Here is a 57,034-nt window from a genome sequence, read left to right as displayed (position 1 = left end):
ACTGCAACTGAACGTCACACCGGGCGACCCGGGCGGCTGTCCCGCAGTGGTGACCGAGCGGGACTTTGGCGGCAATACCTGCACCCTGACCGTGGCGTTGCTCGCCGGCAGGTTCGAACCGGGCCGGTCATTGCCGGTGCACTGCCCCGGCCTGCAGGCACCGCCCATCGGCACTGAGGTGCAGCTGACAATCCGGGGCCGGGCCCATGTGCTGGCCCACTGAACTCAGTCGCGCGCCCTCAGTGTCAGCTAAGTTTCGTGCCGTACCTTCTGTCATGCGCCAATGACGATGCGCAAAACAGGGGTAACGCACATGAATGCCACAGCAGCCCGTTGGCTGAACAAAGTGCCCGAGGTGACGCTGTCATTCTGGGTGATCAAGATCATGTCCACGACCGTGGGCGAAACCGGCGCCGACTACCTGGCCGTCGATGCCGGCTTCGGCGCGGGCTGGACCAGCCTCGGCATGGCCGCCCTGCTGGCGATTGCGCTGTTCTGCCAGATGCGGACCAAGGCCTGCACCCCCTGGATCTACTGGCTGACCGTGGTGCTGGTCAGCATCGTGGGTACACAGATCACCGATATTCTGACCGACAAGCTGGACGTCAGCCTGTACACCAGCACGGCGATTTTTTCCGTGTTGCTCGGGATCAACTTTCTGGTCTGGTACCGAACCGAACGCAGCCTGTCGATCCGCGAAATCGTTACCCCGCGGCGCGAGTTGTTCTATTGGGCCACGGTGCTCTGCACCTTTGCCCTGGGCACTGCGGCCGGTGACCTGGCGACCGAAGCCCTGGGCCTGGGTTTCACCCTCGGCGCGGTGATCTTCGCAGCCTTGATTGCCCTCACCCTGGTGGCCTGGCGCACGGGCGCCAACCCCGTACTGAGCTTCTGGATCGCCTACATCCTTACCCGCCCGTTCGGTGCATCCCTGGGCGACCTGCTGACCCAGGCCAAGACCTACGGCGGCCTGGGCATGGGCGCTACCTGGACCAGCGCCCTGTTTCTCAGCGTGATTGTCCTGCTGGTAGCCGCCGCACAAATCAGTGTCAGCAACCGCAAAGCCGTCACCGCCTGAACCCTTTAACTTCGATCAAGGACATCTCCATGAGCCACACTCACACCCTTATTCGCCGCATTGCCATCGTCTCCTCAATCCTGCTGCTGAGCATCACCGCCGGGTGCTCGAAACCGGCCGACTCACCGGTCGATGTCAACGCCGGTGCCCGTGCGCAAAGCCCGGCCGGGTCGAGGCTGGGTGACCTGAGCGAGTTCCGCAGCATCGCTTCTGACGTAAGTGAACGGGTCGCCCGCAATGACCTGCCGGGGGCCAAAACCCGGATCAAGGACCTGGAGACCACCTGGGATTCGGCTGAAGCGGGCATCAAACCCCGGGCCGCCAGCGACTGGCATGTGCTGGACAAGGCCATCGACCACGCCCTCGACGCCCTGCGCGCCGGCAGCCCCAGCGCAGCCGACTGCAAGGCGGCCATGGACAACCTGCTCAAGGCCTTCGACGCGATGAAAGCCAGCGCGTAAACCTGCGGCGGACAATCCGCCCTGCAGATGCTTCACTACAGGCGCGGCAGTGAATACTGGCGCGCCCAGTTTTTTTGCCGGAGAGGGACATGCGCATACTGCTGGTGGAAGACGACCCCATGATTGGCGACGCGATCCAGGGCGCACTCACGGATGCGAGCTATGCCGCGGACTGGGTGAAATCCGGGCCCGGCGCCCTGAGCGCGCTGGATACCCAGCACTACGACATGGTGCTGCTGGACCTCGGCCTGCCCGGCAAGGACGGCCTGCAGGTACTGGCCAGTATTCGCGGGGGCAACAACCCCGTCCCCCTGCTGATCCTCACTGCCCGTGACAGCCTCGATGACCGCTTGCGCGGGCTGGACGGCGGGGCTGACGACTACCTGCTCAAACCCTTCGACATGGCCGAACTGCTGGCCCGCATGCGGGCGGTGCTGCGGCGCAAGGGCGGCAACGCCCTGCCCGTGCTCGGCAACGGTGTGGTGTCGCTGGACCTGGTCTCCAAGCAGGCCAGTACCGAGACGCTAAGCGGCGTCACGCTGTCCAGTCGCGAATTCGCCCTGCTGCAAGCACTCTTGCTGCGTCCCGGGGCCATCCTTTCCCGCAGCGAGCTTGAAGACCGCCTGTATGGCTGGGGCAACGAGGTTGAAAGCAACGCCATCGAGTTCCTGATTCACGCCGTGCGGCGCAAGTTGGGCAGCCACATCATCAAGAATGTCAGGGGGATGGGATGGATGGTTTCAAAAAACGTTTGAGCGAGTCGGTTCAACTCAGGCTGTCGGTAGCCCTGTCGCTGACCATTGTGCTGGTCGCAGCACTGGCCAGCGTGTTCGCGTTTTTCTCGGCCCTGGACGAAGCCCACGAGCTGCAGGACGACACCTTGCACCAGGTGGCCGTGCTGTTTGATCGCCAGCAGATGACCCTGCATTACCCCCAGGGCCAGGGCCCGGAGGGTGATGACGAAGAGTCCCGGGTGATCATCCAGTACCTGGCCGACGGTAAAAATGCCCCGGCCAACACCGATGCCGCACTCCCGTTGCCCCTGCCCACGACCCTGGCCGACGGCCTGTCCACGGTACAGGTCGCAGGCGAAGCCTTTCGCGTGCTGGTCAGGAGCACCGCCCGGGGCGAGCGGATTGCCGTCGCCCAGGAAGTCGACGCCCGCAACAAGGACGCCCGCGAAAGTGCCTGGCGCAGTTTGCTGCCCTTCCTGATCCTGTTTCCTGTGTTGCTGCTGGTGGTCGGCGATCTGGTGCGCAAGCTGTTCCGGCCCATCGCCACCCTCGCGGCGCAAATCGACCAGCGTGCCGAACAGGAACTGCACCCGATTGACGAACAGCATCTGCCCACGGAGGTCCGGCCCTTTGTGGTGGCCATCAACCGGTTGCTCGCCCGCGTAGCGCAGTCCATGGACAGCCAGCGCCGCTTCGTTGCCGATGCGGCCCATGAACTGCGCTCCCCCATGACTGCACTGTCCCTGCAAGCCGAGCGGCTGGCGGCCACAGACCTGCCGGCACCGGCCCGCGAGCGCCTGCAACCCCTGGCCCGGGGCATTGAGCGCAGCAGGCAACTGATCGACCAGCTGTTGAGCCTGGCCGCTGTGCAGTTTGCCGGTGAACGCCCGCAAACCTCCGTGTCGGTGCATGCCGTGTACCGCCGTGTACTGGAAGACCTGTTGCCGTTGGCCGAGCGCAAGCAACTGGATATCGGGGTTGAAGGCGTTGAGGACGTACAGGTCATGATCAACGAGATGGACCTGTTTACCCTGATCAAAAACCTGGTGGACAACGCCATCCGCTATACCCCCGCAGGCGGCAAAATCGATCTGAGCGTCGAGCAGCTAGAGGGCAGCGCGTGCCTGCAGGTCAGGGACTCGGGGCCCGGCATCGCCCGGGACGAACAGGCGCGGATCTTTGACCCGTTTTACCGCAGCCTGGGCTCCGGCGAGACGGGCTCCGGGCTGGGGCTTTCCATCGTCAAGGCCATCGCCGAACGTATCGGGGCCAGGATCGAGCTGGGGTTCACGGACAGCCTCAACCACAGCGGGTTATGCGTGTCGCTGTGGTTGAAAACCGCCGGGCACTGAAACCTGACATATGCTCTTAAGCACCTTCACTCAACATTCAGGCTGACCCATGGGCTCGTCTTTCTTTTCAACCTGGACATTCTGGGCACTGCTGTCGGCGGTGTTCGCCGCCATGACGGCAATCTTCGGCAAAATCGGCATCACCGGCATCAACTCCGACTTCGCCACCTTGCTGCGCACCGTGGTCGTGCTGGTCAGCCTGGCGCTGATCTTGTATGCCACCGGCCAGTATCAGTCCCTGGGTTCGATCTCGGCGCGCAGCTATGTGTTTTTGGTGTTGTCCGGGCTGGCTACCGGCGCCTCATGGATCTGCTATTACCGCGCCCTGCAACTGGGTCAGGCGTCGCTGGTCGCCCCCGTGGACAAGCTCAGCGTGGTGATTGTGGCCGTGCTCGGGGTGACGCTGCTGGGAGAGAAACTCGACCTGCGCCAATGGGCAGGCATCAGCCTGATTACCGTCGGCGTCGTGCTGCTGGCGTGGCGCAAGTAATACGAACGCAATGCGGCGCCCACAGCCGGGGCCAGGTACGCCTCGTTACATCTTCTTGTTCCTGGGATCGTCAGCCGGATTGAGGTAGGTGATTCCCCAAGGGCCGACGCCATGAAGCTGAAACACGGTTTCCTGATCTCGACTGGCACCGTACATAGACATGCCGACCGGAATGATCAGCACATCACCCGGATGGTAGGCCTTGGCCAGAGCCGGGTCGAACTTGTCGCCGGTGGCAAAGTAGAAGGTGCCCGAGATAATGGTCACGCGCTCGGTCACGGGATGGGTATGCACGGCGATTTTGGTATTGGGCGCCAGTTTCAGCCGCAGGATAAAAGGCTCGGGGGCTTTCAGATCACCCTCAATCACGGCAACCATAGCACCAGGCCCAATCGACGGCGCAGGCATCCAGTTGAGTTCGGACGGGGTGCTGGTAATCAGGCCAGCTCCCTCGGCCTGGACGGTAGGTGCCAGCAAGGCAGTGCCGAGCAACACCAGAGAAACAGCAACAGCTTTGTAAGCTCTCATCATGATTTCCTCGTGTCTGGGGACTGAGGGTGTATCACTGCAGAGGCAAACAAGGTGTCAAAACACACTCTCTATATTGACGGTAGCCGAATGCCTGTTCGCGGATATAACCGTTGAGAACAGCGCTGATAGCCGAATACGGCACAACGACACTTTCAGACAGATCCGCGGCCGGGGGAGTGACATTTCCCGCAACCCGATCCTAGTATTGCCGCGCTTGTCCCCCTCCCAAAAAAAATAACGTATGGAAACTCAGCTGATGCCCTTCACCCGTACCCTTCTGGCCCTGTCCCTGGGCATGGCTCTACTGCAAAACCCGGCCTTCGCCGCCCCACCTCTGTCGATGGTCGACGGCGTTGCCCAGGTCAACACACAGGACAGCAATGCCTGGGTCGAGATCAACAAAGCCGCGTTCGAACACAACATCCGTGTGCTGCAAGCCACCGTCGGCGACACGTCGAAAATCTGCGCCGTGCTCAAGGCGGATGCCTACGGTCACGGTATCGGCTTGCTGATGCCCTCCATCATCGCCACGGGCGTGCCTTGTGTCGGCGTTGCCAGCAACGAGGAAGCCCGGGTAGTGCGTGAAAGCGGCTTCAAGGGCCAGCTGATCCGCGTGCGCACCGCCGCCCTGAGCGAGCTGGAAGCCGCACTGCCGTACAACATGGAAGAGTTGGTGGGTAACCTGGATTTCGCCGTCAAAGCCAGCCTGATTGCCGAAAAACACGGCCGCCCCCTGGTGGTTCATCTGGGTCTGAACTCCAGCGGCATGAGCCGCAACGGTGTGGAAATGACCACCGCACAAGGCCGTCGTGACGCCGTCGCGATCACCAAAGTGCCGAACCTGGAAGTGCGGGCGATCATGACCCACTTCGCCGTGGAAGATGCTGACGACGTGCGCGCCGGTCTCAAGGCTTTCAACCAGCAGGCGCAGTGGCTGATGGACGTGGCCCAGCTTGACCGCAGCAAAATCACCCTGCACGCGGCCAACTCGTTCGCCACCCTGGAAGTGCCCGAATCGCACCTGGACATGGTCCGCCCCGGTGGCGCGCTGTTCGGTGACACCGTGCCCTCCCACACCGACTACAAGCGCGTGATGCAGTTCAAGTCCCACGTGGCTTCCGTCAACAGCTACCCCAAGGGCAACACGGTCGGTTACGACCGTACCTGGACCCTGAGCCGCGACTCGAAACTGGCCAACATCACCGTGGGCTACTCCGACGGTTACCGTCGTGCCTTCACCAACAAGGGCATCGTGCTGATCAATGGCCATCGCGTGCCGGTGGTGGGCAAAGTGTCGATGAACACCCTGATGGTCGATGTGACCGACGCGCCCGATGTGAAAAGCGGCGATGAAGTGGTGCTGTTCGGGCAGCAAGGCAAGGCCGAAATCACCCAGGCCGAAGTTGAAGACATCAACGGTGCGCTGCTGGCCGACCTGTACACGGTGTGGGGCAACTCAAACCCTAAGGTCCTGGTCGAAAAGTAACTGAACCCGACACGCCACATCTGCGGGAGTGAGCCAGCTCGCTCCCGCACGCCGCCGGATGTCAGGTCGGCACATATTCCTCCCGCACACCCGGCACTTTCAGGATGTCCCTGATCATTTCATCGGCCATAACCTTGGTGGTTCCCCTGAACTCGATCGTGACGCTTTCGGTGTCTTTTGTTGGCCCCTGCTCAACCACCAGCTGTTTGATCCTGTCCGAGCGCGGCCCCAATAGCTCGGTGAGCGTTTGCCACGACAGCGCACCGGAGGGCGCCACCAGCTTGACCACGTGGATCTGGACATAGTCGCGGTAGATCCTTTCCAGTGGCTTGATCACCACCAGGATCATCAGGATCAGGAATGTCGCTGCCAGCCCCAACAGATACAGGCCGCCACCCACCGACAGGCCGATGGCCGCCACCGCCCACAGGCTGGCCGCAGTGTTGAGCCCCCTGATCACTTCGCCGCGGACCAGAATTGATCCGGCCCCCAGAAAGCCGATACCCGTGACCACCTGAGCCGCAATCCGCGAGGGGTCCAGCTGGGTTCCGGGCATGGTCAGGGCCTGCTGGAAACCGAAAGCCGACACGATCATGAACAGGCAGGCACCGGTCGAGACCAGCATGTGGGTACGCAGCCCGGCGGTCCAGAAATGATGCTCGCGCTGAAAGCCGATAAGGCTGCCGTAAAAGGCCGCCAACAACAGCCTGACCACCATTTCGCCCTCTGAAATCATACTCGCTCCCCTTGCGCCACCACGGCGCCAAACACCGAGCATAGACGGCTCGCGGCAAACCGTGACGCGATCCCCGGTTATCCCTTCGTCAGCACGCTGGCGCCCACGTGGTCACGTTCAAAAACAACCACTCAAATGCGAATATGAAAGGCCCGCAAACGCTATTGATTATCATTGTTACAAATGTAACCATTTGTAATCAATTCTCGTTTACGCTTTTCCAGTCCGGAGTATTCGCAGATCATGCGCACCCTGTTCGCCCTGCCCGCGTCATCCCTCACGCTGGTCGCCCTGACGTTGCTCAACACGGCTTGCGCCGATGACAACACCCTGAACCTGCCATCCACGAGCATTACCTCCACGGCCGACAGTGAAGAGTCGCCGCCGGGTTATCAGGCCAGGCCCAATGCATCCACCACACGGCTGAACCTCACGGCCCGGCAGACACCCCAGGGCGTGACCAGCATCAAGCGTGAGCAACTGGATGACTTCAAGCTCAACAGTATTCGCGATGTACTGGACAGTACGCCGGGGGTGAATGTGCAAAAGGTCGAGACCGACCGCACCTACTTCACCGCACGGGGGTTCGATATCACCAACTTCCAGTACGACGGTATGGGTATGCCCCTCAATGGCGGGGTGCTGGTGGGCGATATCGACACGGCGCCTTACGAGCAGGTCGACATCCTGCACGGCGCCAACGGCTTGATGACCGGCAGCGGCAACCCGTCAGCCGCGGTCAACTTCATCCGCAAGCGCCCCACTTATGACCCCCAGGCCAAGGTCAGCCTCAGCACCGGTTCCAGGGACAAGCGCCGGGTCGACCTGGATGTTTCCGGGCCGTTGACCGACTCGGGCAATGTGCGCGGGCGCGTGATCTACGCCAACGAAACCGGCAACTCCTACCTGGACCGCTACTCCCGGGAAAAGAACATTTTCAGTGGCATGCTGGCCTTCGACCTGACCGACAACGACACCCTGACCCTGGGTTACGAAGACCAGAAAAGCGATGCCAACGGTGCCAGTTGGGGTGCCTTGCCCCTGACTGACAGCAGCGGCAATGCCCTGCACTACAGCAGCACCAGCGCCAATATTGCCCAACCCTGGGTCTACTGGGACGTGCGCACCACCCGCGCCTTCGCCGAGTGGCAGCACAACTTCGCCAATGACTGGCAGTCGACACTGACCGTGACCGCCATGGAGCACCGCGAAGACACCGACATGTTCTACATCTACGGCGACAGCACGTCGGCCACCGGTTACACCGGCGTTGCGTCCAAGTACAAGGGCAAGACCCGTGAGCTGGATGGCGATATTTCCTTCAGCGGCCCGTTCAGCCTGGGCGGGCGCGAGCACCAACTGACCTTCGGCGCCAACGTGGCCCGTTCGCGCACCCAGGAAACATCACGGTTCGGCAGTTCGTCTTACTACACCCCGGTGTCATTGGAAGATGCCCTCAACGGTGCCATCCCCAAACCCACCTACAACATCGCCAACGCCGACTCGACATCGAGCTACACCGACCGCCAGAAAAGCCTCTACGCCGGCGCCCGTTTCAGCCTCACCGACGACCTGCACCTGATCACCGGCGCGCGCATGCTCAGCGCCGACAGCGACGGCGAAAACTACGGTTCGGGCCGCGACGTAAGCATCCAGGGCAAGGTCACGCCCTATGCCGGGATCGTCTACGACCTCACGCCGCAATACTCGCTGTACGCCAGCTACACCAAGATCTTCAACCCGCAGTACTACCTCGACACCCAGGGCAAAGTACTCGACCCGCTGGAAGGCAAAAGTTATGAGGCCGGGATCAAGGGCCATCTGCTGAACGACAAACTGGACGTGTCGGCTGCGGTGTTCCACACCCGGCAGGACAACGTCGCCACCTACTCAGGTTTCAACCCATCCCTGGGCGGCTACCTGTATGACGGCATGTCCTATAAGAGCAGCGGCGTGGAGCTCGAAGCCTCGGGCGAACTGGCGCCGGGCTTGCAAGTCAGCGGCGGCTACACCTACGTCTACATCACCGATGCCGACAACAACCGCGGGCGCAAATTTATCCCGCGCAACGCCCTGACCTCCTCCATGGTCTACACCTTGCCGATGGCGCCGAAGGTCAAGGTAGGTGGCACCCTGAAATGGCAGAGCAAAGTAGAGAATGACGATGCACCGGCCGCGAACCAGGCCGCCTATGCGCTGGTGGGCCTGATGACCAGCTACGACATCGACCCGCACTGGAGCACCCAGCTCAACCTCGACAACCTGACCAACCAGAAGTACCTGCAAAGCCTGCGCTACGGCCAAAGCAACTACGGTTCCCCGCGCAACGTGACGGCATCGGTCAGCTGGAAGTTCTAAAGAGTGCAAACAAGCCTGCTATGATCGGCGCTTTTCATCGACAGGATCGACCCGCGCCCAATGGATTACCGTCAGCCCTCCGAGCGCAAAAGCATGCACGCGCGCATCGTTCAGGAACTCGGCATGCAGATCGTCTCCGGGCGCGTCAAACCTGATGAAAAGCTGCCGGCCGAAGCCTTGCTATGCGAAGAGTACGCCGTCAGCCGCCCCGTGCTGCGCGAAGCCACACGGGTGCTGGTCGCCAAAGGTCTGGTGTATTCCAGGCCCCGGGTTGGCACGGTGGTCAAGCCCCGTCGTGAATGGCACATGCTTGATCCGGATGTGCTGCACTGGCTGATGCAAAGCTCGCCGCAAAACGAATTTTTTGCCTTGCTGACCAGCGTGCGCAGCATCATCGAGCCGGCTGTGGCCGCCCTCGCCGCCCAGCACGCCACGGACGAGGAAGTGGCCTCGATCCGCGAAGCCTATGAGCGCATGGCAAACGCGCCGACCCCCGAAGCGCTGTTGCAACCGGATTTGGACTTCCACAGCCGCATTGCCGACGCGACCCACAACGATTTGCTGGCCAATCTGTGCAACATGCTGTCGCTGGCCTTGCGTGAAGCACTCAAGCACTCCAATCGCCGCCCCAACCTGCATGAGCTGGCGTTACCCCGGCACAAGGCGATTTTGACCGCGATCGAAAACCACGACGCCCTTGGCGCCCGGCATGCCACGCTGGTGCAACTGGACGATGCGCGAACCGCGCTGGATGTAGTGTTGGGGCAAGAACCCGGCACCGTCTAAACTGCTGACAACCGTCAATCAGCGCAATGCAGGGAAACCCCCATGAGCCACGCTACTGTCGCACTGTGCCTTGCCGCCGGCCTGAGCCTGACATCCGCTGCCCAGGTCTCCCACGCCGCGCCCCCGCCCGATGCCCCTCAAGTCCGCACCCATAAAGCCTTGCTGATCGGTGTGGACGGTCTGCAATACGAAAAACTCCAGCAAGCCATCGAACACCACAAGGCACCCAACCTCGCACGGCTGAATCTCGCCAAAAGCTACGTGGGCGGAGTTGACGGCACAAGCACCGAGCAAACCACGGGCAGCGGGCCGGGCTGGACGACGATTTTGACCGGGAGCTGGGTCGACCGGCATCACGTCCCTTCCAACAGCGATGACTGGCGCAATCAGGCGCCCAGTGTGTTCAAGCAGCTCAAACTCGCAGACCCCCACCGTAAAACGGCCAGCATCGTCAGTTGGAATACCATTAATCACAACTTCGCCGACGACATTGCCAACGGCTATATCGACCTCGCCATCGACTGCTCGGATGTCGACACCTGCGTCGCCGACAAGACCGTCGATGAGCTTGAGCATGGGCAGTCGGATCTGGTGTTCGCCCACTTCGACGAAACCGACGCGGTGGGCCACAGAGACGGTTTTTCACCCAGTTACCAGCAGGCGATCCAGAGCGTCGACGAACATGTGGGCCAGTTACTGTCAGCATTGAGCCGTCGTCAAAAAGCCCATCCGCAGGAAGACTGGTTAGTGATAGTCGCGCCCGATCACGGCCGCCGCCTGCCCGACGGCCACGACCATGGCAAACAGACCCTGAGCGAGAAAACCACCTTTATCGCGCTGAACAAGCCCGGTAACGCGCAACTGACAGCCCCCATTCCCCACCCGGGCAACCCCGGCCATGACGGCTTGTACGGTTATGCCAGCCAGGCCGACATTACCCCCACGCTGCTTGCCCACCTTGGCGCCCTGCCCGCTGCTGCCGGGTATTCGATGGATGGACTGCCCTTGATCGGGCCGGTGGGGGTCAGGCAGCTGACTGCCCGCAAAGTACCTGGCCAGGCCAGCGTGAAGTTGACCTGGCGTACGGGCCACCCCGAAGGCACACCCGTGCAGATTTATCGCAACGGCACGCGCATCGCCACACTCCAGGACTATCAGCACACCTATGTCGACACCGCGGCCCAGGCGCTCAAAGGCCCCATCAATTACACCGTGGTCATGCATAAAGTGCCGGTGTCGCGCCTGATCACCCCGGGCGACTGAACGTCGATGCCATAAAAAAGGCGCTGACCGATCACTCGGGCAGCGCCTTTTTCAGACCCGGCTTTTACGCCAGGCTTTTGCTGACCACTTCAAACACGTCGCTGGACAAGTCCCCCGAGCTGCGGATGCGCTCAAGCTCGGCCTTCATCAGCGCCTGACGGGCGCTGTCGTATTTGCGCCAGCGGGTCAACGGCGCCAACTGCCGTGAGGCAATCTGCGGGTTGAAGCCGTTGAGCTGGATCACCAGATCGGCCAGGAAGCGATAGCCCGAACCATCTGCCGCATGGAAGTTAATCAGGTTCTGCCCGGCAAATGCACCGACCAGAGCCCGCACCTTGTTCGGGTTCTTGAGGGTGAACGCCGGGTGCTCCATCAGCTCGCGCACACGCTGCAAACCACCGGGCATGGGGCTGCCTGCCTGCACGCTGAACCACTGATCCATAACCAGCGGGTTGTCCTTGAACTGTTCGGCAAAGCTGGCCAGTGCGGCGGCCCGTTCAGCCTCGTACGGCGAGTTGACCAGCACGGCCAGCGCGGTCAGGCGCTCGGTCATGTTGTCGCTGTGCTCGAACTGCTCCAGCGCCGCTGCCAGGACTTGCGGTTTACCGCTGAGCATCAGGTAAGACAACGCGATGTTTTGCAGCGCACGACGGGCAAAGTGCTCGGCTTCGGCCACATACGGCGTGACCCTGGATACTTCACGGTTGGCCTGGTAACGCGCCCACAAACCGTCGAACAGGCTGTCGGCCAGTTGCTTGCGAGCGAACTCACGGGCCACGTGGATGGCTTCAACGTCCGCCACTTCGCTGATTTCAGTGAGGTAGGCCTCACCCGGCAACGACAGCATTTCTGCAACCATGGCCTGATCCAGTTGCTCATTGCCCAGCACACTGCGCAAGGCTGCAACCAGGCGCTGGTCCATGACCAGTGTTTCGCCACGCTGATGCTGGGCAATCAATTCCTGGAGCACCTGCACCGACAGTTGCTGACCGGCATCCCAGCGATTGAAACCATCGCTGTCGTGTTGCATCAGGAACATCAACTGGTCACGGCTGTACCCGAAGTGCAACTTCACCGGCGCAGAGAAACCACGCAGCAGCGACGGCAGCGGTTGCTCATTGACGCCAACAAAGGTGAACGTCTGCTCGGCTTGCGTCACCGACAGTACGCGGCTGGTGCCCGCGGCAGCCGGTTCGCCCGCCAGTTGCAGGGGCATTTCTGCGCCCTGGGCGCTCAGCAGTCCCAGCTCGACCGGAATCACGAACGGCAGTTTTTCGACCTTGTCCGGGGTTGCCGGGCAGCTTTGGGCGAAGGTCAGGCTGTAGGTTTTTTGCCCGGCGTCATAGTGCTCGCTGACCGCCAGACGCGGTGTGCCCGCCTGGCTGTACCAGCGCTTGAACTGGCTCAGGTCGGCACCGTTGGCGTCTTCCATGGCCTTGATAAAGTCGTCGCAGGTGACCGCCTGGCCGTCATGGCGCTCGAAATACAGGTCGCTGCCTTTGCGGAAGCCTTCAGCCCCGAGCAGGGTGTGGATCATGCGCACCACTTCCGAACCCTTTTCGTAAACGGTCAGGGTGTAGAAGTTGGAGATTTCGATAAAGCTTTCAGGACGCACAGCGTGGGCCATGGGCCCTGCGTCTTCCGCGAACTGGTGGGTGCGCAGGTAGGCCACGTCCTGGATGCGTTTGACGGTGCGCGAGTTCATGTCGGCCGAGAACTCGGAATCACGGAACACCGTGAAACCTTCCTTGAGCGACAGCTGGAACCAGTCACGACAGGTCACACGGTTGCCCGACCAGTTGTGGAAGTATTCATGGGCCACGATCGCCTCGACCCGCTGGTGGGCGGCATCGGTGGCGGTCTCGGCGCGGGCCAGCACGGCGCTGGAGTTGAAGATATTGAGACCCTTGTTCTCCATTGCCCCCATGTTGAAGTCGTTCACGGCCACGATCATGAAGATATCCAGGTCGTATTCGCGACCGTAGGTGTCTTCGTCCCAGCGCATGGATTTTTTCAGGCTGGTCATGGCGTGCTGGCACTTGTCGATGTTTTCCGGCTCGACATAAATACGCAGCGCCACGCTGCGATCGCTCATGGTGGTAAAGGTGTCTTCCACACACCACAGATCACCGGCCACCAGCGCAAACAGGTAGGCCGGCTTCATGAACGGGTCTTCCCAGGTCGCCCAGTGCCGCCCGTCTTCGTCGGGGCCGCTGGCGATCGGGTTGCCGTTGGACAGCAGGATCGGGTAGCTGTGCTGCTCGGCCACCACGGTGGTGGTGAACTTGCTCATCACGTCCGGGCGGTCGAGGTAATAGGTGATCTTGCGAAAGCCTTCGGCCTCGCACTGGGTGCAGAACATCCCGCCGGACTTGTACAGGCCTTCCAGCGCGGTATTGGATTCGGGGTGGATCCTGACGCTGGTGTCGACCACAAACTGTTCGCTGGTCGGGTGCAGGATCAGGTGGCTCTCGGTGAGCTGGTAATCCTCGGGAGCCAGTTCGGTGTCATCCAGGGAGACCGACAACAGCTCCAGCTGCTGACCGTCCAGCGCCAGTGCCGGCAAGCCCGCGCCACGTGCCGGGTTGCGGCGCATCACCAGTTGCGCATGGACCAGCGTGTGGTCCTCGAACAACTCGAAGGTCAGGTGCGTTTCGTCGATCAGGTACTCGGGCGCCTGGTAGTCCTTCAGGTAAATCATTTGCGGTTGTTCGGTGCGCATGCTGGAGTCCTTTTACTGATGCACGGCCAGCTGATAGGCCGTGTATTTGCGGATATTGATAACGCCGGTGTCGAAGATCAGGTACTGGCCCTTGATCCCCATCAGCGTGCCTTCTACGATCGGATCCTTGTCCAGATTGAAGCTGACGATCTTGGCCGGGTACTGCTCGACCGGGTAACGAATCTCTATGGGTGCCACGTCATGCAAAGGCTGGACTGCTTGCAGGCCAAAACGCTCCTGCAGGGTGCGCAGGCCTTCGGCGCAGCTCTCGAACAGTTGCTCACGCACTGCCGCGAGGTCCACAGGCTCTGCATCGCCCTTGAGCAGTGCACGCCAGTTGGTACGGTCGCCCACTTGCGAGCGGAACAGGTCTTCGACAAACCCCGATTGCTGGCGGGTGGCCACGCGCACAATGGGCAGCGCCTGGCTCGCGCCCTGATCCAGCCAGCGGGTCGGCAGCTGGGTAGCCCGGGTTATGCCGACCTTGATCCCGGAGGAATTGGCCAGATACACCACATGGTCGGTCATGCAGAACTGCTCGCCCCACGACGGATCACGGCAAGTGCCTGCGTCGTAATGGCAGCGCTCCGGGCTCATGATGCACACGTCGCATTGCGCCAGCTTGGTCATGCACGGATAGCAGTAGCCCTGGCTGAAGCTTTTTTTGGTTTTGCGCCCGCAGTGGGTGCAGTTGATCTCACCCAGGAATTCCAGACGCAGTTTGGTGCCGATCAACGGGTTGACCGGCACCTCGGTATCGCCCAGACGAAACGCATACTGAACGGTCGGCGTTTGAAGGCTTGCCGACATTTTGCTGATTGCACCGCGACCAATCTCAATCAATGGATAGCATCCGACTTGAACAGGATGTTAGGCACTGGCGCCGACTTGGAGCTGCACTCTTGCGGGCCCATGTAACCGGTGCGCTGGTCTTCAGGCAGGTTGTTCACCTCCCAGGCAATCATGGCCTGCAACGACAGCTCGCGCTGTTCGGCGGTGAGTTTGTTGCCATCTGCCCATTTACCGATTTCGACCGCCAGTTTCAGGCTCTGGTAGATCTCGGGGGTGATGTTTTGGATCATTTCGTTGAAAGAGGACATGGTTCTGTTTCCACTCTTTAAAAATCAGATGACATTTTTATCTGTGGGAGCGGGTTTGCTCGCGATTCAGGCAACCCGTTGATTCAGGCACACCGGGTTGCCTGAATCGCGAGCAAGCCCGCTCCCACACGACAATTCGAATTCTATACAGCCTGTTTGCGCCGCGCCCACAGCCCGCCCAGCAGACCGGTCAGGCAACCGATCAACAAGCCGCCCACATGGGCCGCGTTGGCGATCTGGCCAAAACCGATCATCGACACCAGCCCCGACATGCACAGCGCCAGCCACACCAGCATCATCACCAGCACCCCGCGAGGCAGGTTGTACATGGGGTTGGGCGCCATTTTCTGGTAAATCCATACATGCCCCAACAGGCCGTACAGCACGCCCGACAACCCGCCAAACAGGCTCGGGCCACCAAACAGGTACTGGGCAAAGTTGGACACCAGGCTGAACAACAAGCTCAGCCCGATCAGGTTGATGCTGCCCTGACGCATTTCAATGCGCCGCCCCAGCTCCCAGTACCACATGCCGTTCATGGCGATGTGCAGGAAGCCGAAGTGAATCAGCATCGGGGTAAACAGCCGCCACCACTGCCCCGACGCCAGGGTCTCGGACAGCGGGCTGAACTGGATGTACTGGCCGCGAATGCTGAAATCGACAAACGTCAGCCCGCTCAGGGTGGACAGGTTGTCGCCCAATTGCGTCACCGCCGCCACGATAACGCACAGCAGCAACACGATGCCCGTGGCCGGGCTGGCACGCAATTGCTGGGCAAAACCGGGCCGGGGCACGGGGGCCGGGCGCTCAACGATGGGCAGTTCATGCTCGGGGTCGCCCATGGGGAAACGCTGATACAGACTGCGTACATCGTCGACGATGGTCTCGGGTGCCCACAGCACCAGCTCGCCCGCTTCTTCGCTGACCCGATGCGGCACTTGCATGCGCTTGAGCAAGCCCACAAAACCGCTGAGATCAGTCGACAGCGGCAAACGTAAAACAGCAACAGCACTCATTGAATAGCCTCTGGGCGATCTACATCGACCCACACAAACTTGTTCGGGTCCAGGCGGGTTTCCTGGTCCAGGCGGTAAGCCACCAGCTTGCCGTACAAAACGGCACTGTAGTCCAGGCATGCCAGGTTGGGCCGGATCGGTGCGGGCCGGCCACTGCGCCAGTAATGCCCGACAAACAACAGGGGTTCATCGTTGCCGTAGCGCAACAACGCACCCTTCTGCGTGGATGACAGCGCTTTTTGCGCCACCTGTTCGGGCAATGCATCGGGCTGGAACACGATATCGCCGTAGGTCTTGGGATCGTCTTCCCAGAACTTGGTACGGAAAAACGCCCGGGTCAGACCATCCCCGCCGGTCAGGGTCATGCCATCGGGCAGCCGCATGTCGGTACCGCGCAACAGTCGATTGAAACTCAGGTTGGCAAAGCTTTCCGGTACGGCTGCGGCCTGCAGAAAATGCTCGTCGATGCAGCCGTCCGCAAACTGTGCGCGCAAGGTGGCGATCACGTCGGCATCCCAGCAGGCATGCACCACCCGGAAACGCCCGGCGTCTACAAACAGCGGCATGTCGTAGAACCACTTCACGAACTCGTTCCATTCACCCGGGTAGTGCTCGAACTGCTCAAGGGTTTCATGGATAAGGCGGGCATGGCGCGGGGTGTGCTCGCGCACAAACTGCTTGCCGCTGCCGGCAGGCGCAGGTGTGCACCAGCCCAGCGCGTTGAATTCATGGTTGCCCATCAGGCACAACGCCTGACCGGCCTTGACCATGTCGTAAACGATATGCAGCGACTCGCGGATACGCGGGCCGCGGTCAATGATGTCACCGAGAAACACCGCCATCCGTTGCGGGTGTCGCCAGATACCGGCGAGTTTGCGATAGCCAAGACGCTCCAGCAGGTGCTCAAGGGTATGAGCACAGCCATGCACGTCACCGATCAAATCGTAACTGCGCGCTGGATCGAGCATCAGTCAGTCCTACCGCCCAGTCGGCTGCCCCAGCCGAGCTTGGTCCGACACACTTCATAGTAGTTGTGGTCCAGGGGGTGGATCAGGCGCAGCTTTTGCGCCTTTTTGCTGACGGTGATGGTGTCGCCCGGGGCACAGGTGAAATGGTTCTGGCCATCGCACGAGACTTGCGGGTAGATCTGCATGTCCTTGGCCACCACGATTTTCAGCTCGCTGTTGCCATCGACCACGATCGGGCGGCTGCTGAGGGTGTGGGGGTACATCGGCACGATCACAATGGCGTCGAGCTTGGGGTGCATGATCGGGCCACCGGCCGACATCGCGTACGCCGTGGAGCCGGTGGGGGTTGCGACAATCAGGCCGTCGGCTTTCTGGCTGCACACGAACTGACCGTCGATATGCAGTTCGAATTCGATCATTCGCGTGGATTTGCCGGGGTGCAGCACCACATCATTAAGGGCATCGCCCTGGCCGATGGCTTCGCCGTGACGGCGGACTTCGGCTTGCAGCAGAAAGCGGTTTTCAACCAGGTAGTGGCCGTCGAGCACTTCGGCCACCTTGACCTCCAGCTCGTCCGGGCGGATATCGGTCAAAAAGCCCAGGCTGCCACGGTTGATGCCCAGCACCGGAACATTGTGCCGGGCCAGCGCACGGGCCGCGCCCAGCAAGCTGCCGTCGCCGCCGACCACAATCACCATGTCGCAGACTTCGCCGAGCATCTTGCGTGAGGAGGTTTGCAGGCCATGACCAGGCAAAACTTCGGCAATGGTGTCTTCGAGGATCACGTGCATGTGCCGCTCAAGCAGGAATTTTTTCAGTCGGCGAACCGTGTCGAGCACTTGCGAGCTGCCCAGACGACCAATGATGCCGATATTTCGAAATTGCTCCATGGGGCTCCTGCGGGGTTCAATACGTGCGAAAACAGAGATTATGGGCGAAAGCGCGCGATAGACAAAACCCTTTCAGCCCTTGAGCAAACAGCTATGCTCGCACAATGACCCTCTTCCCTGACTTGCTCAACTTGCCCCGCCAATTGCGTCACCCTGAGGTGCGCGATCTGGCGTGGGTCATTCTCGCCCCGCCGATGCTGACTCAAACGCCCTGGCCACAGCGTCATCCCCTGGCAGGCAGCGACTGGGTGCAGGCACCCGACCAGCTGGAGCATTGGCTGCGGGCGCTGGACAGGCACAGCGAGCCGTTGCAGCACTGGCTGGCACTGGCGACCACCCGGCGACTGGGGCGCTATTACGAACGGCTGTGGCAATTTGCGGTGCAGCATGCCCCGGGCGTCGAACTGATCGCCGCCAACCTGCCGATCCGCCGGGGCGGCCACACCCTGGGCGAACTGGATTTGCTGCTGCGTGACCGTGACGGCGTTCATCACCTTGAACTGGCGATCAAACTCTACCTCGGCCCCCAGGACGGTGACGGCATGGACCCTGCGCAATGGCTGGGCCCCGGCAGCAACGACCGCCTGGACCGCAAGCTCAGGCACTTCAGCCAGCACCAGTTGCCCATGTCCAGCCGCCCGGAAAGCTGCGAAATCCTCGCCGACCTTGATATCCAGGCTTTCAGCGCACATCTGTGGCTGGGCGGCTATCTGCTGTATCCGTGGCCAGGGCATTCAGCGTCGCCGGCCGGCGCCAACCCGCAACATCTGCGCGGGCGCTGGTTGCACCAGAGCGACTGGCCGGCCTTCGTCCGCCAAAGCCCGGCCGGCTGCTGGCAGCCCCTGCCCCGGCACGCCTGGCTGGCCCCCGCGCACTATGAGCCTGAAGGTTTATGGACCCGGCAACAGCTCGACATCTGGCGGGCAGAACTGCACCCCCAGGCGCCGGCACAGCTCCTGGTCCGGCTGACAGAAAACGAAGAGGGAAACTGGGAAGAGGCCGAACGCTTGTTTCTGGTGTCCGATCTTTGGCCAAATGTGCCGGGAAACCCCGATAACTGACACATCTCAAGGGCAAAATTGCACAACCCGTTTAAAGTAACCCTACTCCGTCATGCAAGAACGGAGGTTTTAGACCTGAACTGTGAGGAAACACCATGTCCTGGAAAAGCACCGCCGATCGCTACAGCCGAATGTCCATCGCCCTGCACTGGTTCATGGTGCTGCTGTTTGTCCTGATCTACTCCACGATCGAACTGCGCGGGATCTTCCCCAAGGACAGTGCCGGTCGAAACCTGATGAAAGACGCACACTTCATGCTTGGCCTGACGGTGTTCGCACTGGTCTGGCTGCGACTGCTGGCCCGCACCCTGGGCGCGGCCCCCAAGATCACCCCGACGCCACCCGCCTGGCAAACGGCCCTCGCCACCTTGATGCACTGGGCGCTGTACCTGTTCATGATCGCCATGCCGGTACTGGGTTACCTGATCCTCAGCTACAACGAAAAGACCGTGTTCTTCTACGGTTTTGATCTGCCTGCCCTGACCCTCAAGGACGTGGACTTCGCCAAGCAAATCAAGAGCTGGCACGAACTGGGCGGCACCATCGGCTACTGGCTGATCGGCTTGCACGCCGTGGCAGGCCTGGCGCACCACTACCTGATCAAGGACAACACCCTGCTGCGCATGCTGCCTGGGCGCGGCTAAACCTGCAGGAGCGGGCTTGCGCGGCAAAACGCAGCGCTAGCAAGCCCGCTCCCACATTTATCCTGCCGTCATGGACATCACCCAACCTGTGGGAGCTGGCTTGCCTGCGATGGTATCCCTGCGGTTTTCCTGACAGACCGCAGCGCCTGCATCGCGAGCAAGCCCGCTCCCACATCTATCCTGCCGTCATGCACATCACCCAACCTGTGGGAGCTGGCTTGCCTGCGATGGTATCCCTGCGGTTTTCCTGACAGACCGCAGCGCCTGCATCGGGAGCAAGCCCGCTCCCACATCTATCCTGCCGTCATGCACATCACCCAACCTGTGGGAGCTGGCTTGCCTACGATGGTATCCCTGCGGTTTTTCTGACAGACCGCAGCGCCTGCATCGCGAGCAAGCCCGCTCCCACATTTGTCCTGCCGTCATGGACATCACCCAACCTGTGGGAGCTGGCTTGCCTGCGATGGTATCCCTGCGGTTTTTCTGACAGACCGCAGCGCCTGCATCGCGAGCAAGCCCGCTCCCACATCTATCCTGCCGTCATGGACATCACCCAACCTGTGGGAGCTGGCTTGCCTGCGATGGTATCCCTGCGGTTTTCCTGACAGACCGCAGCGCCCGCATCGCGAGCAAGCCCGCTCCCACATCTATCCTGCCGTCATGCACATCACCCAACCTGTGGGAGCTGGCTTGCCTGCGATGGTATCCCTGCGGTTTTCCTGACAGACCGCAGCGCCTGCATCGCGAGCAAGCCCGCTCCCACATTGATCCTGCATTCCGGGTGATTACGCAAATCCCCGGCGGCCTTGCAAGCCCCCGGTGTGGACAAACACCAGATGCGCGCCCCGTGCAACAACCCCTTCCTTGACGGCCCTCTCCAGCGCCATCAAGGCCTTGGCCGTATACAACGGCTCCAGCGGCAAGCCACTGGCCGCTTCGCTGCTCTGAATAAACCCCAGCAATTCGTCATCCACCCTGGCAAACCCGCCGCGGCTGGCATCGATCAGCTGAAAATTGCGCTCCCCCACCCCGGCCGCCTGCAAAATGGCCTCCACCTGTGGCGCAACACCGTGATCCTGCGGCACCGCCAGCGCGCCATACACACATCGCGCACCCTCCTCGCCCAGCACCAGCCCGGCGAGGGTCGTGCCCGTACCTGCCGCCAACCACCAGCCGTCGTAATCATCCCAGCCCACATCCGCCAACTGACTGCGCACCATATTCACCAGCGGCCGGCATCCTGAGGCACCTGCCAGCCCGCCTCCGCCTTCCGGCACCTGATGCAGCGTCGGGTACATGGCCTGCCAGGGCGCCCAGAAACCAGGCTCATGCCGGGCCCGATAACCGGCAAAACCCAGCCAGTGCAACTGCATGCCATAACGCTCAAGGTCCAGGGTGGTGGGGGTTTGTTGCGCATGGCCACGCAGCAGCCCCACCGTGGCAAACCCGAAGCGCTTGCCGGCCGCTGCCAGTGCATGCAAGTGATTGGAGTGAGCGCCCCCCAGGCTGATCAGCCCATGGGCCCCTGCGGCGTGGGCCGCCAGCAGATGCTCGGTGAGCTTGAACCACTTGTTGCCGCTGATCAGCGGATCAATCAGGTCCAGACGCAGCACCGCCACCTCCACCCCGGCCTGTTGCAGCCAGTCAGTGTACAAACGCTGCAAAGGGGCATGGGGGCGCCAATCGATCAGGGGCAGCATGGCAAGGGCTCAATGGAAAAGGAGGCAGTTTACAGCAGCCTGTCGAATTTCATGTTCAGGTCACCCAATAAACTGACTCACGCTCTGGCTTCTTGTTAAGGTGTGCGCCGAATTTCGTAGCCTGCTAACTACCTGCTGGCTGCTGCTATCTGTTTACTGACGTGAGACACCCCAGACATGCCCGAGCCGATCCCCCTTAAAGATCACGAAAGCGAAAAACGCCTGGTCAACAAACGACTGATCGCGTGTGCGGGTCTGGTAATGGCGATCAGTTGCGCCCTGATCGGCCGCATGTACTTCTTGCAGGTCACCGAGTTCGACTACAACTCGACGGTGTCCGAGAACAACCGGGTACATGTGCTGCCGATCCCGCCGGAGCGCGGTTTTATCTACGACCGCAACGGCGTGCTGCTGGCCGATAACCAGCCCAGTTTCAACATGACCATTACCCGCGAACGGGCCGGCGATACCGCCAGGGTGCTGGACACGGTCATGGGCATTCTGCATTTGCCCGAAGAAGACCGCGCCATATTCGCCAAGGCCATGAAGCAGGCGCGCCACCCGTTTGACCCTTCGACCCTGCTGTACGAGTTGAGCGAAGAGCAAATCGCGCTGCTGGCCGTGAACCAGTTCCGCCTGCCGGGTATAGATGTCGAGGCGCAGTTTGTACGCCACTACCCCCAGGGCGACCACTTTGCGCATTCGGTGGGTTATGTCGGCCGAATCAACGAGAAAGAAGCCAGGCAGGTGGATGCCACCCAGTACCGGGGCACCCAGTCGATTGGTAAAACCGGCATCGAACGGTTTTATGAAAACGAGCTGCACGGCAAGGTCGGTTTTGAAGAAGTCGAGACCAACGCCCAGGGCCGGGTCATGCGCGTGCTGCGCCACACCGACGCGGTCGCGGGCAAAAGCATCGTACTGAGCCTGGACATCAAGCTGCAGGAAGCCGCCGAAGACGCCCTGGGCGACCGTCGCGGCTCGATCATCGCCCTGGATCCGAAAACCGGCGAAGTGCTGGCGATGGTCAGCAAGCCCAGCTTCGACCCCAACCTGTTTGTGACAGGCATCAGTTCCAAGGCTTACTCGGGGCTGCGCGACTCCATCGACAAGCCGCTGTTCAACCGGGCCCTGCGCGGCCTGTATGCACCCGGCTCGACCATCAAGCCCGAAGTGGCGATTGCCGGCCTGGACAGTGGCGTGATTTCAGCTTCGACCCGCGTGTTCGACCCGGGCTATTTCCAACTGCCCAATGTCGACCACAAATACCGTAACTGGAACCACAGCGGTGACGGCTGGGTTGACCTGAATGCAGCCATCATGCGTTCCAACGACACCTACTTTTATGATCTGGCATCCAAGCTGGGCATCGACCGCATGCACGACTACATGGCGGAGTTCGGACTTGGGCAGAAGGTGTCGCTGGACATGTTCGAAGAGTCTTCAGGCTTGATGCCGTCCCGTGAATGGAAGCGCAGCACCCGTCGACAGGCGTGGTTCCCGGGCGAGACGGTGATTCTTGGGATCGGCCAGGGTTATATGCAGGTCACTCCGCTGCAACTGGCGCAAGCCACTGCACTGATTGCCAACAAAGGTGTATGGAACCGCCCGCACCTGGCCAGGACCATTGACGGTACGCCGCCGGTGGATGAGCACCCGATTCCCGATCTGGTGTTGCGCGATCCCCGGGATTGGGACCAGGTCAACCACGCCATGCAACTGGTCATGCATGACCCGCGCGGTATCGCCCGTGCGGCGGCACAGGGCGTGCAATACCGGATTGCCGGCAAAAGTGGTACGGCGCAGGTGGTGGCGATCAAACAGGGTGAGCGTTACAACCGCCTGAAAACCGCCGAGCGTAATCGCGACAACGCCTTGTTCGTAGGCTTTGCCCCGGCGCAAGACCCGCAGATCGTGATCTCGGTGATGATCGAAAACGGTGAAGCCGGCGGTCGGGTGGCAGGCCCCGTGGTGCGCAAGGTGATGGATGCCTGGCTGCTGGACAACCAGGGCGTGCTCAAACCGCAGTACGCCAGCCCGTCGGCCAAGCCTCATACGACACCGCATGTTTGAAACTGTGATTGGCAGATACACCTCACCGCCTGCATCGCTGGCAAGCCAGCTCCCACAAGACTTGCGCCATGCCTGATCACTGTGGGAGCCAGCCTGCTGGCGATGACATCTCAGCGGCATACCTGAAACACCTCAGCGCCTGCATCGCTGGCAGGCCAGCTCCCACAAAAGCTCGATTGCAGGATCAATACCGCGCATCTACCGGCTTGCCGCCTTTGGGCCAGTCCTTGGTCTTGTCCACAAAGTCTGGCCGTGGCTGGTGCGAGAAGTACTCGGCCACGTCTACCGCTTCCTGGTCCGACAACCCGCCCTGCCCCAGCGGGAATTTCTCGTGGAAGCCAATCGGCATATTGCGTTTGACGAACGCCGCCGCCGTGTAAGTACGTGCCATGCCCGCTCCGATATTGAACGACTCATCGCCCCACAACGGCGGGAACACAAAGCTGCCATCCGCGTGCTTCAGACCCTCGCCATTGTCGCCGTGGCACACCGCACATTGCTGCACATACACCACCTTGCCGTTTTCAGGGTCAGGTTTGATGTTCGGATCCACCTTGCCCACACCCCGCCCCGCCACCTTGTCACCCGCAACGGTATTCATTTTCATCCAGTCAAAATAGGCCACCATCGCCTGCATGTCCGGTGAAGCCACCGGCAACGGTTTGCCATCCATCGAACGACGGAAGCAGCCATTGATCCGCTCCTCCAGCGTCACGTCCTTGCCTGCGCGCGGCGCATAGCCGGGGAAGAATGCCGATACCCCCACAAACGGCGAACCGTCCGCCACTGTGCCTGCGTTCAAATGGCAGCTGGTGCAGTTGAGTACATTGCCCACGTTATCCGGCAGCAACGCCTTGGTTTGCAGGTGCAGGCGCATGCCGCGCACCACCTGACCGGCATTCGCCGCACTGAGCAGGTTGGCCAGTCGCGGGGTGACAAACGCCGTCTCGTCGGTGGTCAGGGGGTTGAGCTGCTTGCGCATTTTCGCCACTTGCGCAGGGCTGATTGCCGGCGCGTCATTGCCCCAGCTGCTGCGCACAAAACTCAGGATTTCGGCAACCTCGCTATCTGCCAGCCGGGCAAAGCCGGGCATGGTGTAAACCCGCGGGTGAGCCGCGGTTTGCGGCGTTTTCCAGCCGGTCAGAGTGATATGCAGCAAGGTGGCCGGGTTGGCCGCAGTGATACCCGGGTTGCCGTTTAACGGCGGGAACATCCCTTTGACTCCGCCGCCATCCGGGCGGTGGCAGTCGGCGCAGAACTGGGTGTAACCCAAACCGCCACGGCTAGTGAACAGGGTGTCCGGCGCCTTGACCGGCTCTACCGCCACGGCGGGCATCGGCAAATCATCCTTGCCCGGCGGCAAGGACTTCAAATAGCTGGCAATGGCGGTCAAGTCCGCATCAGTGAAGTGCTGGGTGCTGTGGTGAATCACGTCCGCCATGTTGCCCGATACCGTGGCAAAACGGTTTTGCCCGGTCTTGAGCAACTGCACGGTGTCCTCCACCGTCCACAGGTTGCGCAGGCTCAAGGCCTGCCACTGCTCGACGGTTTCTCCGGCCAGGTAGTGCTTGCCGCGGCTGCCCGCATCGCTCATGGCCTTTTCCTGGAAGGCGATACCGCGCGGGGTGTGGCATGAGCCGCAGTGGCCCAGGCCCTGTACCAGATAGGCACCGCGGTTCAGTTCGGCGCTTTTGTCCGGGTCGGGAGTAAAGGGCTCATTGTCGACAAAAGCCCAGTTCCACAGCGCCAGGCCCCAGCGCTGGTTAAACGGGAAGCCCATGTCCGCCTCAAGGTTCGCCTGCTTGACCGGGGTGACGTCCTGCTGCAGGTAAGCGTACAAGGCGCGCATATCGTCTTCGCTCATCTTGGCGTAGGACGGGTACGGCATGGCCGGGTACAGGTTCTGCCCCGCCGGGGTGACCCCTTCACGCATGGCCCGGTCGAACTGTTCAAAGCTGTACTGGCCGATACCGGTCTCGGGGTCCGGGGTGATGTTGCTCGAAAAAATCGTGCCCATCGGCGTTTCAAGCTCCAGACCGCCAGCCATCACGGCACCGCCCTTGGCGGTATGGCAGGCGATACAGTCGCCAAGCCGGGCCACGTACTGGCCACGTTCGATCAGGTTTTTTTCGGGCGGCGCGGCCGTTGTCGGCTCACTGGCATGCGCCTGGAAAGTGCATAGCAACGTCAGGCCGGCAAGTGCCAGACGCGGGAAGGTAGAAAGCATCGCGTTATTCCTTTAAGGCGTCGATCTGGGGTAGTCCCCTCGAAGCGGGCCGTGCTGGTTTTGTTATGAACTCCTCACGGGTCGGTTGTACCGGCTTTTAAAGGCACGGCGTTTGACCCGGATCATGGGCAGCCCAACCAGGTCGCACAAGCGAGCGCTCTAAGCTAGTTCCAAAACGGTATTTTCCCCTTTGATTTAAAGCACTTAGATTCTCCCCACCGGACCGCCGGACCCCATGTTGCCCTCTTCTCTCAAAACAAGGTCCAGCCCATGTCCCTGCGTAAACTCCTGATTGCTCTTTCTGTCGCGGGGCTCAGCTTCGGCGCGCAAGCGGCTGATGTAACCATCGGCTACATCACCGGAATCGACCCCACCAAGCTGGCCCAGGCCGAAGGCAGTTACGAAAAGGCCATCGGGCAAAAGATCGACTGGCGCCGCTTTGACTCAGGCCCGGCCGTGGTTGCCGCCCTGGCCTCCGGGGACCTGCAGATCGGCAATCTGGGTTCAAGCCCTCTGGCAGCCGCCGCCTCGCGCAACGTGCCGCTGGTGACCTTCATCGTCACGGCACAAATCAAGGGCTCCGAAGCCCTGGTGGTGCGTGACGGCAGCGGTATCAGCGGCCCGCAAGACCTGATTGGCAAGACCATCGCCACCCCTTTTGTGTCCACCTCGCACTACAGCCTGCTGGGCGCGCTGAAACACTGGAACCTCACTCCACAACAAGTGAAAGTGGTCAACCTCAGCCCCGCGCAAATCACCGCCGCCTGGAAGCGCGGTGACATCGACGGCGCCTTCACCTGGTCGCCTGCGCTGGGGGAAATCCGCAAGACCGGCAAAATCCTCACCGACGCAGGCCAGGTCAGTGAATGGGGCGCGCCGACCTTTGAGGTCTGGGTGGCCCGTAAAGACTTCGCCGACAAGCACCCCGAAATCGTCGCCAGTTTCGCCAAGGTCAGCCTCGACGCCATCGCCGACTACAACGCCCATCAGGCCGCCTGGACCGCAGATTCGGATCAGGTACACAAGATCGCCAAACTGACTGGCGCCAATGCGCAAGACATCCCTGAGTTGCTGCACGGTGCGCACTTCCCGTCCACCGACGAGCAAAAGTCCCCTCAACTGCTGGGTGGCGGCACCGCCAGGGACATTGCTCAGACGGCGCTGTTCCTCAAAGACCAGGGCAAGATCGAAAGCGTACTGCCGGACTATTCGGGGTATGTGAGCAGTAAATTTTTGCCTGAATAACAAGCAGTTAGTGGCTGGCACAACAAATGCTTCCCTACGCTCCACAACACGCAAGCTTGCAGCGCCTGCTTTTGAGGCGCGGTAATGATCCGCGTGAACCCCGACGCTAGACGCGTCCAGGATCATCAAGAGGAGCGTAAGGATGGCAACGCCTGTTACAGCGTCACCGATCAACAAGCCTGCAGTGAAAACCGTGGGCTTTCTGGTGATACCAAACTTCACCACCATCGGTTTTGCCTCGGCCATCGAAACCTTGCGCATGGCCAATATGGCGGCTCGCCGCGAAATGTTCCGCACCGTGATCATCGCTCCAAGCCTGGACCCGGTCACCGCCAGCAACGGCATGCGTATCCTGCCCGACTTTGTGGTGGGTGATGCACCAAAACTGGACATTTTGCTGGTGGTGGGTTCAAACCCGATCGTGTCTCATCTGAGCAGCCGGCCGGTGCTCAACTGGTTACGCAAACTGGCCCATGAACAGGTCGCGCTGGGCGGAATCTGCACCGGCAGTTACTGGCTGGCCCGGGCCGGCCTGCTCAAGGGCTATCGCTGCACCATTCACTGGGAAGACATCGAAACCCTCAAGGACCACTTTCCGGGGATCATTATTTCCAACCAGCTGTTCGAGCTGGATCGCGACCGCTACACCTGCTCGGGCGGCGTGGCGTCGATGGACATGACCTTGCAATTGATTGCCCGTGAACCGGGTGGCCGCGAGATCGCGACCCATGCCGCCGAACTGCTGCTGTGCGATCGCGCACGCGGGGAGCAAGAGCAGCAGCGGGTGCCGTTGCGGCAGAAACTGGGGACTTCGCAGCCCAAACTCAGTCAGGTGGTGGCGATCATGGAAGCCAACCTGGAAGAACCGGTGAGCCTTGAGGATCTGGCGCGTTTGAACGAGGTATCGGTGCGTCAGCTCGAACGTCTGTTCCACAAACACCTGCAACGCACACCGAGCCAGTACTACCTTGAACTGCGCCTGGCCAGGGCCCGCAGCCTGTTGCTGCGCAGCGAGTCGCAAGTACGCGACATCGCACTGGCCTGCGGTTTTGTCTCGGCGGCGCACTTCTCGAAATGTTACAGCCGGTTGTTTGGGGTTTCGCCGATTGGCGAGCGCAAGCAGGTGGCGTTGCACTGAGCCCTGCCCCCCCAGGCAAAAACCTGTGGGAGCGGGCTTGCTCGCGATGGCTTGGACGCGGTCTGGCCGTGTTTGCGCGTCGATGCATTCGCGAGCAAGCCCGCTCCCACAAGGGGGGCAGCTGTGTATTTTAGTCCTGCAGCGCTTTGTGTGCCGTCTCACGGCTGGCCAGCATCGCAACCAGCGCCACCGCAGCCGCCGCCAGCAAATACCAGGCGGGGGCCATTTTGTTACCCGTGGCATGAATCAGCCAGGTGGCAATGAAGGGTGCCGTGCCGCCGAACAACGCATTGGCCACGTTAAAACTGAAGGCAAAACCGCTAAAGCGCACCCGGGTCGGGAAAATTTCGGCCAGGAAGCATGGCAAGGTACCGTCGTTCATTGCCAGAATCGCACCGAAGGCAATCTGAATCATCAGAATCACCAGCAACGACGGGTTGCCGAGCATGCCGAACAGCGGAAACGTCAGCACCAGAAACAATACCGAAGCGGTCACCAGCATGGTCTTGCGGCCATAGCGGTCAGACAGTTTGCCCATCAGGAAGATCAAGCCGATATAGGTCGCCAGTGACACCGTAGACGCGATAAATGAGTCGCTGTCACTCATGCCCATTTCGGTCGACAGGTAGGTCGGCATGTAACTGAGCAGCAGGTAAAAGGCCACGGCATTGAGGCAGGTCACGCCAATCCCGATCATCACCGCACGCCGGTGCACGGTCAGCAGCTCCCGGATCGGCGCGTGGGTTGCACACTCCTTGGCTTCCAGGCGCTTTTCCATCTCCAGGAACTTGGGTGAGTCCTGAAGATGTACACGGATATAACGCCCCACCAGACCAAAGGGTGCCGCCAGCAGGAACGGCAGGCGCCAGCCCCAGTCATGCAGGTTTTCCGCACTCATCCAGGTATGCATCGCGGCCACGAACACGGCCCCGAACAGCAACCCTGCCGCCGTGCTCGCCGGTACGATACTGGTGTAAAAACCACGCTTGCCGTCGGGCGCATACTCGGCCAGAAACGCCGAAGCCCCCGCGTATTCCCCGGATGCGGAAAACCCCTGCACCAGGCGAATCAGCAGCAGCAACGCCGGGGCCCACAGGCCTATATGGTTGTAGCCCGGCACAATGCCGATACAGAAGGTCGAGACGGTCATGATCAAGATCGACCACGACAAGGCGCTGCGGCGCCCGTATTTGTCGCCGAAATGCCCCCATACCAGGCCCCCGACAGGGCGCACGATAAATGACAGGGCAAACACTGCAAAGGTTGCCAGCAGCCCAGTGGTGGTATCGGTTTGCGGGAAGAATGTCAGGGCAATGACCGTGGCCAGATATCCATAGGCCGCGTAGTCAAACCACTCCACAAAGTTACCCATGAAACTGGCGGTGGCCGCCCGGCGCAAGGCCTTGCGTTCGCTGAGGCGCTCAACTTGCTGCTCGGCGGTGAGGGGTAAGGCGATAGTTGCACTTGGGATACTCATCGAGCACCTCCAGAGTAAGAAGTGCGGGTGTGAAAAGCCGTGTGCAACGTCGGGACGTGAGGCATGACAGGTACCCTCATTGTGTTTTTCTTGGCAGGGGTAAACAGGTCAGAAAGCGCTGCGTAATCTGGGCACGCATGCGCGGATGTCGGTTGCGGGAGCTGGCTTGCCAGCCCCCGCAAGGCTTATTTCTTGATGATGTTGTGCTGCGGACCATACGGGAAGTGAGTGATGTTCTCACTGCCGTGTTCGTTGACGATCAGTATGTCGTGCTCACGATAACCGCCCGCCCCCGGGCGTCCCTCGGGGATCATGATCATCGGTTCAATCGACACCACCATCCCGGGTTCCAGCACCGTGTCGATGTCTTCGCGCAGCTCAAGCCCGGCTTCGCGGCCATAGTAATGGCTCAGGGTGCCGAACGAGTGGCCATAGCCAAAGGTTCGGTACTGCAGCAGGTCATGCTCAAGGAAGATTTCATTGAGCTGCAAGGCGATGTCCGAGCAGCGCATGCCGGGCTTGATCAGTTTCAGCCCGGCCTCATGCACCTTGACGTTGACCTCCCACAGGCGCAGGTGCTCGTCGGAGCAGTGGTCCAGAAACAGCGTGCGCTCCAGCGCCGTGTAGTAACCGGCAATCATCGGGAAGCAGTTGAGGCTCAGGATATCGCCCTTGTTCACTTTGCGGCTGGTCACCGGGTTGTGCGCGCCATCGGTATTGATCCCCGACTGGAACCAGGTCCAGGTGTCCATCAACTCGGAGTCAGGGAACGTGCGGGCAATCTCGCGCACCATGGCCTGGGTGGCGTGCAGCGCCACCTCGTATTCCGGCACCTGGTCGTGCAGCGCTTCAACAATGGCGGCCCCGCCGATATCTGCAATGCGTGCGCCGTGGCGAATGACCGCGTGCTCTTCGGCCGACTTGATCATGCGCATGCGCATGCACGGTGCACCGATGTCCACCAGCTCGGCCTGGGGGTAGCAACTGGCGAGCTTGTCGCGATTGAGCAAGTTCATATGATCGAACTCGATCCCGATGCGCCCGGCCTTGGGCAGCGCCTGGCGGATCGCAACAAAGTAGTTATCGCGCTGCCAGTCGGTGTAGACAATGTTGTCGGTGCCCATGGTCCGGCGCCATGGCTGGCCACCGTCGATATTGGCGCTGATGGTCACCGCACTGTCCTGGGTGACCACCAGCGCGTAGTTGCGGCCAAACGAGCAGTACAGGAAATCGCTGTAGTAGTTGAGGTTGTGGTACGAGGTGAACACCGCCGCATCGATATTGTTCTGCGCCATCCAGGCCCGCAGTTTTGCCTGGCGGTTGGCGTACTCTTGAGCCGAAAAGGTGGGAGTGACCTTCTCGCCGTTTCTGATCTGGATGGTTTTGGGCATTTGCATGTCATTTATCCTTGTCTGTGATGAGCATCAGAAGCCGCTGGCAGGCGGGCCGTTGAAGATCATTCGAACAGATACAAGGACAGCTTTTTTGTGCGAATCCGACCTGTAGTTGATCAGATCCGCTGTGGGGGTATTTGCAGGGGGCCGGGTTTTTGTAGCAAGCTGCCCGCCGCCCCTCAACCGTTGGAACCTGAGTGTTTGAATTAACCAGCTACCTGGGCCTGTTCCTGGCCGCCTTTGGTGCCGCTTCGATACTGCCCATGCAGTCAGAAGCCGTGCTGGTCGGCATGCTGTTGTCCGGCAAGTATGTAGCGCTGACGCTGCTGGGCGTCGCCACCCTGGGCAATGTGCTCGGCTCGGTGCTGAATTGGGTGCTGGGCCGCTCGGTCGAGCGATTTCGGCACAAGCGCTGGTTCCCGGTCAGCGAGCAAAAACTCGACAAGGCCCAACAGTTCTATCTGCGCTATGGCCGATGGTCGCTGCTTTTGAGTTGGGTGCCGATCATCGGCGACCCGCTGACCATGATCGCAGGCGTGATGCGCGAACCGCTGTGGAGTTTTGTGCTGATCGTGACCCTGGCCAAAGGGGCCAGGTATCTGCTGTTGACGGCAGCCACCCTGGGCTGGGCGTGAACGCCCGGCCCCCCGCGGCCTTAAACGGTTTTTGCAGAAATACGGTTTTCCATGGCTGGCGGGTATTCGGGCAGCCAGGATAACGGCATCAACTGATTGTATTTTTCATAGAACGAGGACTGAATCCGCCCGCGAATCTGCTCAAGCTGCTCAATCAGGTCCGACAGCGCTTGTTGCTGGGAAGCCAGGCACACCTCGTCCTCGGACGTGTCGCTATCCGGCAAGTTTATCGCCAGCAGTGCAATGCTCTCGCCGAAGTAAGCCGGGACCCGCCGGCCATTGCGGTGCAACTGGTTCTCGGCGCGATAGCATTGGACAAGTCCCGTCAAAAGCATCTCTGTCTTGTTCAAGCCACTGGCCAGTCGCGGCTTTATGCTGCGCTTTTCTTCCAGGTTGGACTGGTAGCTGACCACCTGCTCGTTACAGGCCAGTACATCCGACTCCAGGTTGTCGAGGAACTCTTTCTTGAGCGCCATCAGCTCGTTGCGTACGTCCGCAACTTCGTCCTGATACACCTCCAGGGCTTCATTGCGACGCTTGCGGTACCTGGCAACCCCCGAATGTTGCTGCGCCTTGTACGCACACAACTCCGCCTCCCGCTCACGCGCACTATTCTCCAGGCGCATGAGGCGCAGAGCGTAATCGCTCATCAAATGCTCTGCGGCCAGCTCGAACGCTTGATCAGACTGCGCGCAGCGGCTCACCGTGCCGGTGATATCCAGCGCGCCAAGGCGGTTTTGAATCATGCTGAGCCGGGACTCGCCCCATGCCAGCACCTTGAGCCGCTCCGACTCAAGTGTCGTGCGCATCTTTTCTTCAATGGCGCTCAGCCGGGTGGCTTCCACGGGTGGGTAACCCTGCTCGCCATGGCGCCTGGCGGACTCAACAATATTGAGCCTGCGCTTGAGGCTTTCAAACTCAGGCAGGAACAGTAACGGGTTGTCTGCGCGCTCGCGGCTGCGATCTGCCTGACCCAGAATATTCAACAGCTTTTTGAATAACTGCATGGCGTTCGCTCCGATCAAAGAGGTCGTTATGCCAATTCACTGATCAATACATAACGCACGAGGCGGGCCTCGCCTGAATCGTCAGGGTCATTGAACGACTTCGGGAAAATTCAAAAAAAACATCCAGAGAAGCCAGCCAAAGGAAGATGAATCCGACGCCAATCAGCGCGACATCATCCTTGATCCCTACAGCAAACCCTTAGTATGAGCACCATAATATCAGCGCATTTACAGAGCAATGGCAAGAATAGTGGCATATGGCTATCAACCTATCACACGTTATTGAAAAAAAAGCGCTTTTTATTTTTGATTGTTGCCTTCCTGCTCCACTCAATACGTTGAATCGGTTTGTGGTGAGCCGGGTCCGCAGCAGGTGCTCGCCTGCCTGCGGGGCCGAGGTGACAGTTAAAGTCAGAATAGCCACAGGTGTGCTCACGTCCAGTAATGAGCAAATTCATTGCCAACTTATTGGGCCGACAAGAGCCGGCGCCCGCGCTTATTTCTTCTTTTGGCCTAAAGCCGCAGCCCGAGCGGCCGATGCCCTTGAATGACATCAGGTCTAAAGGACGAACCCATATGGTCGGCAGCATCAACAACCTGGCATCCAGCCTCAATATCCAGAGTGCACCCGGCGCAGCAGGCAAGGTCACCGCAAAGGCCCCGGACAACACGGCAGTGAGTGATGCTGGTGCGGCGGCTACGGACCAGATAAAGCCGCGCGCGGCCAGAGACGCCAATGCAGCCCCGCCGGCTGACGACAGCGATGACAGTTCGGATACGGTCAAACAGCTGAAAAAACAGATCGCGCAACTGCAAAAGCAGCTCATGCAGCAGATGCAGACACTGCAAAGCATTCAGGCCAGCGACCAGAGCGCAGACGCCAAGACTGCCGCCGTCGCTGCGGCCCAGGCCCAGGTCACCGCGACCACGGCCGCGTTGCAGGCGGCGACAGCGGCCTTGCTGCAGGCACTGACGACCCAGGGCAGTAGCGGCTCGGGCTCGATGGTCAGTACGTCGGCCTGATCCAGCCTCTGACGCTGTAGCCGTTGACGAGTAGAACGAGGCTGCGTTCGGCGACGAAGCCGTCGCAAACCCGGCAATCGCGGTCTATCCGAGATACCGCAATTGAAGGGTTTACGACGGCTGAGCAGCCGCGCTCCGCTCGTAGCGGCTACAAGGGCGTATGGCGTATCAACAAACCGCCGTCATGCCCGGCTCAGCCGGTACAGGGTCCAGCCATAGAACGCCAGAGCCAGCCCCGCGAGCGAACCGCCCGCCAGCCCGATGTAGGCGAAACCCAACTGGCCACCCACCCAGCTCCCGAGCAGCGCACCGCCGCCGATACCGATGTTGTAGATCCCTGAAAACATCGCCATTGCCACATCGGTCGCATCGGGTGCCAGCGTCAGTACTTTGGATTGCAGCGCCAGACCGAAGCCCATGATCGCCATCCCCCAGACAATGCTCAGCACCCCCAGGGTTTCAATCGTGCCGCTCGCCGGCCACAGCAACAACAGGCTGAGCGTGAGCAACCCCACCGCCACCATCAGAAAGCGCTGCGGGCTGTACTTGTGAAACCAGCTGAAGCACAGCGAACCAATGATCCCGGCACCGCCGAACAACAGCAGAATCAGCGTCACCATGCTGCCGCTCATGCCCGCCACGCCCTGCACAAAGGGCTCGATGTAGCTGTAGGCCGTGAACTGGGCGGTCACCACGACGGCCGTCAGCACATAGATCGCCACCAGCGCCGGGCGCTTGAACAGAATCGGCAGGCTTCTGAGGGAGCCCGAGTTCTGGCTCGGCAGCAACGGCAAGGTCTTGGTCAGCCAAAACACCAGCAACGCGGCCAGCCCGGCAATCACGACAAAGGTGGTGCGCCAGCCCATCGCTTCGCCCAGCAAGCGCCCCAGGGGAACCCCCATCACCATCGCCAGTGACGTACCCGTGGCCAGCAAACCCAGCGCTTGCACCTGCTTGCCCTCTGGCGCCAGACGCACCGCCAGTGACGCGGTGATGGACCAGAACAGTGCATGGGACAACGCTACCCCGATCCGGCTGAGCAACAGGATGCCGAAGTTGGTCGCCAGGCTGGACAGCACGTGGCTGGCGATAAACAGCCCGAACAATACCAGCAGCAACTTGCGCCGTTCGACGTTGCGCGTCATCAGCATGATCGGCAGCGAGGCCAGCGACACGACCCACGCATAGATCGTCAGCATCAGCCCGACCCGTGACGCAGGCAGGTCGAAGCTGCTGCCAATGGCGGTCAACAGACCCACAGGCACAAACTCGGTGGTATTGAACACAAATGCGGCCAGCGCCAGTGCGATGACCGGCTGCCAGTTTGCGTGGGATGCAGAAGTGGGGTTGCTCATTTAAGGGGTGAACTACTCGCTATCGATGATTTGACAGATCCATGACTCGACCGCACTTGCTGCCAATGCTGCATACACAACACGTGCCACTTGAAAGCGTCTTGAGCCAGAACCACACGGGCGGCATTCTATAGTTTTCTCAAACGCCTGCTGATGAACATCAGGCGTCCAGCCGAGGCATTTAGCCGCAGGAACGCCAGTGGCCGGCAACAGCTTCAGGTTTTCGAGGGTGAACGCAACACTATCTCGGTAATCTCGGCCGCACGCCCCAGACGAATCGGGAAACCGTTCCACAGACCTGTGCCGTTGCTCACATACAGACCCATGCCATCAACCTCATACAGCCCCGACACAAAACCTTCATTGGCCCACTTGGCGAGTACATGGGGCCCAAGAATCTGCCCGCCGTGGGTATGCCCCGACAACTGCAAATCAACGCCCTGCCCTGCATTGACCACTGCGCCGGTAGGGCGATGGCTCAGCAAAATGACCGGATCGCCCTCAGGCGCCCCCTTCAAGGCCTGCACCACATCCGGCAACGGCAGATCAAACGGCTTGGCGGCCTTGTCGGTGATCCCGGCCAGTACCAGATCGCGCCCGTTATGGGTAACCAGCACATGCTGGTTGAGCAGCATGTTCAAGCCTAGCTGATCGAAGGCCGGCAGCCAGCTAATGTAGTCGACGTAATATTCGTGGTTACCCGGGATCGCGAACACGCCATACCGGGCGCGCAGATGCTGCAAGGGCCGGATATCGTCTGCACGGGCCTGGGGCGAACCGTCGGCCAGATCGCCGGTAATCAGGATCAGATCCGGCTTCAGTGCGTTGGCCTTGTTCACCACACCCTCAAGCCAGGGTGCTTGCAGCAGTCTGCTGGCATGCAGGTCAGTGAGCTGCACAATGCGCAGGCCATCGAACTCGGCGGGCAAGCGCGGCAACACAATTTCCAGGCTTTTGACGTCCGGCACACGGATGGCTTGCCACACCCCCACCGCAGCCAGGCCCATGCTGATCACGGCCAGAACTGCGCCCAGTTGACGCCAGGCGAGCAAGGCCCGACCTTTTTTGCGCGACAGGGCAAAGACGGCTACCCCGACAACATCCCTGATCAACATCAGCAGCCCCATCAACACAAGGCTGCCGAATGCCCAACCCAGCACCGTGAGCACCACACCTGGCACCTCGGGGGACGCCATGCTGCCAAAGAAAGTGCGGGTGACCAGATGATGCTCGGCAATCAGCAACAGCAGTGCCCCCAGCAGCACTTTGCCGAACTTGCTCCAGGGTTGCGGCCAGATAAAACGCCAAATGACATACACACTGATTAACGCGGTGACGATATGAAACATGCTCGCTCCTGCTCAAGGCTGCGAGTACTCGATGCAATCGCAGCTGCATTTTTAACAGATTCAAGAAGCAGAACCTTCTTTTTGAATACAGGGACTAAAACAACGCAAGGTTGCAGGATGGTTTGCTACACGACCCATTCAAAACAAGGATCAACCCCTCAAGAGGCCCCCTGATAACCTTTCGCATGCCGTACAGAGTCAGCCAACCAAATCCACCTGAGCCAGGACCCGACCGATCATGCCGAAAAGCGCGTGATCCGCGAGGCAAGCCAGATACTTGGGAACAACCTGCAAGGATGCGTGATCTACGCCAGCGGCCACCCGTGTCCGATGTGTCTGGCAGCAATGTACTTGAGCGACGTGTCCAGCGTGGTGTACGCGGCCAGCAACCAAGTGGGCGAACCCTTTGGGCTCTCAACAGCGGCTATCTACGAACAAGTGGCCCTGCCACTGGATCAACAGCGCATGCCGATCACCTACCTGGCGCATAAGGACATGCCGACCTTGTATCAAGACTGGCGCAGAATGCAGAACGACAAAATCATCTGAGTCAGCCGGCAACGGTTATGCACCCTTCGCAGGTGCATGACCCTAAGGCTGTAGTCGAACCCCCGCTCCTGCGAGATCAAGCGCTCAGCCAGCCTCACCATCCCTTTCGGGCCACCGGCACTTTAATCAAACCGATACAACGGGTTTGTTTAGAGCAAACCCACCTCAGGATTCAAAGGTTTGAATCCTGAGCCGGCCGGGTTGTCTGTTATTAAGGTTCGATGCAAAACAATAATCGACCCTCAAGGAAGACCCGCAATGCCAACCACTCAGCTTACTCAGCCCAAGGGCGTCCTGGGGTTGTTCTGCCTTGCCAGCTATTTGTTGTCGGTGTCTTACGGCACCACGTTTTTACTGGCCATGATGCTCAGGGCCCAGGGCGGCAGCGAGTCGGATGCGGGCACGATCATCTCGGCCGCGATGCTCAGCACCTTTTTGGCGGTGATTTTTTCCGGACACCTGACCGATCTGTTCGGTGCCCCAAAAGCTATTGCCGCCGGGGCGCTGCTGCTGGCTGCGGCGTGCCTGGGTTTCGCGACGGTGCCGGGGTATGGCGCCGCCGTGCTGGTATTCGGCCTGCTGCTGGGCTTTGGCTGGGGCGTGTTTTACACCCTGGGCCCGATTATCGTGACCATGATCATTGAGCCCGCCCGACGCGTGAAGTACTTCGCCTTGTTGTCGGGCTGCATGATGAGCGGCATCGGTACCGGCCCCTTGATCGGGCGCGCCGCCCAGGCGCTGGGCTACCCGGTGCAATCGGCCTTTCTGGTAGCGGCCATCGCCAGTTTGCTGGGCGGCGCCGCGTTTGTGTGGCTCAGCCCGATGATCAAGCGCCAGCACGCCACAGTCGGCCCCGTCAGTGTATGCAAAATCACACCCCGGGCCGCGCGTTCGGTGCTGCGGTCCAAAGCGGTGTTCGCCATTGTGATGGTTGGTCTGGGTGGTGCGATTTTCGGCGGCCTGTCGAGTTTTCAAACCTCGTACGCCACGCTTAACCACCTCGATTACTCGCTGTTCTTCCTCGGTTTCATGAGTGCTGCCATCGCATGCCGCCTGCTGGTCGCAGGTTTTATCGTCAAACGTGACCCCTACCTGATGGCCTGCGTACTGAGCGCTTTGATCGTGGCTTCAGTGGTGATGTTCATCTTCGGCGTAAGCTCTTCGGCCACTTATTTACTGGCAGCCATCACACTCGGGGTTGGCTACGGCCTGACGTACTCGGTGATTAACGGGCTGGCCGCCAACGAAGCGCCTGCCGGGCAGACGGCGCAGTCGTTGGTGCTGTTCAGCCTGTCTTATTTTATCGGGGTGTTTGGCTTCCCGTGGCTGGCCGGGTACATCATCGTCAACAACGGGATGCCGACCCTGCTGTGGGTCATTCTGCTGATTGCCCTGTGCAACTGGTCGATTACCGCAGGCCGGCTCCTGTGGCGACGCAAGGTTCAGACGCTCCCTGACAACCCTGCCAGACCTCGCGCATCAGCTCTTTGAGCAGCAGCGCTTCGGCCCAGCGATCGGTAAGTTCATAACCGTCCGCGCCGGTGATGGCATAGGGCGGCGGCCCCAGCTCGCAGGTAAACGACAGGCTGTGCGGCGTGTCGCTACGGGCCAGCCAGTCTTCTATCCCGTACTTCCACCAGCCCAAAAACCGCTCCAGCCAGGGCCTGTGCTGAGCGAAGCTGATGGCAACCTGGACCTGTTCGCAACTGGCTACCCGCCCATGAAAGCCCCAGCTGCGACGCAGTATGCTGTGGATCAACAGGTCATCTTCAGCTGTAGCCACCGCCGGTATTTCACGCCCCACCACGTAGTGGGACAAGTCAGCCAGCAGCTTGAGATCAGGCATTTCAGCCAATAGATCAAGGGTAAACAGCAGGTCGTTGGTTAGCCGGTAACGGTGGGTTTCCAGCAGCACCGGAAAGTCCACTTGCTCGGCCAGACGCTGCCACCCTTCAGCCAGTCTGATCGCCTGCGACAACGTGCGCGGGCGGACGTCGGCTTGCAGCGTGAGGTGGTGACAGCCAAAGCGCGAGGCAACGTCGAGTGCCGCTGCCAAGTCATCCACGGTGCGCGGGAACACCTGCCCTTCAATCTGCAAGCCCCTCGCCTTGGCCGCGTGATGCAAGCGCCCGGCCTGTGGTGCGAGCCAATAATGGTCCGTGACGCCGTCAAAACCCGCCGCAACAATCCTGTCCAGCTGAGCCTCCAGCGGCAGGTCGCATTGCCCGTGATGATCCTGCATCGCCCACAGCGATTGAAACACCAGAAATTCGCGCATCTCAGCTCCTCAGCAATTGTTTGAGCGACACCGCGCCGTCAGCCAACATGCCGGACTGGAGCGGGGCTTGGCTGGCAATCAAGCGCTCACACAGCTTGATATCCCTGGCGCAGCTGCTGCCCTGCCCCCAGCCGCAGGCACCTTGCAAACGCTGTTGCCCATCGAGATAAAACAGCAAAAATCCACCGTCCGAAGTAGCCCGGCTGGCACTGGGCGGGGTACTGGCAATCACGCCCACAGTCTGCAAGCCCCAATCGTAATGGTCGGACCAAAAACCGGGAATGGCCTCGAAGGGCAAGTCGGCGCCCAACAGATTCAGCGCCGCGTGACGAGCCTGATGCTCGGCGTTGCGCCAGGTTTCCTGACGCTGGAAATCGCCTTGCGGGTGCAACCGAAACTCACACACATCACCCGCCGCATATATATCCGCCGCGCTGGTGCGCAGCCGGGCATCGACGCGGATGCCCTGCCCCACCTCAAGTCCGGCGGCCTGTGCCAACTGCGTATTGGGCTGCATGCCAATCCCCACCACCAGCACATCGCAGGGCAGCAGCTGGCCGTCGACCAATTGCACGGCCTCGGCACGGTCAGTGCCGAGTACCGCTTCAATGCTCACATTCAACCGCACCTGCACTCCCTGGCGGCGGTGCATCTCCAGCAGCACGCTGGACAGGCGCTCGGGCAACACGCGCCCGGCCAAACGCGGGCCGGCTTCCAGCACGGTGACCTGACAGCCCAGCGTGCGCGCCGTCGCCGCCACTTCAAGGCCAATAAACCCGCCGCCGACAATCACCACCCGCGCACCGGGCCGCAACCCGGCACGCAGGGCCAGCGCTTCATCATGGCTGCGCAAATACAACACGTTAGTCATCTGTGCTGGCACATTGGGCAAGCGCCGCGCCCGGCCACCCGTGGCCAGCAACAAACGCGCATAGGGTTGCCAACTGCCGTCCGCCAACTGCAATCGATGTTGTTGCGGGTACAGAGCCTGCACTGGATTGGCGACCCAATGTTCAATCGCCAGTTCGGCCAGTTGAGCGCCGTCACACAGGCTGATGCCCGCCAGATCCGTCGTGCTCTGCAGCAGCCCCTTGGACAGCGGCGGGCGCTCGTAAGGCGCATGGGGTTCATCGCCGATCAGGATCAGGCGACCGTCATAGCCCTCGGCACGCAGGGTCAAGGCGGCCCGCCCTCCGGCATGCCCGGCACCAATAATGACCAGTGGCGCGTCCACGGGAGTCATGGCCCGACTCCCAGCAGCAAGCGACCCGCCTCGACCCGCACCGGGTAGGTTTGGAGGTTGACGCACACCGGTGCGCCCAGGGCCTTGCCGGTGCGGTAATCGAAGCGCCCGTTGTGTTTGGGGCACTCGATCACATGTTCCATCACCAGCCCGTCGGCCAGGTGGATGGACTCATGGGTACACAGCCCGGCTGTGGCGAAAAACTGGCTGTCGGCTGATCGGTACAGGGCATAAGTGCGCGGGCCATGGTCGAAGCGCATCACATCTTCTTCGTCGATATCGTCCACGGCACACACGTCGATCCATTGATCGCTCATGATTTTTTCCTCGCAGTTTTAAACACTAGGGTCTGTTGACGTTTCGTCGTGGTCGCGCCGATAGTCCATGTGGTGCAGGGCTTGAGAAGGGAACAACCATTCCCTTCGCCCTGCGCCGTGCCTGGCAAAATTTGACCCAGCGACGCGGCTCACAACGAAACGTCAACAGACCCTAGTTGGCAGGGATGACGCGGGGTTCAGCCTGGGTGCCGGGCGTGGTGGCGGCCTGTGCCACCGTGCGATGAATAAAATAAGCCGGATCTGTGCGCTGCCTGAGGATCGTCGGGATGATTTCCTCGAAGGCCGCCAACAGGTTGGGATAAGGCGCCGGGCAGTCACTACGGATCTCGGCGTGCAACTGCGCCAGCGCGTGGTAAGGCACCATCGGGAACATGTGGTGTTCAAGGTGATAGTTCATGTTCATGTACACAAAGCGCAGCAGCGGGTTCATGTAAATGGTGCGGCAGTTGCTGCGGTGATCGAGTGTGTCCTCGGCCAGGCCGACATGCTGCGACAGGCCAAACAGGTACGACAGCCAGGCGCCATAGAGGCTCGGCAGCCCGATAAACATCAGCGGTAGCCAGCTTTGCAGGTACAACGCCGAGCCGATCACCACGGCATAGATAACCAGCCAGATCCGTGCAGTGGTGATTACCTTGGGCCACTCGGATTCGGGGATAAACGTCTTCTCGTCATCGGCCATCCGCCCTGTCGCATGGCGGCAGACCGAGCGCAGGGTTTTGTACGCGTGAGGCAGGTTGAACAGGCTCAGGGCCATGCGCCACAAGTGCGGCGGACGCGGTTCTACAATCTCGGGATCGCGCCCTACCACGATGGTGTCGGTGTGATGCCGGGTGTGGCTCCAGCGCCACACATCCGGTTCAAACAGGCACATGAAGCTCGCCACCTGATACACCGCATCGTTCATCCAGCGTGTTTTAAACGCCGTGCCGTGGCCCATTTCATGCCAGCGGGCATTGGACGCGGTGCCGTACAGCACGCCGTAAGCGATGAAGAACGGGATGCACGCCCATGAACCCCAAAACCAGTAGCCGCCAAAGCCGGTGGCGGCGAGGGCCAGGATCCACAGTGCGGTATCGTGCAGGGCCGGACCGTCGCGGCGCTGCATCAGTTCTTTGAGGCGTTTGCGCGGGATCGGGCATTGATACCAGTTGGCCGAGGCCAGGCCCTTTTCCACCGCGTTGGCGGCTTCGGCACCGGTCAAGCTGTAGTCCCGACGCACGGGTGGGGTTGAATGAGGCATGAGGGAGTCTCCGCGAGCTTGATTATTGTTCTGGGTACAGGTGCATATCGCTGGAGAAAATATAGGGAGCGCCCCCTCGGCCCTCAAGGCCTTGAATAGATTCACTATCAAGCTATCATCCGGGCTCAATGCGACTTGATAGTTTTCTATCAAGGCATTTTCCAGGGCTGGCCATGAACAACAATAAACGCCCGACCATCGCCACTGTCGCCGCGCATGCGGGCCTGAGTGTCGCCACCGTGGACCGGGTGCTCAACGCCCGTGCACCGGTCAACGCCGAGACTGCCGAGCAGGTGTTTCAGGCCGCCGAAGCGGTCGGTTATTTTGCCGCCCGCCTGATCGGCCAGCGCATCCGCGAGCGTCGCCCGACCTACCGTTTTGGCATTTTGTTGCTGGGTACCGCCCAAGCGTTCTACGCCAACCTGGCGGCGGCCATCACTGATGCGGCGCAACGTCAGGCCCAGGCCAACCTGAGTTGCCACTTCGAGTACGTGATCGACCGCACCCCCGGCGCCATCGTCGCCCAGATCGAACAATTGGCCGTGCAATACGACGGGTTGGCAGTGGTCAGCTTTTCACATCCGCTGATCAATGCCGCCCTTGCACAGATCAGGGAGGCCGGAGTGCCGGTGATTGCATTGCTGTCGGATATTCACGAGCAAGGGCTTGAGGCTTATGTCGGCCAGGATAATTACCAGGTCGGCCGCACCATGGGCTGGTTGCTGGCCCATACCTGCAACGCGCGCAAGGGCAGTGTCGGGGTGTTGCTCGGCGGGCACCGTTTTCTCGGGCATCAGGCGCGGGTAGAGGGCTTGCGCAGCTATCTGCATGAACACGCACCGGGGCTGCGGATGCTCGATGCCATGATCAACCTGGACAACAACAATGTGACCGAAGAGGCAGCCCTGGAACTGCTGGCCCGGCATGCCGACTTGCGCGGCTTGTGCGTGGTGGGCGGTGGTGGCGACGGGATTATCAGCGCGTTGGCGCAGCTGCCAAAACGGCCGGCGTTGTGCAGCATTTTGCCGGAGTCCACAGCGTTGTCGCATCAGGCCCTGGAACAGGGCCTGATCACCCTGGTGGTGGACTCCCAGCCACAGCTGATCGCCACGGCGCTGATGGACTTGCTGGTGGAGCTGCAAACGGCGCCGGCGTTCGACCCGCTGCGGCATCGCATTCATGTGCCGTTGCAGATCGTCACCAGTGAGAATGCCCAGCGCCTCAGGCCCTCACCCGCGGTGGGAGCATGAGGGGCTTGTGACTTTGATGATTCAAGGCAAATTGAACGGCGTGACAATCTGCACCTGGGACGACGCAAAAGTCCCCGCTTTCCACAGCCGGTGAAACTGCAAAATATGCAAAAACACATGCCGGGCATCGATCTGCAAATTATGGTCGATGACCGCCGCCATTTTTTCCTCAGCCAGCAATTGACGATTTTCTTCGTCCAGATCGTGGCCAATGAATACCGCCAGCGGCCGCCCAAGGGCTGCAAAGGCATCGACTATCGCCCGATTGCCACCGCCCACGCTGTACACCGCTTTCAAACGTGGGTAGGCCTTTAACGCTTGAGTCACACGCGCAAAAGTCGGCTCGTAAACACCAAAACCCTCGCTGATATCCAGCACCTGCAAGTGCGGCGCACGACCGCGCAGCCATACGCGAAAGCCCATTTCACGCTCTTCTTCGCCGCGAAAACGCTCACTGCTGATGACCACCGCTACCTCTTGCGGCGCCGTGTCCAGCCAGCGGGACAGCAGGTACGCGGCGGTTTGCCCGGCATTGCGGTTGTCCATGCCAACGTAAGCTATGCGCTTGCTCTGGGGCAAATCGGTGACCAGCGTCACCACCGGGATACCCGCAGCGACCAATTGATTCACCGCCAGGTTGATCAGCGGCTCATCGGCCGCCTTGAGCACAACGCCCTGACTGCCCTTCTCGGCGCAGCGCACAAGCAGGTCGTGCATCTGCTGCGTACTGATCTCTTCGAACAGATGAAAGCGCGGTGCAATGCGGAACGGCGCCATGCTCCCCAGTTGCGTGGTCAGGGCCTCCTGCACGGCCTTACTGAAGCGCCTGGGCGTGTCCATGATCACATCGACATAAAAGGTACGCCCCACCGCCAGGCCGTTTTTTTCCTGTGCCTCCAATTCGTCCAGCGCCTGTTCGATACGTCGCCGGGTCTGGTAGTGAACGCTGCCGCGCTGATGCAGTACGCGGTCAACCGTGGCTTTGCTGACCGCAGCCTGCGTGGCGATTTGCTTGATCGAGAAGTGCTTGGCACGGCTGAGCATGGGAGTGGGTACGCCTTGCGACTGAGGTTTTTATGAGGTCTTTTCGGGCTATCGTGAGGTGATCGCAATGCTAGTCTCGGTTTCACGAGGTGTCACCCGATGATCTCGACAACAATAAAAACCGCAGGAGCCGTTCATGTCCGAAGCCGATTTCTCCACTCAATTCGCAGGCCAGTTTTTCGTCGTCACCGGCAGCACCCAAGGCCTGGGCGCGGCGGTCGCGCAGACCCTGGCACGTCGGGGCGCCGCAGGTTTGATCATTTGCGGGCGCAGCCGTGACAAAGGCGAGGACCAGGTGCGACAACTGGCGCAACTCGATTGCCAGGCCTTTTTCGTCGAAGCCGACATGGAGCGCGTTGAAGATTGCCGCGCCGTGATCGCCGCCGCCCGCGAGCATTTCGGCAGCCTGCATGGCCTGGTCAATTGCGCCGGCATGTCAGATCGCGGCAGCATCCTCGACACCTCCCCGGAGCTGTTCGACCGCATTTTTGCGGTCAATGTGCGGGCGCCGTTTTTCCTGATCCAGGAAGCCATCAAGCTGATGATCAGCCGGAACGTGGAAGGCAGCATCGTCAATATCCAGAGCGTCAGTGGCCATGGCGGGCAATCATTTCTCTCGGCGTACGCGACCTCCAAGGGCGCACTGGCGATCCTCACCAAAAACGTGGCCTTCAGCGCCCTGCGCAACCGGATTCGGGTCAACGGCCTGAACATCGGCTGGATGGACACGCCCCACGAAGACCAGATCCAGCGCGAGTATCACGGCGCGCAAGAAGGCTGGCTCGCCGACGTCGAGCAGAGCATGCCGTTCGGGCGCCTGCTCAAGCCTGCCGAAGTGGCACGCAGCGTGGCGTTTCTGCTGTCCGGCGAGTCGGGGATGATGACCGGCGCGGTGATTGATCTGGAGCAAGGGGTAATGGGCTGCGGTGACGGCTCGACCCCGCGGCCCGAGGCTGCGCTGACACTGGGTGCGGCATGACCCCCCTCGCCGCCTTTGTACGGGCCGACACGGTGGCGCTGGCGGATTTTGCAGCGCTGTGCGAGCAGACCGTCGACCCGGCGGACTACCCCCATAGCCGCGAGGTGCAGCGCAAGGTGGTGATTTATCACGCCGACACATTGCGCCAGGCCCTGGCAGGCGATCCAACGGCGCTGAAGAACGAACTGCATCATCTGTTCCGCCACGGACCGGGAGTCATGGTGGTGCGTGCGGCCTACAGCGACCCCGAGGTGATCGATCGGCATAGCCGCGTGCTGGCCGCAATCCTGGCGCAGGAAGCCCGGCAAGGTCAGGCCGCAGACCACTTTGCCCAGGCCGGAGCCAACGGCCGCCTGTGGAACTCGCTGCAAAAAACCGCGCTGCAATCCCCCGACTCGTTTATCGAGTACTACGCCAATCCGCTGCTTGGGCTGATTGCCGAATCGTGGCTGGGGCCGCACTTTCAGATCACCGCCCAGGTCAATGTCGTGCACCCTGGAAGTCAGGCACAGCAGCCTCACCGCGACTATCACCTGGGTTTCCAGACGGTGGACGAGGTGGAGCGCTATCCGTTGCCACTGCAGGTGATGTCGCAGTATTTGACATTGCAGGGGGCGGTTGCCCACACCGACATGCCGCTGGAAACCGGGCCGACCCTGCTGCTGCCGTTTTCGCAACAGTACGACCTGGGGTATCTGGCATGGCGGCGCGAAGCATTTAACGACTACTTCCAGCAGTACGCAGTGCAACTGGCACTGAACAAAGGCGACCTGCTGTTTTTCAACCCTGCGCTGTTTCATGCCGCCGGGAGCAATATCACCGCAGATCGGCAGCGCATGGCCAACCTGCTGCAAATATCCTCGGCGTTTGGCAAACCGATGGAGAGCCTGGACCGCGACCGCATGATGCAAGCGCTTTACCCCGCCCTGCTCAAGCATCTGCAACAGGGTGAACTGGATGCCCGGGGGCTGGCGGCCGTGATCGCAACGGCGGCTGACGGCTATTCATTCCCCACCAACCTCGACACCGATCCACCCCTGCACGGCATGGCGCCGCAGACCGGGCAGCAGTTGATGCTGCAAGCCCTGACTGAACGCTGGCCGTATCCGGTGTTTGAACAACAGGTCAGCCTGATGCGCAGCAAGCGTCAGGCGTGATCGTCCGTTGTCTTTCCCAGGGGAATAATCTGCGCACTGCCATGCCGAACCCCGCGTTCGGCCATCACATGACGCGCCAGTTCCGACACCTCCCCCACCGTCCCCTTGAGCACCGACACCTCCATGCACTTGCCCTGGTCAAGATGCACATGCAGCGTCGACAGGGTCAGGTCATGGTGCTCATGAAAGGCCGTATTCAAACGTTTGGAGAGCTCCCGCGTGCCGTGGTCATACACATAACTCAAGGTCGCAACACAGGCACTGTCAGAGTCACCCTGCTCCGGCTCCAGCAGCCCGGCACGCAGTAAATCGCGTATCGCTTCGGAGCGCCCCTGGTAGCCGTGGGTGCCCACCCGCTCATCAATGGCAGCCAATAAAGCATCGTCCAGCGAAATAGTGACCCTCTGCATCTAATCAGCCTCGCAGTTATGAACTTTTGACATAGACTTCATACCCAGCATCTGATCAGGCCAATAGCCATCAATTGAGGGAGACGCAGTGTGAAGCAGTCACGGACGAAACAACAGCTGGCCTTGTGGATGATTGGCGTGTGCCTGAGCGCGGGCCTGTCCACAGCACGGGCTGCCGATCCGGCACCCACCCTGACCTATTCCTGGCCAACCAACGCCGGTCCTCTGGACCCTCGCGGCTATTCGCCAAACCAGATGTACGCCCAGGCCATGGTCTATGAACCGCTGGTGCGTTACACCGCCCGGGGCACGCTTGAACCCTGGCTCGCCACGCAGTGGAGCGTGTCGCCGGACGGCAAGACCTACACCTTCACCCTGCGCGACGGTGTGACGTTCAGTGATGGCAGCCCGTTCAATGCGGCCGCCGCCAAGGCCAACCTTGACGCGGTGCTGGCCAACAGCAAGCGCCATCAATGGATGGAACTGGTCTCGACCCTGGAGCGCGTCGAAGCCCCGGCCGAGCACACACTGGTGCTGGTGCTCAAACACCCTTACTACCCGACCCTGATGGAACTGGCGCAAGTACGCCCGCTGCGGTTTGGCGCACCTGACGCCAGACCGGGCACGCCGGTGGGCACCGGGCCCTGGGTGCTGGCGCAAACCCGGCGCGGCGAATACGACCGCTTCGAGCGCAACGAGGGTTACTGGGGGCCAAAACCGGCCTATGGCTCAGTCCTGGTCAAGGTCATCTCCGACCCGGACAGCCGCGCCATTGCCCTGCAAACCGGTGAGATCGACCTGATCCAGGGCGCCGACGGCGAAATCTCTCCGGGTACCTTTGTGCGTCTGCGGGACTCGGGTTTCAAGACCGCCATTTCCGCACCGCTGGCCACCCGCACGGTGGCCATGAACACGGGCCTGGCGCCGACCAATGAGCTGTCAGTGCGCCAGGCGATCAACCAGGCGGTGGACAAGGACGCCATCATCGCCAAGGTGCTGCATGGCCAGGAACCCCGCGCCGATGCGCTGTTTGCCAGCAACATGCCCTACGCCGACCTTGGCCTCAAACCATTGCCCTACGACCCCGAACAGGCGAAGAAGACCCTTGAAGCCGCCGGCTGGAAACTCCCGGCGGGCAAAACCGTTCGCGAAAAGGACGGCCAGCCCCTGAGCACCGAACTGGTATTTCTGGGCCCCAGCGCCCTGCAAAAAAACCTCGCCGAGATCATTCAGGGCGAACTGGCCAAAGTCGGTATCAACGTCAAGTTGCGCGCCGAGGAAGACGGCTCACTGGTACAGCGTCAGCGTGAAGGCCGCTTCGGCATGATTTTCGCCGACACCTGGGGCGCACCCTATGACCCGCACTCGTTTGTCAGCTCCATGCGCTACGCCGGCCACGCGGACTATATGGCCCAGCGCGGCTTGCCGATGAAGGACGCGATAGACCACAAGATCGCTGAAGTGCTGGGCGAAACCCGTGAAGACAAACGCGCCGGGGATTACCGCGAAATCCTCACCACCCTGCATGACCAGGCGGTGTACCTGCCGATTTCACACCTGACGGCCATCAGCGTCAGCGGCAAAAACGTCGATGACGTGCAATTCGGCAGCACCTTGTTCGATGTGCCGTTCGAAGTGATGCGCCCAACCCACGGGGAGCCATAAGCCATGCTGCGCTATATCATCCTGCGACTTGTGCTGCTGATCCCGGTGCTGCTGGGGGTGTCGCTGATCGTCTTTGTGCTGCTGCACCTGGGCAACGGCGACCCGGCGCTGGACTACCTGCGCCTGTCGCAGATCCCGCCGACCGACACCGCTCTGGCCGAGGCGCGCCATGCGCTGGGCCTTGACCGCCCGCTGCCCGAGCAATACATCACCTGGCTGTGGAATGCCCTGCATCTGGACTTCGGCATCTCCTATATCACCGGGCGCCCGGTACTCGACGACATCCTCTATTACCTGCCCGCCACCCTGCAGCTGGGCGGCCTGGCCCTGCTCACAACTCTGGTCATGAGCATTCCGCTGGGCCTGGCGGCGGCCCGCTGGAAAGGCCGCTGGCCCGACCAGGTGGTGCGCTTTGTCACCTTTATCGGTGTATCCATGCCCAACTTCTGGCTGGCATTCCTGCTGATCGCCCTGTTCTCGCTGTGGCTGGGCTGGTTGCCACCGATGGGCCGCGGCGGCCCGCAGCATTTGTTGATGCCGGTACTGGCGATTGCGCTGATGTCGATGTCGATCAACGCCCGCCTGCTGCGTGCCAGCCTGCTCGACGTGCGCCAGCATCGGCATGTGTTCTACGCCCGGGCCCGTGGCCTGAATGAAAAACGGGTGTGGCGTGACCACATCCTGCGCAATGCCTGGATGCCGCTGGTGACCGCCACCGGCATGCACATTGGCGAGTTGCTGGGCGGCGCACTGGTGATCGAAACCATCTTTGCCTGGCCCGGCGTCGGGCGCTTCGCCGTGAGCGCCGTGCTCAACCGCGACTTCCCGGTGATGCAGTGCTTCACCCTGCTGCTGACCACTCTGCTGGTGCTGTGCAACCTGGTGGTGGACATCTGCTACGCCTGGCTCGATCCACGTACACGTCTTTCGGGGGTGATGGCATGAGCGCACTGACTGCGACTTTTACCACCAGAAAACACGGGCTGCGCATCGGTTATGTGCTGGTGGCCCTGCTGCTGGTGATGGCACTGTTCGGCCCCTGGCTGGCGCCTTACGACGCCACTCTGGTGAACCTTGACGATCGCTTGCTGCCCGCCAGTGCCAGCCATTGGCTGGGCACCGACCATCTGGGGCGCGACGTGCTCTCGCGGCTGATCGTCGGCACGCAACTGTCCCTGGGCAGCGTGGTGCTGGTACTGGCTCTGGTGCTGGTGCTGGGGGTGGTCATTGGCGGGATTGCAGGGATCGTCGGCGGCAAGGTCGACATGGTCCTGATGCGCCTGTGCGACATGTTCCTGACCTTTCCGACCCTGGTGCTGGCGTTCTTCCTGATTGCCTTGCTCGGCACCGGCCTGACCAACGTCATCATCGCCATCGCCCTGTCCCACTGGGCCTGGTATGCGCGGATGGTGCGCGGCATGGTCCTGGCCCAGCGCAACCGCGACTACGTGCTGGCCTCGCGACTGGCCGGGGCATCACGCCTGACCCGCCTGCGCCAGCACGTGATGCCCAATGTGGTGGGTCAGTTGCTGGTGCTGGCATCGATGGACATCGGCCACATGATGCTGCACGTCTCGGGCTTGTCGTTCCTCGGTCTGGGCGTGAGCCCGCCGACCCCGGAATGGGGGGTGATGATCAACGATGCCAAGGAATTTATCTGGACCCAGCCGCAGCTGTTGCTGTGGCCCGGCCTGATGATCTTTATCTCGGTCATGGCCTTCAACCTGCTGGGCGACGCGTTGCGCGACCGGCTTGACCCCAGCGTGCTGGCGGAGATCAAGGAATGAAGCACACACTGGCGATTCGCGACCTGACCCTCAAACACCAGCAACGCACCCTGGTCGAACGGGCCGACCTGACCCTCAGGGCCGGTCAGGTGCATGCACTGGTAGGCGCCAGCGGCTCGGGCAAATCCCTGACCTGCCTGGGCATCCTCGATCTGTTGCCGCCCGGCGTCCACAGCAGCGGCGCGACCCTGTTGCTCGACGGGCAAAAGGTGGAGCCCGCGCAACTGCGGGGGCGCGAAGTGGCACTGGTGCTGCAAAACCCGCGCAGCGCGTTCAACCCGGTACGTTCCCTGCGCCAGCACGCCCTCGAAACCCTGCAGACACGGGGCATTCGCGGCACCGGGGCCGATGACCTGATCCACGCCACCCTGCACGAAGTCGGCCTGCACGATGCCCCCCGGGTGCTCGACTCATTCGCCTTCCAGCTCAGCGGCGGCATGCTGCAACGGATGATGATCGCCCTGGCCCTGCTCGCCGACAGCCGTTTTTTGCTCGCTGACGAGCCCACCAGTGATCTGGATGTTGTGGCCCAGGCGCGGTTTCTCGACCTGCTTGAACGGCTGGTGGAGCAACGCAACCTGGGGGTGCTGCTGATCACCCATGACATGGGGGTTGTGGCGCGCTGCGCCGATCAGGTCACGGTCATGGCCCACGGCCGGATCGTCGAACACGCCGATGTGCACACGCTGTTCCATGCACCGCAAAGCCAGGAAGCGCGCACGCTGCTGGCAGCGCATCACTCACTGACCCTGGAGGGCTGCGCACCATGAGCTTTATTCAAGTACGCGACCTTGAGCACGGTTACACCTCGGGCGGGCTGTTCAGCAAACGGCACCGGGTACAGGTGCTGAGCGGGTTGAATCTGGACCTGCACAAGGGCCAGAGCCTGGGCCTGCTGGGAGGCAGCGGCAGCGGCAAAAGCACCCTGGCCCGTTTGCTGATCGGGCTGGAAACCGCCGATCAGGGCAGCGTCCTCTTCAATGGCCAGCCAGTGCAGGATCAGCCGTCGTTTTTGCACAGCGTGCAGATGGTGTTTCAGGACGCACTCAGCGCCTTTAACCCCCAGCGCAGCATCGGCTGGAGCATTGCCGAACCCTTGCGCCATCTTTCGCAAATGCCCCCCCACGCGTGCAAGGCCCGGGTTGAGCAACTGCTGCAACAGGTCCGGCTTGAAGCCGGCGACATCGACAAACTGCCGGCGCAACTGAGCGGCGGCCAGCTGCAACGCGCCGGCATCGCCAGGGCCATGGCGATCGGGCCGCAGCTGATTATCCTCGACGAAGCCCTGTCCAACCTTGATCGGGTGCTGCAAGTACAGATTCTGGATTTGCTGGCAGAAGTTCGGCGCGAGTCGGGTACCGGTTTTTTGCTGATTACCCATGACCTGAGCCTGGTGCAGCGTTTTTGCCAGCGGGTGGTGGTATTGGCCGACGGCCAACTGGTGGAAGACCGGGAAGTGACGCCGCAGATGCGCTTCACCCATCCGGCAGCGCGGACCCTGCAAGAAGCGGTGCTGCCGGCGATGCCCAGGGCCAGGAAAGTCCTCGAGCCAGAGCTGCAGACCTGAAGCCACTGATACCCGCAAACCGTGGCAGCTGCCTCGTTCCAAGGCAGCTGCTACGGGACTTTGCTCGTTCCAAGGCTCTTGGGAATCGGGCTCAGGTCCCGCTTTTAACCTTGCTCCACACCCGGGTCCGTACCCGTTCGAGTTTCAGTGGCAACGGCTCAAGGGGAAACAGGGTGGCCATCACGTCTTTGCCGGGATAGATCTGCGGGTTGTCGCGGATCTTTTCGTCAATCAGCGCTTTGGCATCCAGATTGGCATTGGGGTACTTGAGGTAGTTAGAGGTCTGAGCAATCACCTGCGGGCGCAGCATGTAGTTGATAAACGCCAGGCCCTGCTGCGGGTTGGGCGCATCGTTGAGCAAGACCATGCTTTCAACCCAGATCGGCGCGCCTTCACGGGGAATGCTGTAACTGATATTTCGACCATTACCGGCCACTTGCGAGGCAGTTTTGGCGTCCTGCACCCCGCCTGCCCAACCCACCACCGCACACACGTTGCCGTTGGCCAGGTCGGTGATGAATTTGGACGAGTCAAAATAGCGAATATACGGCCGCAGCGTCAGCAACAACGCCTCGGCCTTCCGGTAGTCCTGGGGGTTGGTGCTGTTGTAAGGCAGCCCCAGGTAATGCAATGCAATGGGGATGATTTCGCCGGGTGCATCCAGCATGGCCACGCCACACTGGCTGAGTTTGCTCAGGTTCTCGGGCTTGAAGATCAGGTCCCAGGAGTCAACCGGCGCATCCGGGCCCAGGATTGCCCTGACCTTGTCCACGTCATAGCCGACCCCCGTGGTGCCCCACATGTAAGGCACGGCATAGCGATTTCCCGGATCGTTGCTTTGCATCTTGACCAGAATCTCCGGGTCCAGATGCGAGCGATTGGGCAATTGCGCGGGGTCCAGTTCCTTGAGAACCCCGGCCTTGATCAGGTTGGGCAGCAGATCCCCGGTGGCCACGACCACGTCATAGCCACTGCGCCCGGCCATCAGCTTGCTTTGCATCACATCACTGTTGTCGAACACGTCATACATCGAGCCAATGCCGGTTTCGGCCTGGAAGTTTTTCATCGTGTCCGGGGCGATAAAGTCGTACCAGTTGTAGATATTGACCTTGGGCTCGGCCGCAACCGCCTGACCGAGACTGCAACTCAACAGTGCTGCCAGCGCCAGGCGCATCCCCTGTGGTGTCTTCATTTGCCGGCTCCAATCAACAGTTCGCGACGACCGTCTGCATGTTCGAGCTGCTCACCCGAGAGCAACAAACGACGGTCCTTGAGGTAGTCGTACTCACGGCGGGCAGCCTTGATCCGGGTAATATCCAGCGCAACCACATGACGAACCTCTTCACGCCCGGCTTCAAACAGCACCCGCCCGAACGGGTCGACCGCCATGCTGCCGCCCGCGAACACCAGCCCGTCATCCCCTGCCCCGACGCGGTTGACCATCACGGCAAACATCTGGTTTTCCTGGGCCCGGGCCATGAGCGCAGTCCGGTGCACGGGGCCGTAGGGGTCCATATTGCCGTTGGTGACGATGATCAGCTCAGCGCCCAGTTGCCCCAGCGCGCGGCCGGTTTCCGGCAGTTCGATGTCGTAGCAGATCAGCAGGCCCACCCGAACGCCCCGCCACAGCACGGTGGTAAAACGGTCGCCGGGGCAGAAGTCGTCACGCTCGGTTGGCCATAGATGGGTCTTGCGGTACTGCAGCGAGATCCCTTCGGGCGTCACCAGTACCGAGGTGTTGTAGAAACCCCCGTTATGGGCCTCGGCAATGCCCACCACCACACTCACATCACGCTCACGCACGGCCTGCAACACGGCTTGCAGCGTCGGGCCGGTCAAGGGCTCGGCCACCTGCGCCAATTGCTGACCGCCGACAAAACCGGTCAAGTGGGTCTCCGGGAACACCAGTAAATCGGTATCGCCAGCGCAGGTGGCGATGGCGTTCAGAGTACGCGACAGGTTATAAGCGGTGTCGCCGTCACGGCCTGCCAGTTGCACCAATTCAATGTTCATCTCAGATCCTTGCACGGAGGGATGAGCCGAGTATGGTGCGCCCCACAGCGCCAATATATGACTTCGATGGGGTAACACCCAATGGGTAGTGAGATGAATCTGACGCTGCAGGATGTGGCCTGGCACGATGCGATGGGCCGGGTGATCGAAACCCTCGACCAGCCCAATTTCTGGACCGCGCTGGTGCGTTTGCTGGGCCGCTATGTGCCCGTGGACAACTGGGTGGTGCTTGTCTACAGCGCCGGAAAACCCCGGGTGCTGGCCGAATCCCCCGGCGCAGACGGCGGTATGGATTCGCTGTTTCAGGACTACCTCAAGGGCCTGTACCTGCTGGACCCGTTCTATATTGCCAACCGCGAATCACCGCGAACCGGGTTGTTCCGCCTGCAGGACGTGGCCCCGGAATGCTTTGAACAGACCGATTACTATCAGCGTTATTTCCGCCTGAACGTCGTCACCGACGAGGTGCATATCAACGTGCAACTCGACAACGAGCGCACCCTGAGCCTGTCGCTGGGCAGCCAGTGCCGCTTCAGCCTGGAACAGACCGCACTGCTGGGTCTGGTGCAGCCCTGGGTGGCCGCATTGATGCGCCAGCGCCTGATGTTCGAGCGCGAGCCCAGGGAGGCGCCGGAGCTGACACCCAACTGGCAAAGCCGCCTGGAAGCGGCAGCCGAACAGTTGACTACGCCGCTCACCGCGCGGGAAATGGAAGTCGCCCTGCTGCTGCTCAGTGGCTGCTCGAACAAGGAAATCGCGCGCAAACTGGCGATCTCTGCCGAGACCGTGAAGGTGCACCGCAAGCACATGTACAGCAAGCTGGGGATCAAGTCTCAGTCCGAGCTGTTCTCGCTGTTTTTGCAGGCACAAGAGTAAAAAGCACCTACCGTTGCACTTCCTTGCAGTGTAAGTTTAGAAATGTTTTGTTTCATTCATCCCGCACTTCTACCTGACCGACTGCCAAGGAATGCCCCTCGCAATGGATTTTTCTCTCAAGCAACTGGCCGCAGCAACCCTGATGCTGGCCAGCCTCAGCGCGTTCGCCACTTCCGCTCACGCCACGATCACCCCGCAACAGAGCGGCATCATTCTCAAAACCTTCAGTGATCAAAAGGTCACGGATTTCAGGCAGTTCCTGACGGGCCTGGCCAAGAGTGATCTGGCCAAAACCGACAACCTGGGGCCTGCCATCAATGGTTTCCTCGACAACAAGACCCTGTCCGCCGATCAACAGAACGATATCTATCGCCTGCTGGGCCTGTATACCCGGCTCAAGTACGGCAACGCGGCCACCCAGACCCTGCGCGAACTGGTCGCCATCCCGACCGTCAACCTGGACGATGTGCCGCAGTACAAGAACCCCGAGTTCATCAAGATCGGCAACATAATCCAGGACCTGGCCAAGTCCTTCAACCTGAACTTTCGCAACATCGACAACCGTGTCTATGAGATTTCCCTTGAGGGCAATGGCGATGAGGTCGTGGGCATCCACGCCCATGCCGATGTGGTGCCTGTGAGCCCGGAAAACTGGGTACTCAAGGACGGCACCCGACTTGATCCGTTCAAAGTCACCCTGATCGGCGACCGCATGTATGGCCGCGGCACCGAGGATGACAAAAACGGCATCGTGGTGACGCTGTACGCCATGAAAGTGATCAAGGAAGAAAAACTGCCCCTGGCCCGCAACTTCAAGCTGCTGGTGGACACCACCGAGGAAACCACGGGCGACGCCATCCCTTATTACTTCGAACGCAACCCCACGCCCAACTACAACCTGGCGCTGGATGGCGGCTACCCGGTAGTGATTGCCGAAAAAGGCTACGGCACCGTCATGGCCAGTTTTGCGCGGCGTAACGCCGAGGGCCAGGGCGCCGAAATCATCTCGCTCACGGGTGGCCTGGCCACCAACCAGATCCCGTCGACTTCGGTGGCCACCTTTGTCACCGACAAGCCAGCCGAACTGGCCGCCAGCCTGAACAAGGCCGGTGCAGAGTATGCCGAACGCAATGGTGCCAACTTCGAGGTCAACGCCAAGGTGGTCGGCAAGGATGTCGTACTGACCGTTACAGGGGTCAGCGCGCACTCCTCCGAGCCCGAGTCCGGGGTGAACCCGGTGGCAAGGATGCTCGACTTTATCAGCAGCGTTGATGGCCAGATCGCCCTCAAGCACAACCACATTACCGACGCTGCGCACTATGGCGCCGACAACTGGGGGCTGGACTACGAGGGCGGCAAGCTGGGGGTTGGTTTTGCCGATGAGTTCATGGGGCCGCTGACCACGTCGCTGACCTTTGTCGGGCTGGATGACAAGGCTCTCAAGCTGGCGGTCAACCTGCGTGTGCCGAAGGGCAAGTCCCCGCAAGTGCTACAGGCGCAAATCGCCGAAAAACTGGATGCCTGGAGCAAGAGCAAGCAGGTCCCGGTGACCTTCGACTACACCATCGCCGAGCCGATGTACCGCAACCCTGAAGGCGAATGGGTCAAGGCGCTGCTGGCAGTGGCCACCGAGAACCTGGGTATGGAACACAAGTACGGCACATCGGCGGGCGCCACTTCGGTGCATGAGTTGCCCAACGGTGTGCAATTTGGTCTGGCAATGCCCGACGTCAAATACACCGGCCACAACGACAACGAGTTCAAGACAGTAGAGCAGTTCATGCTGGACTTGCAGATCGTGACCGAGATGATGGCGCGTGTCGGGCAGTTGCCAAAACTCTGACACACGCCCTTTTAGCCACAGGTATTGCCAGCCTGGTTTTTGTGGGGGCTGGCTTGCCTGCGATGCGGGCGATCACAGATCCCGCCACCAAGCAGGGCGTACGCCGCCACCCGTAGAACGCCGTGGCGTATCGAATGGGTATGTACGCTGTGTCAGTAACTGCGATACCGGGTACATATCCGGCATTCGCGTTTAACTGAAATATTGGTTTCGCTCTTACCGCGAGTCCCTGCCCTGCCATACGGTCTCCTGTGAGGGGCATTCGCGTTGTTTGTACATTCCCGTGGCTACAGCAAAAGCAAAGGTTAAGGCTTGAAACTGCACACCCCCATGTGGGAGCGGGCTTGCTCGCGATGGCATCGGCGCGATTCAACTCAAATACCGCGCCGCTTGCATCGCGAGCAAGCTGAACTGGTCCAGTAATTTCGGACATTCTTTTCGGTTCTCACGCCGCCATCTTTTCCGCTGCTACTGGAGAGTGGTATCCGTTGTA

At 61.0% G+C, this 57,034-nt stretch carries 53 protein-coding genes (1 of these 53 cut by a window edge); 30 read left to right on the top strand and 23 right to left on the bottom strand.

Going from position 1 to position 57,034, the window contains the following annotated elements; genetic code table 11:
• The 6 genes from ACZRMS_RS19965 to ACZRMS_RS19940 all read left to right on the top strand — a co-directional run.
• Positions 1–223, top strand: partial view of an ABC transporter ATP-binding protein gene (locus tag ACZRMS_RS19965; protein WP_463996720.1) — the 3' portion only. It extends 830 nt beyond the left edge of the window; only the last 223 of its 1,053 coding nucleotides appear in the window; its start codon lies beyond the left edge, outside the window; it ends in the stop codon at positions 221–223.
• Positions 224–313: 90 nt separating this feature from the next.
• Entirely contained in the window at positions 314–1,078 is a 765-nt protein-coding gene (locus ACZRMS_RS19960; protein ID WP_463996719.1) for a COG4705 family protein, read from the top strand.
• 29 nt (positions 1,079–1,107) lie between these two features.
• Complete coding sequence (locus ACZRMS_RS19955) at positions 1,108–1,539, top strand: hypothetical protein (RefSeq protein ID WP_463996718.1); 432 nt, start codon at positions 1,108–1,110, stop codon at positions 1,537–1,539.
• An 89-nt stretch (positions 1,540–1,628) separates the two neighbouring features.
• Entirely contained in the window at positions 1,629–2,294 is a 666-nt protein-coding gene (locus ACZRMS_RS19950) for a response regulator (protein ID WP_463996717.1), read from the top strand.
• A complete protein-coding gene (locus ACZRMS_RS19945; protein WP_463996716.1) occupies positions 2,270–3,625 on the top strand; it encodes an ATP-binding protein in 1,356 nt (451 codons plus the stop codon). Before ACZRMS_RS19950 ends, ACZRMS_RS19945 begins: the two co-directional genes overlap by 25 nt.
• A gap of 49 nt (positions 3,626–3,674) precedes the next feature.
• The gene (locus ACZRMS_RS19940; protein WP_463996715.1) at positions 3,675–4,115 is read left to right on the top strand and encodes an EamA family transporter; all 441 of its coding nucleotides are present in this window, start codon (positions 3,675–3,677) and stop codon (positions 4,113–4,115) included.
• Between the two features lie 45 nt (positions 4,116–4,160).
• Here the strand turns inward: ACZRMS_RS19940 and ACZRMS_RS19935 are convergent, their stop codons facing one another.
• Entirely contained in the window at positions 4,161–4,643 is a 483-nt protein-coding gene (locus ACZRMS_RS19935) for a cupin domain-containing protein (RefSeq protein WP_463996714.1), read from the bottom strand.
• 259 nt (positions 4,644–4,902) lie between these two features.
• Here ACZRMS_RS19935 and alr point away from each other — a divergent pair, with 259 nt between their 5' ends.
• On the top strand, positions 4,903–6,132 hold the full coding sequence (gene alr / locus ACZRMS_RS19930) for an alanine racemase (protein ID WP_463996713.1): 1,230 nt from the start codon (positions 4,903–4,905) through the stop codon (positions 6,130–6,132).
• Between the two features lie 61 nt (positions 6,133–6,193).
• Here the strand turns inward: alr and ACZRMS_RS19925 are convergent, their stop codons facing one another.
• Positions 6,194–6,868 carry an MgtC/SapB family protein gene (locus ACZRMS_RS19925; protein ID WP_463996712.1) on the bottom strand — a complete coding sequence of 225 codons (675 nt, stop codon included), beginning with the start codon at positions 6,866–6,868 and terminating at the stop codon, positions 6,194–6,196.
• Between the two features lie 243 nt (positions 6,869–7,111).
• Between ACZRMS_RS19925 and ACZRMS_RS19920 the strand changes: the two genes are divergently transcribed.
• Genes ACZRMS_RS19920 through ACZRMS_RS19910 form a run of 3 tightly spaced genes read left to right on the top strand, consistent with a single transcriptional unit; the run spans position 7,112 to position 11,275 of the window.
• Positions 7,112–9,226, top strand: coding sequence for a TonB-dependent siderophore receptor (locus ACZRMS_RS19920; RefSeq protein WP_463996711.1), 2,115 nt, complete (start codon positions 7,112–7,114; stop codon positions 9,224–9,226).
• A gap of 60 nt (positions 9,227–9,286) precedes the next feature.
• Complete coding sequence (locus ACZRMS_RS19915; RefSeq protein WP_463996710.1) at positions 9,287–10,012, top strand: FadR/GntR family transcriptional regulator; 726 nt, start codon at positions 9,287–9,289, stop codon at positions 10,010–10,012.
• Between the two features lie 42 nt (positions 10,013–10,054).
• A complete protein-coding gene (locus tag ACZRMS_RS19910; RefSeq protein ID WP_463996709.1) occupies positions 10,055–11,275 on the top strand; it encodes an alkaline phosphatase family protein in 1,221 nt (406 codons plus the stop codon).
• A 64-nt stretch (positions 11,276–11,339) separates the two neighbouring features.
• Here ACZRMS_RS19910 and pepN read toward each other — a convergent pair whose 3' ends face one another.
• From pepN to ACZRMS_RS19880, 6 genes are all read right to left on the bottom strand, one after another.
• Positions 11,340–13,997, bottom strand: coding sequence for an aminopeptidase N (pepN, locus tag ACZRMS_RS19905; protein WP_463996708.1), 2,658 nt, complete (start codon positions 13,995–13,997; stop codon positions 11,340–11,342).
• Positions 13,998–14,009: 12 nt separating this feature from the next.
• Positions 14,010–14,840, bottom strand: coding sequence for a DUF2797 domain-containing protein (locus ACZRMS_RS19900; RefSeq protein WP_463996707.1), 831 nt, complete (start codon positions 14,838–14,840; stop codon positions 14,010–14,012).
• Positions 14,837–15,097, bottom strand: coding sequence for a YeaC family protein (locus tag ACZRMS_RS19895; protein WP_048361615.1), 261 nt, complete (start codon positions 15,095–15,097; stop codon positions 14,837–14,839). Before ACZRMS_RS19895 ends, ACZRMS_RS19900 begins: the two co-directional genes overlap by 4 nt.
• 143 nt (positions 15,098–15,240) lie before the next feature.
• On the bottom strand, positions 15,241–16,113 hold the full coding sequence (locus tag ACZRMS_RS19890; protein WP_463996706.1) for a rhomboid family intramembrane serine protease: 873 nt from the start codon (positions 16,111–16,113) through the stop codon (positions 15,241–15,243).
• Complete coding sequence (locus ACZRMS_RS19885) at positions 16,110–17,081, bottom strand: metallophosphoesterase (protein ID WP_463996705.1); 972 nt, start codon at positions 17,079–17,081, stop codon at positions 16,110–16,112. Before ACZRMS_RS19885 ends, ACZRMS_RS19890 begins: the two co-directional genes overlap by 4 nt.
• Positions 17,081–17,971: an NAD(+) kinase gene (locus ACZRMS_RS19880; protein WP_463996704.1), complete on the bottom strand. Its 891-nt coding sequence runs from the start codon at positions 17,969–17,971 to the stop codon at positions 17,081–17,083. The genes ACZRMS_RS19885 and ACZRMS_RS19880 overlap by 1 nt, the downstream gene beginning before the upstream one ends.
• A 104-nt stretch (positions 17,972–18,075) precedes the next feature.
• On the opposite strand from ACZRMS_RS19880, the gene ACZRMS_RS19875 reads away from it, so the two are divergent.
• Both ACZRMS_RS19875 and ACZRMS_RS19870 read left to right on the top strand, forming a co-directional pair.
• On the top strand, positions 18,076–19,032 hold the full coding sequence (locus ACZRMS_RS19875; RefSeq protein WP_463996703.1) for a DUF1853 family protein: 957 nt from the start codon (positions 18,076–18,078) through the stop codon (positions 19,030–19,032).
• A gap of 95 nt (positions 19,033–19,127) precedes the next feature.
• Entirely contained in the window at positions 19,128–19,676 is a 549-nt protein-coding gene (locus ACZRMS_RS19870) for a cytochrome b (protein WP_463996702.1), read from the top strand.
• Positions 19,677–20,461: 785 nt separating this feature from the next.
• On the opposite strand, the gene ACZRMS_RS19865 is transcribed toward ACZRMS_RS19870, so the two are convergent.
• A complete protein-coding gene (locus ACZRMS_RS19865) occupies positions 20,462–21,376 on the bottom strand; it encodes a 1-aminocyclopropane-1-carboxylate deaminase/D-cysteine desulfhydrase (protein WP_463996701.1) in 915 nt (304 codons plus the stop codon).
• Positions 21,377–21,553: 177 nt separating this feature from the next.
• On the opposite strand from ACZRMS_RS19865, the gene mrdA reads away from it, so the two are divergent.
• The gene (gene mrdA / locus ACZRMS_RS19860; protein WP_463996700.1) at positions 21,554–23,449 is read left to right on the top strand and encodes a penicillin-binding protein 2; all 1,896 of its coding nucleotides are present in this window, start codon (positions 21,554–21,556) and stop codon (positions 23,447–23,449) included.
• Between the two features lie 184 nt (positions 23,450–23,633).
• Here the strand turns inward: mrdA and ACZRMS_RS19855 are convergent, their stop codons facing one another.
• Positions 23,634–25,676: a c-type cytochrome gene (locus ACZRMS_RS19855; RefSeq protein ID WP_463996699.1), complete on the bottom strand. Its 2,043-nt coding sequence runs from the start codon at positions 25,674–25,676 to the stop codon at positions 23,634–23,636.
• Positions 25,677–25,946: 270 nt separating this feature from the next.
• Here ACZRMS_RS19855 and tauA point away from each other — a divergent pair, with 270 nt between their 5' ends.
• Together tauA and ACZRMS_RS19845 are read left to right on the top strand one after the other, a co-directional pair.
• Positions 25,947–26,921 (top strand): taurine ABC transporter substrate-binding protein, encoded by a 975-nt coding sequence (tauA, locus tag ACZRMS_RS19850; protein ID WP_463996698.1) that lies wholly within the window; start codon positions 25,947–25,949, stop codon positions 26,919–26,921.
• Positions 26,922–27,063: 142 nt separating this feature from the next.
• The gene (locus ACZRMS_RS19845; RefSeq protein ID WP_463996697.1) at positions 27,064–28,059 is read left to right on the top strand and encodes a GlxA family transcriptional regulator; all 996 of its coding nucleotides are present in this window, start codon (positions 27,064–27,066) and stop codon (positions 28,057–28,059) included.
• Between the two features lie 130 nt (positions 28,060–28,189).
• On the opposite strand, the gene ACZRMS_RS19840 is transcribed toward ACZRMS_RS19845, so the two are convergent.
• Together ACZRMS_RS19840 and ACZRMS_RS19835 are read right to left on the bottom strand one after the other, a co-directional pair.
• The gene (locus ACZRMS_RS19840) at positions 28,190–29,431 is read right to left on the bottom strand and encodes an MFS transporter (RefSeq protein WP_463996775.1); all 1,242 of its coding nucleotides are present in this window, start codon (positions 29,429–29,431) and stop codon (positions 28,190–28,192) included.
• A 290-nt stretch (positions 29,432–29,721) separates the two neighbouring features.
• On the bottom strand, positions 29,722–30,933 hold the full coding sequence (locus ACZRMS_RS19835) for a M24 family metallopeptidase (RefSeq protein ID WP_463996696.1): 1,212 nt from the start codon (positions 30,931–30,933) through the stop codon (positions 29,722–29,724).
• Positions 30,934–31,127: 194 nt separating this feature from the next.
• On the opposite strand from ACZRMS_RS19835, the gene ACZRMS_RS19830 reads away from it, so the two are divergent.
• Complete coding sequence (locus tag ACZRMS_RS19830) at positions 31,128–31,565, top strand: YqaA family protein (RefSeq protein ID WP_463996695.1); 438 nt, start codon at positions 31,128–31,130, stop codon at positions 31,563–31,565.
• Between the two features lie 20 nt (positions 31,566–31,585).
• On the opposite strand, the gene ACZRMS_RS19825 is transcribed toward ACZRMS_RS19830, so the two are convergent.
• On the bottom strand, positions 31,586–32,572 hold the full coding sequence (locus tag ACZRMS_RS19825) for a hypothetical protein (RefSeq protein WP_463996694.1): 987 nt from the start codon (positions 32,570–32,572) through the stop codon (positions 31,586–31,588).
• Positions 32,573–32,829: 257 nt separating this feature from the next.
• Here ACZRMS_RS19825 and ACZRMS_RS19820 point away from each other — a divergent pair, with 257 nt between their 5' ends.
• Together ACZRMS_RS19820 and ACZRMS_RS19815 are read left to right on the top strand one after the other, a co-directional pair.
• A complete protein-coding gene (locus ACZRMS_RS19820) occupies positions 32,830–33,123 on the top strand; it encodes a hypothetical protein (RefSeq protein WP_463996693.1) in 294 nt (97 codons plus the stop codon).
• Positions 33,124–33,148: 25 nt separating this feature from the next.
• Complete coding sequence (locus ACZRMS_RS19815) at positions 33,149–33,595, top strand: hypothetical protein (RefSeq protein WP_463996692.1); 447 nt, start codon at positions 33,149–33,151, stop codon at positions 33,593–33,595.
• Between the two features lie 182 nt (positions 33,596–33,777).
• Here ACZRMS_RS19815 and ACZRMS_RS19810 read toward each other — a convergent pair whose 3' ends face one another.
• Both ACZRMS_RS19810 and ACZRMS_RS19805 read right to left on the bottom strand, forming a co-directional pair.
• Positions 33,778–34,950, bottom strand: coding sequence for a sugar transporter (locus ACZRMS_RS19810; protein WP_463996691.1), 1,173 nt, complete (start codon positions 34,948–34,950; stop codon positions 33,778–33,780).
• 215 nt (positions 34,951–35,165) lie between these two features.
• On the bottom strand, positions 35,166–36,299 hold the full coding sequence (locus ACZRMS_RS19805; protein WP_463996690.1) for a metallophosphoesterase: 1,134 nt from the start codon (positions 36,297–36,299) through the stop codon (positions 35,166–35,168).
• A 252-nt stretch (positions 36,300–36,551) separates the two neighbouring features.
• Between ACZRMS_RS19805 and ACZRMS_RS19800 the strand changes: the two genes are divergently transcribed.
• Both ACZRMS_RS19800 and ACZRMS_RS19795 read left to right on the top strand, forming a co-directional pair.
• Positions 36,552–36,848 (top strand): tRNA-specific adenosine deaminase, encoded by a 297-nt coding sequence (locus ACZRMS_RS19800; protein ID WP_463996689.1) that lies wholly within the window; start codon positions 36,552–36,554, stop codon positions 36,846–36,848.
• A gap of 258 nt (positions 36,849–37,106) precedes the next feature.
• On the top strand, positions 37,107–38,339 hold the full coding sequence (locus tag ACZRMS_RS19795; protein WP_463996688.1) for an MFS transporter: 1,233 nt from the start codon (positions 37,107–37,109) through the stop codon (positions 38,337–38,339).
• Here ACZRMS_RS19795 and ACZRMS_RS19790 read toward each other — a convergent pair.
• From ACZRMS_RS19790 to ACZRMS_RS19775, 4 genes are all read right to left on the bottom strand, one after another.
• Entirely contained in the window at positions 38,257–39,126 is an 870-nt protein-coding gene (locus ACZRMS_RS19790) for a sugar phosphate isomerase/epimerase family protein (RefSeq protein WP_463996687.1), read from the bottom strand. The genes ACZRMS_RS19795 and ACZRMS_RS19790 overlap by 83 nt on opposite strands.
• A gap of 1 nt (position 39,127) precedes the next feature.
• Entirely contained in the window at positions 39,128–40,369 is a 1,242-nt protein-coding gene (locus tag ACZRMS_RS19785; RefSeq protein ID WP_463996686.1) for an NAD(P)/FAD-dependent oxidoreductase, read from the bottom strand.
• Positions 40,366–40,686 (bottom strand): MocE family 2Fe-2S type ferredoxin, encoded by a 321-nt coding sequence (locus ACZRMS_RS19780; RefSeq protein WP_463996685.1) that lies wholly within the window; start codon positions 40,684–40,686, stop codon positions 40,366–40,368. Before ACZRMS_RS19780 ends, ACZRMS_RS19785 begins: the two co-directional genes overlap by 4 nt.
• A gap of 172 nt (positions 40,687–40,858) precedes the next feature.
• Positions 40,859–41,950, bottom strand: coding sequence for a fatty acid desaturase family protein (locus ACZRMS_RS19775; RefSeq protein WP_463996684.1), 1,092 nt, complete (start codon positions 41,948–41,950; stop codon positions 40,859–40,861).
• Between the two features lie 173 nt (positions 41,951–42,123).
• Here ACZRMS_RS19775 and ACZRMS_RS19770 point away from each other — a divergent pair, with 173 nt between their 5' ends.
• The gene (locus ACZRMS_RS19770) at positions 42,124–43,200 is read left to right on the top strand and encodes a LacI family DNA-binding transcriptional regulator (protein WP_463996683.1); all 1,077 of its coding nucleotides are present in this window, start codon (positions 42,124–42,126) and stop codon (positions 43,198–43,200) included.
• A 21-nt stretch (positions 43,201–43,221) separates the two neighbouring features.
• Here ACZRMS_RS19770 and ACZRMS_RS19765 read toward each other — a convergent pair whose 3' ends face one another.
• Complete coding sequence (locus ACZRMS_RS19765; RefSeq protein ID WP_463996682.1) at positions 43,222–44,244, bottom strand: LacI family DNA-binding transcriptional regulator; 1,023 nt, start codon at positions 44,242–44,244, stop codon at positions 43,222–43,224.
• A gap of 136 nt (positions 44,245–44,380) precedes the next feature.
• On the opposite strand from ACZRMS_RS19765, the gene ACZRMS_RS19760 reads away from it, so the two are divergent.
• Both ACZRMS_RS19760 and ACZRMS_RS19755 read left to right on the top strand, forming a co-directional pair.
• Positions 44,381–45,223, top strand: a complete 843-nt coding sequence (locus tag ACZRMS_RS19760) for an SDR family oxidoreductase (RefSeq protein ID WP_463996681.1) — start codon at positions 44,381–44,383, stop codon at positions 45,221–45,223.
• Entirely contained in the window at positions 45,220–46,380 is a 1,161-nt protein-coding gene (locus tag ACZRMS_RS19755) for a phytanoyl-CoA dioxygenase family protein (protein ID WP_463996680.1), read from the top strand. Before ACZRMS_RS19760 ends, ACZRMS_RS19755 begins: the two co-directional genes overlap by 4 nt.
• On the opposite strand, the gene nikR is transcribed toward ACZRMS_RS19755, so the two are convergent.
• Positions 46,371–46,790 (bottom strand): nickel-responsive transcriptional regulator NikR, encoded by a 420-nt coding sequence (gene nikR / locus ACZRMS_RS19750; protein ID WP_463996679.1) that lies wholly within the window; start codon positions 46,788–46,790, stop codon positions 46,371–46,373. The two genes, ACZRMS_RS19755 and nikR, sit on opposite strands and share 10 nt — an antisense overlap.
• 90 nt (positions 46,791–46,880) lie before the next feature.
• Between nikR and nikA the strand changes: the two genes are divergently transcribed.
• From nikA to nikE, 5 genes are read left to right on the top strand one after another with little or no spacing between them, the layout of a single operon-like run.
• Positions 46,881–48,455, top strand: a complete 1,575-nt coding sequence (nikA, locus tag ACZRMS_RS19745; protein WP_463996678.1) for a nickel ABC transporter substrate-binding protein — start codon at positions 46,881–46,883, stop codon at positions 48,453–48,455.
• Positions 48,456–48,458: 3 nt separating this feature from the next.
• Complete coding sequence (gene nikB / locus ACZRMS_RS19740) at positions 48,459–49,400, top strand: nickel ABC transporter permease subunit NikB (protein ID WP_463996677.1); 942 nt, start codon at positions 48,459–48,461, stop codon at positions 49,398–49,400.
• Positions 49,397–50,242 (top strand): nickel ABC transporter permease subunit NikC, encoded by an 846-nt coding sequence (nikC, locus tag ACZRMS_RS19735; RefSeq protein WP_463996676.1) that lies wholly within the window; start codon positions 49,397–49,399, stop codon positions 50,240–50,242. The genes nikB and nikC overlap by 4 nt, the downstream gene beginning before the upstream one ends.
• Entirely contained in the window at positions 50,239–51,012 is a 774-nt protein-coding gene (locus ACZRMS_RS19730; RefSeq protein WP_463996675.1) for an ATP-binding cassette domain-containing protein, read from the top strand. The genes nikC and ACZRMS_RS19730 overlap by 4 nt, the downstream gene beginning before the upstream one ends.
• On the top strand, positions 51,009–51,809 hold the full coding sequence (nikE, locus tag ACZRMS_RS19725) for a nickel import ATP-binding protein NikE (RefSeq protein ID WP_463996674.1): 801 nt from the start codon (positions 51,009–51,011) through the stop codon (positions 51,807–51,809). The genes ACZRMS_RS19730 and nikE overlap by 4 nt, the downstream gene beginning before the upstream one ends.
• A gap of 91 nt (positions 51,810–51,900) precedes the next feature.
• Here nikE and ACZRMS_RS19720 read toward each other — a convergent pair whose 3' ends face one another.
• Both ACZRMS_RS19720 and ACZRMS_RS19715 read right to left on the bottom strand, forming a co-directional pair.
• Positions 51,901–53,001, bottom strand: a complete 1,101-nt coding sequence (locus ACZRMS_RS19720; protein WP_463996673.1) for a polyamine ABC transporter substrate-binding protein — start codon at positions 52,999–53,001, stop codon at positions 51,901–51,903.
• Positions 52,998–53,822 (bottom strand): carbon-nitrogen hydrolase family protein, encoded by an 825-nt coding sequence (locus ACZRMS_RS19715; protein WP_463996672.1) that lies wholly within the window; start codon positions 53,820–53,822, stop codon positions 52,998–53,000. Before ACZRMS_RS19715 ends, ACZRMS_RS19720 begins: the two co-directional genes overlap by 4 nt.
• Before the next feature lie 93 nt (positions 53,823–53,915).
• Between ACZRMS_RS19715 and ACZRMS_RS19710 the strand changes: the two genes are divergently transcribed.
• Together ACZRMS_RS19710 and ACZRMS_RS19705 are read left to right on the top strand one after the other, a co-directional pair.
• Positions 53,916–54,698, top strand: a complete 783-nt coding sequence (locus tag ACZRMS_RS19710) for a helix-turn-helix transcriptional regulator (protein WP_463996671.1) — start codon at positions 53,916–53,918, stop codon at positions 54,696–54,698.
• 103 nt (positions 54,699–54,801) lie between these two features.
• Positions 54,802–56,541 carry a dipeptidase gene (locus tag ACZRMS_RS19705; protein ID WP_463996670.1) on the top strand — a complete coding sequence of 580 codons (1,740 nt, stop codon included), beginning with the start codon at positions 54,802–54,804 and terminating at the stop codon, positions 56,539–56,541.
• Positions 56,542–57,034 lie beyond the last annotated feature (493 nt).

This window comes from Pseudomonas sp. B424, assembly GCF_055408345.1.
This window is presented reverse-complemented; position numbering and strand designations above follow the sequence as displayed.

Coding starts and splice junctions, on each gene's coding strand:
- ACZRMS_RS19960 (WP_463996719.1), top strand. CDS start 314: ATGAATGCCACAGCAGCCCGTTGGCTGAACAAAGTGCCCGAGGTGACG.
- ACZRMS_RS19955 (WP_463996718.1), top strand. CDS start 1,108: ATGAGCCACACTCACACCCTTATTCGCCGCATTGCCATCGTCTCCTCA.
- ACZRMS_RS19950 (WP_463996717.1), top strand. CDS start 1,629: ATGCGCATACTGCTGGTGGAAGACGACCCCATGATTGGCGACGCGATC.
- ACZRMS_RS19945 (WP_463996716.1), top strand. CDS start 2,270: ATGGATGGTTTCAAAAAACGTTTGAGCGAGTCGGTTCAACTCAGGCTG.
- ACZRMS_RS19940 (WP_463996715.1), top strand. CDS start 3,675: ATGGGCTCGTCTTTCTTTTCAACCTGGACATTCTGGGCACTGCTGTCG.
- ACZRMS_RS19935 (WP_463996714.1), bottom strand. CDS start 4,643: ATGAGAGCTTACAAAGCTGTTGCTGTTTCTCTGGTGTTGCTCGGCACT.
- alr (WP_463996713.1), top strand. CDS start 4,903: ATGCCCTTCACCCGTACCCTTCTGGCCCTGTCCCTGGGCATGGCTCTA.
- ACZRMS_RS19925 (WP_463996712.1), bottom strand. CDS start 6,868: ATGATTTCAGAGGGCGAAATGGTGGTCAGGCTGTTGTTGGCGGCCTTT.
- ACZRMS_RS19920 (WP_463996711.1), top strand. CDS start 7,112: ATGCGCACCCTGTTCGCCCTGCCCGCGTCATCCCTCACGCTGGTCGCC.
- ACZRMS_RS19915 (WP_463996710.1), top strand. CDS start 9,287: ATGGATTACCGTCAGCCCTCCGAGCGCAAAAGCATGCACGCGCGCATC.
- ACZRMS_RS19910 (WP_463996709.1), top strand. CDS start 10,055: ATGAGCCACGCTACTGTCGCACTGTGCCTTGCCGCCGGCCTGAGCCTG.
- pepN (WP_463996708.1), bottom strand. CDS start 13,997: ATGCGCACCGAACAACCGCAAATGATTTACCTGAAGGACTACCAGGCG.
- ACZRMS_RS19895 (WP_048361615.1), bottom strand. CDS start 15,097: ATGTCCTCTTTCAACGAAATGATCCAAAACATCACCCCCGAGATCTAC.
- ACZRMS_RS19890 (WP_463996706.1), bottom strand. CDS start 16,113: ATGAGTGCTGTTGCTGTTTTACGTTTGCCGCTGTCGACTGATCTCAGC.
- ACZRMS_RS19885 (WP_463996705.1), bottom strand. CDS start 17,081: ATGCTCGATCCAGCGCGCAGTTACGATTTGATCGGTGACGTGCATGGC.
- ACZRMS_RS19880 (WP_463996704.1), bottom strand. CDS start 17,971: ATGGAGCAATTTCGAAATATCGGCATCATTGGTCGTCTGGGCAGCTCG.
- ACZRMS_RS19875 (WP_463996703.1), top strand. CDS start 18,076: ATGACCCTCTTCCCTGACTTGCTCAACTTGCCCCGCCAATTGCGTCAC.
- ACZRMS_RS19870 (WP_463996702.1), top strand. CDS start 19,128: ATGTCCTGGAAAAGCACCGCCGATCGCTACAGCCGAATGTCCATCGCC.
- ACZRMS_RS19865 (WP_463996701.1), bottom strand. CDS start 21,376: ATGCTGCCCCTGATCGATTGGCGCCCCCATGCCCCTTTGCAGCGTTTG.
- mrdA (WP_463996700.1), top strand. CDS start 21,554: ATGCCCGAGCCGATCCCCCTTAAAGATCACGAAAGCGAAAAACGCCTG.
- ACZRMS_RS19855 (WP_463996699.1), bottom strand. CDS start 25,676: ATGCTTTCTACCTTCCCGCGTCTGGCACTTGCCGGCCTGACGTTGCTA.
- tauA (WP_463996698.1), top strand. CDS start 25,947: ATGTCCCTGCGTAAACTCCTGATTGCTCTTTCTGTCGCGGGGCTCAGC.
- ACZRMS_RS19845 (WP_463996697.1), top strand. CDS start 27,064: ATGGCAACGCCTGTTACAGCGTCACCGATCAACAAGCCTGCAGTGAAA.
- ACZRMS_RS19840 (WP_463996775.1), bottom strand. CDS start 29,431: ATGGGTAACTTTGTGGAGTGGTTTGACTACGCGGCCTATGGATATCTG.
- ACZRMS_RS19835 (WP_463996696.1), bottom strand. CDS start 30,933: ATGCAAATGCCCAAAACCATCCAGATCAGAAACGGCGAGAAGGTCACT.
- ACZRMS_RS19825 (WP_463996694.1), bottom strand. CDS start 32,572: ATGCAGTTATTCAAAAAGCTGTTGAATATTCTGGGTCAGGCAGATCGC.
- ACZRMS_RS19820 (WP_463996693.1), top strand. CDS start 32,830: ATGGCTATCAACCTATCACACGTTATTGAAAAAAAAGCGCTTTTTATT.
- ACZRMS_RS19815 (WP_463996692.1), top strand. CDS start 33,149: ATGGTCGGCAGCATCAACAACCTGGCATCCAGCCTCAATATCCAGAGT.
- ACZRMS_RS19810 (WP_463996691.1), bottom strand. CDS start 34,950: ATGAGCAACCCCACTTCTGCATCCCACGCAAACTGGCAGCCGGTCATC.
- ACZRMS_RS19805 (WP_463996690.1), bottom strand. CDS start 36,299: ATGTTTCATATCGTCACCGCGTTAATCAGTGTGTATGTCATTTGGCGT.
- ACZRMS_RS19795 (WP_463996688.1), top strand. CDS start 37,107: ATGCCAACCACTCAGCTTACTCAGCCCAAGGGCGTCCTGGGGTTGTTC.
- ACZRMS_RS19790 (WP_463996687.1), bottom strand. CDS start 39,126: ATGCGCGAATTTCTGGTGTTTCAATCGCTGTGGGCGATGCAGGATCAT.
- ACZRMS_RS19785 (WP_463996686.1), bottom strand. CDS start 40,369: ATGACTCCCGTGGACGCGCCACTGGTCATTATTGGTGCCGGGCATGCC.
- ACZRMS_RS19780 (WP_463996685.1), bottom strand. CDS start 40,686: ATGAGCGATCAATGGATCGACGTGTGTGCCGTGGACGATATCGACGAA.
- ACZRMS_RS19775 (WP_463996684.1), bottom strand. CDS start 41,950: ATGCCTCATTCAACCCCACCCGTGCGTCGGGACTACAGCTTGACCGGT.
- ACZRMS_RS19770 (WP_463996683.1), top strand. CDS start 42,124: ATGAACAACAATAAACGCCCGACCATCGCCACTGTCGCCGCGCATGCG.
- ACZRMS_RS19765 (WP_463996682.1), bottom strand. CDS start 44,244: ATGCTCAGCCGTGCCAAGCACTTCTCGATCAAGCAAATCGCCACGCAG.
- ACZRMS_RS19760 (WP_463996681.1), top strand. CDS start 44,381: ATGTCCGAAGCCGATTTCTCCACTCAATTCGCAGGCCAGTTTTTCGTC.
- ACZRMS_RS19755 (WP_463996680.1), top strand. CDS start 45,220: ATGACCCCCCTCGCCGCCTTTGTACGGGCCGACACGGTGGCGCTGGCG.
- nikR (WP_463996679.1), bottom strand. CDS start 46,790: ATGCAGAGGGTCACTATTTCGCTGGACGATGCTTTATTGGCTGCCATT.
- nikB (WP_463996677.1), top strand. CDS start 48,459: ATGCTGCGCTATATCATCCTGCGACTTGTGCTGCTGATCCCGGTGCTG.
- nikC (WP_463996676.1), top strand. CDS start 49,397: ATGAGCGCACTGACTGCGACTTTTACCACCAGAAAACACGGGCTGCGC.
- ACZRMS_RS19730 (WP_463996675.1), top strand. CDS start 50,239: ATGAAGCACACACTGGCGATTCGCGACCTGACCCTCAAACACCAGCAA.
- nikE (WP_463996674.1), top strand. CDS start 51,009: ATGAGCTTTATTCAAGTACGCGACCTTGAGCACGGTTACACCTCGGGC.
- ACZRMS_RS19720 (WP_463996673.1), bottom strand. CDS start 53,001: ATGAAGACACCACAGGGGATGCGCCTGGCGCTGGCAGCACTGTTGAGT.
- ACZRMS_RS19715 (WP_463996672.1), bottom strand. CDS start 53,822: ATGAACATTGAATTGGTGCAACTGGCAGGCCGTGACGGCGACACCGCT.
- ACZRMS_RS19710 (WP_463996671.1), top strand. CDS start 53,916: ATGAATCTGACGCTGCAGGATGTGGCCTGGCACGATGCGATGGGCCGG.
- ACZRMS_RS19705 (WP_463996670.1), top strand. CDS start 54,802: ATGGATTTTTCTCTCAAGCAACTGGCCGCAGCAACCCTGATGCTGGCC.